The 56741-nt window shown below is 60.2% G+C and carries 50 protein-coding genes and 12 tRNA genes (2 of these 62 cut by a window edge); 21 read left to right on the top strand and 41 right to left on the bottom strand.

Translation table 11 applies throughout. The features are described 5' to 3' along the window. The 4 genes from astA to I6L46_RS11515 all read left to right on the top strand — a co-directional run. Positions 1-786, top strand: the 3' portion of a protein-coding gene (gene astA / locus I6L46_RS11530) for an arginine N-succinyltransferase (RefSeq protein WP_005334994.1). It extends 234 nt beyond the left edge of the window; only the last 786 of its 1020 coding nucleotides appear in the window; its start codon lies beyond the left edge, outside the window; it ends in the stop codon at positions 784-786. Positions 787-858: 72 nt separating this feature from the next. Further along, positions 859-2328 (top strand): succinylglutamate-semialdehyde dehydrogenase, encoded by a 1470-nt coding sequence (astD, locus tag I6L46_RS11525; RefSeq protein ID WP_216975552.1) that lies wholly within the window; start codon positions 859-861, stop codon positions 2326-2328. Between the two features lie 59 nt (positions 2329-2387). Then, positions 2388-3185: a DUF1338 domain-containing protein gene (locus tag I6L46_RS11520; RefSeq protein ID WP_101529509.1), complete on the top strand. Its 798-nt coding sequence runs from the start codon at positions 2388-2390 to the stop codon at positions 3183-3185. Between the two features lie 233 nt (positions 3186-3418). Then, positions 3419-3679: a hypothetical protein gene (locus I6L46_RS11515; RefSeq protein ID WP_005353961.1), complete on the top strand. Its 261-nt coding sequence runs from the start codon at positions 3419-3421 to the stop codon at positions 3677-3679. Positions 3680-3763: 84 nt separating this feature from the next. Here I6L46_RS11515 and I6L46_RS11510 read toward each other — a convergent pair whose 3' ends face one another. Continuing rightward, positions 3764-4366 (bottom strand): HAD family phosphatase, encoded by a 603-nt coding sequence (locus tag I6L46_RS11510; protein WP_058059212.1) that lies wholly within the window; start codon positions 4364-4366, stop codon positions 3764-3766. A 172-nt stretch (positions 4367-4538) separates the two neighbouring features. Here I6L46_RS11510 and I6L46_RS11505 point away from each other — a divergent pair, with 172 nt between their 5' ends. Continuing rightward, positions 4539-5915 (top strand): MDR family MFS transporter, encoded by a 1377-nt coding sequence (locus tag I6L46_RS11505; protein WP_216975550.1) that lies wholly within the window; start codon positions 4539-4541, stop codon positions 5913-5915. A gap of 111 nt (positions 5916-6026) precedes the next feature. Here the strand turns inward: I6L46_RS11505 and nifJ are convergent, their stop codons facing one another. The 8 genes from nifJ to pnuC all read right to left on the bottom strand — a co-directional run bounded on the left by nifJ (position 6027) and on the right by pnuC (position 15705). Beyond that, positions 6027-9572 (bottom strand): pyruvate:ferredoxin (flavodoxin) oxidoreductase, encoded by a 3546-nt coding sequence (gene nifJ / locus I6L46_RS11500; RefSeq protein WP_216975547.1) that lies wholly within the window; start codon positions 9570-9572, stop codon positions 6027-6029. Positions 9573-9801: 229 nt separating this feature from the next. After that, positions 9802-11442, bottom strand: coding sequence for an alpha-glucosidase (locus tag I6L46_RS11495; RefSeq protein WP_216975545.1), 1641 nt, complete (start codon positions 11440-11442; stop codon positions 9802-9804). 200 nt (positions 11443-11642) lie between these two features. Further along, positions 11643-12044: a DUF1622 domain-containing protein gene (locus I6L46_RS11490; RefSeq protein WP_216975543.1), complete on the bottom strand. Its 402-nt coding sequence runs from the start codon at positions 12042-12044 to the stop codon at positions 11643-11645. Between the two features lie 61 nt (positions 12045-12105). Continuing rightward, the gene (locus I6L46_RS11485; protein ID WP_216975542.1) at positions 12106-13026 is read right to left on the bottom strand and encodes an alpha/beta hydrolase; all 921 of its coding nucleotides are present in this window, start codon (positions 13024-13026) and stop codon (positions 12106-12108) included. Between the two features lie 87 nt (positions 13027-13113). Further along, entirely contained in the window at positions 13114-13440 is a 327-nt protein-coding gene (yqfB, locus tag I6L46_RS11480) for a N(4)-acetylcytidine aminohydrolase (protein WP_216975541.1), read from the bottom strand. 42 nt (positions 13441-13482) lie between these two features. After that, positions 13483-14154: a Crp/Fnr family transcriptional regulator gene (locus I6L46_RS11475; RefSeq protein WP_216975540.1), complete on the bottom strand. Its 672-nt coding sequence runs from the start codon at positions 14152-14154 to the stop codon at positions 13483-13485. A 105-nt stretch (positions 14155-14259) separates the two neighbouring features. Beyond that, positions 14260-14985, bottom strand: coding sequence for a nucleoside phosphorylase (locus I6L46_RS11470; RefSeq protein ID WP_042054545.1), 726 nt, complete (start codon positions 14983-14985; stop codon positions 14260-14262). Positions 14986-14988: 3 nt separating this feature from the next. Beyond that, a complete protein-coding gene (gene pnuC, locus I6L46_RS11465; RefSeq protein WP_042054544.1) occupies positions 14989-15705 on the bottom strand; it encodes a nicotinamide riboside transporter PnuC in 717 nt (238 codons plus the stop codon). A 263-nt stretch (positions 15706-15968) separates the two neighbouring features. On the opposite strand from pnuC, the gene I6L46_RS11460 reads away from it, so the two are divergent. Continuing rightward, the gene (locus tag I6L46_RS11460; RefSeq protein ID WP_042054543.1) at positions 15969-17801 is read left to right on the top strand and encodes an SLC13 family permease; all 1833 of its coding nucleotides are present in this window, start codon (positions 15969-15971) and stop codon (positions 17799-17801) included. Positions 17802-18019: 218 nt separating this feature from the next. Here I6L46_RS11460 and I6L46_RS11455 read toward each other — a convergent pair. From I6L46_RS11455 to lolB, 15 genes are all read right to left on the bottom strand, one after another. Further along, positions 18020-18103: transfer RNA gene (locus tag I6L46_RS11455), tRNA-Leu, on the bottom strand. An 8-nt stretch (positions 18104-18111) separates the two neighbouring features. Beyond that, positions 18112-18188: transfer RNA gene (locus I6L46_RS11450), tRNA-Met, on the bottom strand. A 39-nt stretch (positions 18189-18227) separates the two neighbouring features. Beyond that, a tRNA-Gln gene (locus I6L46_RS11445) sits at positions 18228-18302 on the bottom strand. A gap of 10 nt (positions 18303-18312) precedes the next feature. Continuing rightward, a tRNA-Met gene (locus I6L46_RS11440) sits at positions 18313-18389 on the bottom strand. A 39-nt stretch (positions 18390-18428) separates the two neighbouring features. Then, a tRNA-Gln gene (locus I6L46_RS11435) sits at positions 18429-18503 on the bottom strand. A 46-nt stretch (positions 18504-18549) separates the two neighbouring features. Next, positions 18550-18624 (bottom strand) — tRNA-Gln (locus tag I6L46_RS11430). Positions 18625-18670: 46 nt separating this feature from the next. Continuing rightward, positions 18671-18745 (bottom strand) — tRNA-Gln (locus I6L46_RS11425). An 8-nt stretch (positions 18746-18753) separates the two neighbouring features. After that, a tRNA-Met gene (locus I6L46_RS11420) sits at positions 18754-18830 on the bottom strand. 234 nt (positions 18831-19064) lie between these two features. After that, the gene (gene ychF, locus I6L46_RS11415; protein WP_005334961.1) at positions 19065-20156 is read right to left on the bottom strand and encodes a redox-regulated ATPase YchF; all 1092 of its coding nucleotides are present in this window, start codon (positions 20154-20156) and stop codon (positions 19065-19067) included. Between the two features lie 116 nt (positions 20157-20272). Further along, a complete protein-coding gene (gene pth / locus I6L46_RS11410) occupies positions 20273-20869 on the bottom strand; it encodes an aminoacyl-tRNA hydrolase (protein ID WP_005334960.1) in 597 nt (198 codons plus the stop codon). 218 nt (positions 20870-21087) lie between these two features. Then, positions 21088-23076 carry a bifunctional UDP-sugar hydrolase/5'-nucleotidase gene (locus tag I6L46_RS11405; RefSeq protein WP_042054541.1) on the bottom strand — a complete coding sequence of 663 codons (1989 nt, stop codon included), beginning with the start codon at positions 23074-23076 and terminating at the stop codon, positions 21088-21090. Positions 23077-23192: 116 nt separating this feature from the next. Next, the gene (locus tag I6L46_RS11400; RefSeq protein ID WP_005343846.1) at positions 23193-24140 is read right to left on the bottom strand and encodes a ribose-phosphate pyrophosphokinase; all 948 of its coding nucleotides are present in this window, start codon (positions 24138-24140) and stop codon (positions 23193-23195) included. Positions 24141-24335: 195 nt separating this feature from the next. Further along, positions 24336-24410 (bottom strand) — tRNA-Gln (locus I6L46_RS11395). Between the two features lies 1 nt (position 24411). Next, entirely contained in the window at positions 24412-25260 is an 849-nt protein-coding gene (gene ispE / locus I6L46_RS11390; RefSeq protein ID WP_042054540.1) for a 4-(cytidine 5'-diphospho)-2-C-methyl-D-erythritol kinase, read from the bottom strand. After that, positions 25260-25838, bottom strand: a complete 579-nt coding sequence (gene lolB, locus I6L46_RS11385) for a lipoprotein insertase outer membrane protein LolB (protein ID WP_005334955.1) — start codon at positions 25836-25838, stop codon at positions 25260-25262. The genes ispE and lolB overlap by 1 nt, the downstream gene beginning before the upstream one ends. A gap of 126 nt (positions 25839-25964) precedes the next feature. Here lolB and hemA point away from each other — a divergent pair, with 126 nt between their 5' ends. The 6 genes from hemA to kdsA all read left to right on the top strand — a co-directional run bounded on the left by hemA (position 25965) and on the right by kdsA (position 31568). Next, entirely contained in the window at positions 25965-27224 is a 1260-nt protein-coding gene (hemA, locus tag I6L46_RS11380) for a glutamyl-tRNA reductase (RefSeq protein ID WP_139463482.1), read from the top strand. Between the two features lie 51 nt (positions 27225-27275). Next, positions 27276-28364, top strand: coding sequence for a peptide chain release factor 1 (gene prfA, locus I6L46_RS11375; protein ID WP_005353897.1), 1089 nt, complete (start codon positions 27276-27278; stop codon positions 28362-28364). Positions 28365-28425: 61 nt separating this feature from the next. Further along, positions 28426-29277, top strand: a complete 852-nt coding sequence (gene prmC, locus I6L46_RS11370) for a peptide chain release factor N(5)-glutamine methyltransferase (RefSeq protein ID WP_216975539.1) — start codon at positions 28426-28428, stop codon at positions 29275-29277. Positions 29278-29333: 56 nt separating this feature from the next. After that, positions 29334-29717, top strand: coding sequence for a SirB2 family protein (locus I6L46_RS11365; RefSeq protein ID WP_005334939.1), 384 nt, complete (start codon positions 29334-29336; stop codon positions 29715-29717). 12 nt (positions 29718-29729) lie between these two features. Beyond that, positions 29730-30530: a SirB1 family protein gene (locus I6L46_RS11360; protein ID WP_005334938.1), complete on the top strand. Its 801-nt coding sequence runs from the start codon at positions 29730-29732 to the stop codon at positions 30528-30530. Between the two features lie 183 nt (positions 30531-30713). Further along, positions 30714-31568 carry a 3-deoxy-8-phosphooctulonate synthase gene (gene kdsA / locus I6L46_RS11355; protein WP_005334937.1) on the top strand — a complete coding sequence of 285 codons (855 nt, stop codon included), beginning with the start codon at positions 30714-30716 and terminating at the stop codon, positions 31566-31568. A gap of 150 nt (positions 31569-31718) precedes the next feature. Here the strand turns inward: kdsA and grcA are convergent, their stop codons facing one another. Further along, positions 31719-32099 carry an autonomous glycyl radical cofactor GrcA gene (gene grcA / locus I6L46_RS11350; RefSeq protein WP_005334936.1) on the bottom strand — a complete coding sequence of 127 codons (381 nt, stop codon included), beginning with the start codon at positions 32097-32099 and terminating at the stop codon, positions 31719-31721. A gap of 368 nt (positions 32100-32467) precedes the next feature. On the opposite strand from grcA, the gene I6L46_RS11345 reads away from it, so the two are divergent. The 3 genes from I6L46_RS11345 to I6L46_RS11335 all read left to right on the top strand — a co-directional run bounded on the left by I6L46_RS11345 (position 32468) and on the right by I6L46_RS11335 (position 34577). After that, entirely contained in the window at positions 32468-33208 is a 741-nt protein-coding gene (locus I6L46_RS11345; protein ID WP_216975538.1) for an ABC transporter substrate-binding protein, read from the top strand. A 69-nt stretch (positions 33209-33277) separates the two neighbouring features. After that, the gene (ung, locus tag I6L46_RS11340; RefSeq protein WP_005353881.1) at positions 33278-33955 is read left to right on the top strand and encodes a uracil-DNA glycosylase; all 678 of its coding nucleotides are present in this window, start codon (positions 33278-33280) and stop codon (positions 33953-33955) included. A gap of 70 nt (positions 33956-34025) precedes the next feature. Further along, complete coding sequence (locus I6L46_RS11335) at positions 34026-34577, top strand: hemerythrin domain-containing protein (RefSeq protein ID WP_005353878.1); 552 nt, start codon at positions 34026-34028, stop codon at positions 34575-34577. Between the two features lie 100 nt (positions 34578-34677). Here I6L46_RS11335 and ygjK read toward each other — a convergent pair whose 3' ends face one another. The 4 genes from ygjK to I6L46_RS11315 all read right to left on the bottom strand — a co-directional run bounded on the left by ygjK (position 34678) and on the right by I6L46_RS11315 (position 40155). After that, on the bottom strand, positions 34678-37158 hold the full coding sequence (ygjK, locus tag I6L46_RS11330) for an alpha-glucosidase (protein ID WP_216975537.1): 2481 nt from the start codon (positions 37156-37158) through the stop codon (positions 34678-34680). A 195-nt stretch (positions 37159-37353) separates the two neighbouring features. Beyond that, the gene (locus I6L46_RS11325; protein ID WP_216975535.1) at positions 37354-38154 is read right to left on the bottom strand and encodes an AraC family transcriptional regulator; all 801 of its coding nucleotides are present in this window, start codon (positions 38152-38154) and stop codon (positions 37354-37356) included. Between the two features lie 11 nt (positions 38155-38165). Beyond that, positions 38166-38702 (bottom strand): YbhB/YbcL family Raf kinase inhibitor-like protein, encoded by a 537-nt coding sequence (locus tag I6L46_RS11320; RefSeq protein WP_069526371.1) that lies wholly within the window; start codon positions 38700-38702, stop codon positions 38166-38168. Positions 38703-38898: 196 nt separating this feature from the next. Then, positions 38899-40155, bottom strand: a complete 1257-nt coding sequence (locus tag I6L46_RS11315) for an adenylosuccinate synthetase (protein WP_005347796.1) — start codon at positions 40153-40155, stop codon at positions 38899-38901. Positions 40156-40325: 170 nt separating this feature from the next. On the opposite strand from I6L46_RS11315, the gene I6L46_RS11310 reads away from it, so the two are divergent. Beyond that, entirely contained in the window at positions 40326-41240 is a 915-nt protein-coding gene (locus I6L46_RS11310) for a LysR family transcriptional regulator (protein ID WP_005353868.1), read from the top strand. A gap of 122 nt (positions 41241-41362) precedes the next feature. Here I6L46_RS11310 and I6L46_RS11305 read toward each other — a convergent pair whose 3' ends face one another. After that, positions 41363-42796 (bottom strand): TAXI family TRAP transporter solute-binding subunit, encoded by a 1434-nt coding sequence (locus tag I6L46_RS11305; RefSeq protein ID WP_216975533.1) that lies wholly within the window; start codon positions 42794-42796, stop codon positions 41363-41365. An 81-nt stretch (positions 42797-42877) separates the two neighbouring features. Further along, entirely contained in the window at positions 42878-44023 is a 1146-nt protein-coding gene (locus I6L46_RS11300) for a MalY/PatB family protein (RefSeq protein WP_216975531.1), read from the bottom strand. A 182-nt stretch (positions 44024-44205) separates the two neighbouring features. Between I6L46_RS11300 and I6L46_RS11295 the strand changes: the two genes are divergently transcribed. After that, positions 44206-45378 (top strand): MFS transporter, encoded by a 1173-nt coding sequence (locus I6L46_RS11295; RefSeq protein ID WP_216975529.1) that lies wholly within the window; start codon positions 44206-44208, stop codon positions 45376-45378. 13 nt (positions 45379-45391) lie between these two features. On the opposite strand, the gene I6L46_RS11290 is transcribed toward I6L46_RS11295, so the two are convergent. Both I6L46_RS11290 and I6L46_RS11285 read right to left on the bottom strand, forming a co-directional pair. After that, positions 45392-46306, bottom strand: coding sequence for a LysR family transcriptional regulator (locus I6L46_RS11290; RefSeq protein ID WP_216975527.1), 915 nt, complete (start codon positions 46304-46306; stop codon positions 45392-45394). Between the two features lie 132 nt (positions 46307-46438). After that, on the bottom strand, positions 46439-47194 hold the full coding sequence (locus I6L46_RS11285) for a YciK family oxidoreductase (RefSeq protein WP_005334909.1): 756 nt from the start codon (positions 47192-47194) through the stop codon (positions 46439-46441). A gap of 222 nt (positions 47195-47416) precedes the next feature. Between I6L46_RS11285 and sohB the strand changes: the two genes are divergently transcribed. Continuing rightward, positions 47417-48424, top strand: coding sequence for a protease SohB (gene sohB / locus I6L46_RS11280; RefSeq protein WP_216975525.1), 1008 nt, complete (start codon positions 47417-47419; stop codon positions 48422-48424). 200 nt (positions 48425-48624) lie between these two features. Then, positions 48625-49848, top strand: a complete 1224-nt coding sequence (locus tag I6L46_RS11275; protein ID WP_216975523.1) for an MFS transporter — start codon at positions 48625-48627, stop codon at positions 49846-49848. Positions 49849-49884: 36 nt separating this feature from the next. On the opposite strand, the gene I6L46_RS11270 is transcribed toward I6L46_RS11275, so the two are convergent. After that, a complete protein-coding gene (locus I6L46_RS11270) occupies positions 49885-50238 on the bottom strand; it encodes a DsrE/DsrF/TusD sulfur relay family protein (RefSeq protein ID WP_005334901.1) in 354 nt (117 codons plus the stop codon). A 158-nt stretch (positions 50239-50396) separates the two neighbouring features. Here I6L46_RS11270 and I6L46_RS11265 point away from each other — a divergent pair, with 158 nt between their 5' ends. Then, positions 50397-50789, top strand: a complete 393-nt coding sequence (locus I6L46_RS11265; protein WP_005334898.1) for a DUF1090 domain-containing protein — start codon at positions 50397-50399, stop codon at positions 50787-50789. 75 nt (positions 50790-50864) lie between these two features. Here I6L46_RS11265 and I6L46_RS11260 read toward each other — a convergent pair whose 3' ends face one another. The 7 genes from I6L46_RS11260 to astB form a co-directional block, all read right to left on the bottom strand. Next, complete coding sequence (locus I6L46_RS11260) at positions 50865-51113, bottom strand: YfhL family 4Fe-4S dicluster ferredoxin (RefSeq protein WP_005334896.1); 249 nt, start codon at positions 51111-51113, stop codon at positions 50865-50867. Position 51114: 1 nt separating this feature from the next. After that, on the bottom strand, positions 51115-52476 hold the full coding sequence (yegQ, locus tag I6L46_RS11255; RefSeq protein ID WP_216975521.1) for a tRNA 5-hydroxyuridine modification protein YegQ: 1362 nt from the start codon (positions 52474-52476) through the stop codon (positions 51115-51117). A gap of 277 nt (positions 52477-52753) precedes the next feature. After that, the gene (locus I6L46_RS11250; protein ID WP_040069073.1) at positions 52754-53044 is read right to left on the bottom strand and encodes a hypothetical protein; all 291 of its coding nucleotides are present in this window, start codon (positions 53042-53044) and stop codon (positions 52754-52756) included. 142 nt (positions 53045-53186) lie between these two features. Continuing rightward, a tRNA-Tyr gene (locus tag I6L46_RS11245) sits at positions 53187-53271 on the bottom strand. 44 nt (positions 53272-53315) lie between these two features. Next, a tRNA-Tyr gene (locus I6L46_RS11240) sits at positions 53316-53400 on the bottom strand. A gap of 38 nt (positions 53401-53438) precedes the next feature. Further along, positions 53439-53523: transfer RNA gene (locus I6L46_RS11235), tRNA-Tyr, on the bottom strand. A gap of 240 nt (positions 53524-53763) precedes the next feature. After that, positions 53764-55101, bottom strand: a complete 1338-nt coding sequence (gene astB / locus I6L46_RS11230; RefSeq protein WP_216975519.1) for an N-succinylarginine dihydrolase — start codon at positions 55099-55101, stop codon at positions 53764-53766. Between the two features lie 355 nt (positions 55102-55456). Between astB and topA the strand changes: the two genes are divergently transcribed. Beyond that, positions 55457-56741, top strand: partial view of a type I DNA topoisomerase gene (gene topA / locus I6L46_RS11225; protein ID WP_216975517.1) — the start only. The gene runs 1337 nt beyond the window's last position; 1285 of the gene's 2622 nt are visible here — the first part of the coding sequence; it begins with the start codon at positions 55457-55459; its stop codon lies off the right edge, out of view.

The raw sequence follows: 56741 nt of genomic DNA, 5'->3' as shown, positions 1-56741 counted from the left end.
GCCGCGGTTGGCCTCTCCCAGCCGTTTTACAACTACCATATCGGCAAGGTGGTGCACTCTTCCCCCAAGCTCGGCATCTACAACGTCGTTGAAACTCTGACCCTCTCCAACGACTACACCGGCAACTCCGAGCTCTGCACCCTGTTTTTGCGTGAATGTGCCCGCGAGGGGCTCAACGGCCGCCTGCTCTCCAAGCACCGCTTTCTGTTTATGGCCGAGCACCCCGAGCTGTTTGACGAGACCGTCTTCGCCGAGATGCGCGGCGTCTCCGATGCCAACGGTCACAGTCCCTTCTACGAGTGGCTGCAAACCCACTTCTTCTCGATGGATTTTCCCACCGTCGACTATCTGACCGGCATCGGCAAGAAGCGCTTTATCGCCGAGTTGATGCCCAAGTACCCCATCTACGTCAATTTGCTGAGCAAAGAGGCGCGGGCCGTTATCGGTCAGACCCACGAGAAGACCCGTCCCGCCATCAAGATGCTGCAGGACGAGGGCTTTGTGAACCGTGGCTACGTCGATATTTTCGATGCGGGCCCCACCGTCGAGTGCGACGTGAAGAATATCCGCAGTGTGCGCCGCAGCAAGAAGCTGCGGGTGCTGGTGGGCGAGCCCATCGGTGGCAAGACCCACCTTATCTGCAACAGCCGTTTCGAACATTACCGCGCCTGCTACGGCAATATCCGGGTCGATCTCGACAAGCACGAAGCCATCATTCCGCCCAAGATGGCGGCGGCACTCAAGGTGCAGGATGGCGACATGGTGCGGGTGGTTGACCTCGACTGAGGCAAACAGGACAAGCAAACCGATTATCAGACAGGCAGCCTCGGCTGCCTGCCAGCGACAGGGAGTGAATGGATGAGCCAGTTAGTGCAATTTATCGACGGTCAGTGGCTTGCCGGTGAAGGCAAGCCGTTCGAGTCACGGGATCCGGCCAAGAACGAGGTGATCTGGCAGGGGGCTGCCGCCAGTGCTGCGCAGGTGGATGCCGCCGTCAAGGCCGCCCGTGCCGCCTTCTACCACTGGGCGGACATGAGCCTTGAGGATCGTCTGGCCATAGTGCGTCGTTATGCCGACCTGCTCGGCGAGCAGAAAGAGGCGCTGGCCCTGACTATCGCCCGCGAAACCGGCAAACCGCTGTGGGAGACCCGCACCGAAGTTGCCGCCATGCAGGGCAAGATTGCCATCTCCATCCGGGCACACGACGAGCGCACCGGCACCGTTGAAAATGCCATGCCGGGCGCCAAGGCGTTTGTCCGTCACAAGCCCCACGGTGTGGTGGCGGTGTTCGGCCCCTACAACTTCCCGGGCCATCTCCCCAACGGCCATATAGTCCCGGCGCTGATTGCGGGTAACGCCGTGGTATTCAAACCCTCCGAGCTGACCCCCATGGTCGCGGAAGCCATGGTCAAGGTGTGGCAGGAGGCCGGATTGCCCAAGGGAGTGCTCAATCTGGTGCAAGGGGAGGTCGAGACTGGCAAGGCGCTGGCGGGCAATCCCGACATTGACGGCCTCTTCTTCACTGGTTCATCCCGCACCGGTCATTTCCTCCATCAGCAGTTTGCCGGTCAGCCGGGCAAAATTCTGGCGCTGGAGATGGGCGGCAACAACCCGCTGATCGTGAAAGATGTGAGCGACATCGACGGCGCTGTGCATGCCATCGTCCAGTCGGCGTTTATTACCTCTGGTCAGCGCTGTACTTGCTCCCGCCGTCTGTTTGTCGAGCGCGGCGAGCGGGGCGATGCCCTGGTCAATCGACTGGTTGAGGTGGTGGGCAAGATCAAGGTCGGCCTCTATGACGCCGCCGAGCAGCCGTTCATGGGGGCAATGATCAGCGAGAAGGCTGCGATTGGCATGGTCGAGGCGCAAGCCAACCTGCAGCGCCTCGGTGGCGAGAGCCTGCTTACCCTCAAGCACCTGGAAGCGGGCACCGGCTTTGTCTCCCCGGGCATTATCGACGTGACTGCAGTCAAGGCGCTGCCGGATGAAGAGTACTTCGGCCCGCTGCTGCAGCTCATTCGCTATGACGATTTCGATGCTGCCATCGATCAGGGCAACGCCACCCGCTACGGTCTCTCGGCCGGTCTGCTGGGGGACAAGGAGGCGGACTGGCATCATTTCTTCAAGCGGATCCGCGCCGGTATCGTCAACTGGAACAAACCCATCACCGGTGCATCCAGTGCCGCGCCGTTTGGTGGTATCGGCGCTTCCGGCAACCACAGGGCAAGCGCCTACTACGCTGCTGACTATTGTGCTTATCCGGTTGCCTCTGTCGAAGACAGCAAAGCCGCCATGCCGGATCAACTGTCGCCCGGCCTGCGCTTCTAATAACGACACGGGGCATCCAGCGGTGCCCCCATCTGTACCCGCAATCAAAGGAAAGAGAGATGCAAAAGGATATCGACACCCTGTTCAGCCATCTGTGGGACAACTACATCAAGGTGACCCCGAGCGCCCTCAAGGTGCACACCCTGCTGGGTGGCGGCGAGCCCATCGTCAACGATCACGTGGCGTTTCGTACCTACAACCTGCCCAAGCTGGGGCTGGAGAAGCTGGCCGCCCACTTCCTGGCGCTCGGTTACGAGCAGAAGGGCGAGTACGTTTTCAAGGCCAAGAAGCTCTACGCCAAGCACTTCGAGCATCAGGATCCGGACGCTCCCAAGGTGTTTATCAGCGAGCTGAAGGTCGAAGAGCTCTCCCCGGCTGCCCAAGCCATCATCCACAAGCTGGCGGATCAGGTGCCCGATCATCTGACCGATACACCGGCATTTCTCTACACCGGCGCCCCCTGGCAGGTCTCCTATGCCGATTATCAGACCCTGCTGGCGGAGAGCGAGTACGCGGCCTGGATGGCAGCCTGGGGTTATCGTGCCAACCACTTCACGGTCAATATCAACAAGTTGAAGGATTTTGACACCATCCATCAGGTCAATGGGGCGCTGAAGGCTGCGGGTTTTGTACTCAACAGTGTGGGTGGCGAGGTGAAAGGGGATCCGCAGGTGATGCTGGAGCAATCCTCCACCATGGCGGACAAAGCCGAGGTTCCGTTCAGCGATGGGGTGCGTACCATCCCGAGCTGCTTCTACGAGTTTGCCCTGCGCTATCCGCAGGCCGATGGTGTGCTCTATCCGGGCTTTGTCGAGGCCTCGGCGGACAAGATCTTCGAATCGACGAATGCCATGTAACGGGAGCGACCCTGTTTCAGTCGCAACGCCTCCTCGTGGAGGCGTTTTGTTTGGCGCCGAGTGACGGTGGCGAGTGTTGTCTGACGCCGCGTGGGAAGGGGATTTGTACGGCGCCCAATCGGTAAATGTTTGTTGATAAAAATGTGAACTAGATCACTTGATACGTCACAGATTGACGCGGGCGGCGGAGCAAAAAGGAGTAGAATGGCGCTTTATTTTTGCGGGGCCAATCGATGCCTAACTATCACTTTTTCAAGCAGGGTCAGGCGCTTACCTATCTAGATGCCAATGCACCCAGCTATAGCGATGAGCGTCGTCAACTGGTCGAACAGGGATTTGCCGCCATCGCCGCCCCCACCTTTGCAGATACCCCTGCCGAAGCCCTTGAGCTGCTTCGCACTCATCAGGCACTACAGGATGAGGCCAACGCCAACGCCCTTTGTTTGACGGTTGCCACTATTCCGGCTGCGATCGCAACTCTGTCCGGGCACTGACGCTGCCGCCAAGCTCACATGAATAAAAAATGGTGCCACTGTGATGGCACCATTTTATCGGTTTGCCTGCTTGCCCTGAGTACTTTACCGCTGGTGCAGGTCACCTTCGATAACCAGCACGGTATCCATCCCTGCTGCCTTGCCTGCCTCAAGCCCGATGCGGGTATCTTCAAACACCAGACAGTTGGCGGGATTGGCGCCGAGCAGTTCGGCCACCTGCAAGAAGGTGTCGGGATGCGGCTTGTGGTTGGTGACATCATCGGCGCTCACCACCACCGAAATATAGGCGTCGAGTCCGGTGCTTTTGAGGATGGAGTCCGCCTGATTGCGCGGTGAGCCGGTGCCAATCCCCATCTTGACCTTGCCGTGATAGTGCCTGACCAGTTCCCACATCTTGGGAAAGACGCTGGCCTTGTCGATATGTTCCATATAGAGGGCAATCTTGCGACGGGTAAAGGCCTCGACATCCACCGTCAGCCCCTGCTGCTCGGCTAGCATGGCGATGATCTTGCGGGTGGGAATGCCGCCGTACTGATAGAGCTGTTCCCGCTCGAAGGGGATGCCGAATTCGGCGCAGGTGAGCTCCCAGGCATCCAGATGAAGGGGCATGGAATCTACCAAAGTGCCATCCATATCGAAAATCAGGGCATCGTAGTGATCAAACCCGTACTGCTCACGCTCGCTCATGGGGCTCCTCGAATCAAATAGAGCAGGCTAACAGAAATGGTCGGCGTTTTGTGGGATCGGCCTCATGGTTGGGCAGATTGTGGCCGCCGTTTTTTCTATCTCTTGCTGATTTGTGAGACAATAATCCGTTCATTGCCGGATACTTTGGCATATCAGATCAGCGAGTCCGCTTATGACCTCGAAAATATCCCCCAAAACCATTTTCTCTAGCGTGGCGCTGGTGATCGCCCTCGGTTCACTGGAAAAGAGCATAGTCACCACCCCGCTGCCCATGATTGGCGCCGAGTTGCATGCCGGTACCGCCCTCACCTGGGTGGTAACCGCCTATCTGCTGGCCGCCACCGCCGTGCTGCCCCTCTATGGCAAGCTGAGCGATCTCTTTGGCCGGGTGCGGATGCTCAATATCGGTATCGGCCTATTTCTGGCGGGCTCGGTGGCCTGTGCGCTCTCCCTGGATCTGCCGACCTTGCTGGCAGCGCGGGTGCTGCAAGGGCTGGGGGGCGGCGGCCTGATTGCCCTCGCGTTTACCGTGATTGCCGACACCATTCCGCCGCGGGAGGTGGGCAAGTATCAGGGCTACATCTCGGCGGTCTATGCGGTCTCCAGCATCGCCGGCCCCTTGCTCGGCGGCTACTTCACCGAGCAGCTCAGCTGGCGCTGGATCTTCTGGATCAATCTGCCGCTCGGGGCGCTGGCGGTCTTTCTCATCAACCGCAACCTCAAGCAGCTCAACGTGCGTCGCCACAGTCGCTTCGACTGGAAGGGGGCGGGTCTGCTGATTACCGTCACCACGCTCACCCTGTTGCTGCTCTCGCCGGAGGCGGCGCTGCCTGCCGTCTGGCTTTCGGTGGCGCTGGGCGTGGCACTGCTGCTGCTCATTCTGATTGAGCGGCGCGCCCACGATCCCATTCTGCCTGCCCATCTGGCCCGGCTGCCCGGCTATCTGGTGAGCGTGCTGCTGGTGATGCTCTCCCAGTTGCTGATGTTTGCCGTGCTGGTCTATCTGCCGTTGCAGATGCAGTGGCAGAAGGGGTTGAGCGCCAGCGAGAGCGGCGCCATCATGGTCATCTTCATGATTTGCATTACTGCCGGTGCCTTTGTCGGCGGCAAGCTGATTGGCCGTACCGGCCACTACAAAAGCTTTGTCGCGGTGGGCTTTGGCCTCGCGGCGGTGGCGCTCTGGCAGATCCACTTCGATGCCTGGGTCAGACTGGCGCTCGGGTTTGCCGGTATTGGTCTCGGTCTGGTGCTGCCCGCCCTCTCGGTAGTAGTGCAAAATGCCCTGCCACGGCAGGATCGCGGCATCGGCATGTCGCTGTTCAACTTCGGGCGGGAGCTTGGCGGTGCCGTTGGCGTGGCCATCTGCTCCATGCTGTTCCACTTGCGCCTGCCAGCTGGCAGCGGTGGCGATCTGAGCCAGCTCGCGCCCGATCTGCTGGCCCCGGGTTTCAGCGCGACCTATATCGGTATGGCACTGATCGCCACGCTGGCGCTGCTCATCACCCTGCTGGCGTTGAAGCGCCATGAGCTGGCCTCCATCAGCGCCTGATTTGGCCTGCGCCGACATTGGCTCACCATAGCTAGCATAAGGGCTCCCCGCGGGGAGCCCTGATTGTTATTTGGCGAATAGAGTGGCTGTTGCCATCAAGCCATGCGCGAGTTACTCCTGCGCCGGACTCTCCTTGCCTGCCAGCTGGCTCAGCCAGGCGAAGCGGCGATTGGCCTCCTGCTCCGCCTCTTCATAGAGCTGGCTGGCTACCTCCGGCAGCTGGCGTTCCAGCCGCTGGAAGCGGGGCTCATGGCGCAAGGTCTCGGCCAGCGAGGCATTGGGGGCCCGCGAGTCGAGCGCCAGCGGCAGTTTGCCCTCGTCAGCGCGGCGCGGATCGAAGCGGTAGAGGGGCCAGAAGCCGGTGGCGGTCAGCTGTTTCATCTGCTCATGGCTCTCGGCCATGTCGTAGCCATGCTCCTCGCAGGGGCTGTAGGCGATGATGAGCGACGGCCCCGGATAGGCTTCCGCCTCCTGAATTGCCTTCACAGTCTGGTTCATCTGGGCGCCGAGGGAGATTTGCGCCACATAGACGTGGCCATACATCATCACGCTGGCCCCGAGATCTTTGCGTGCCTTGCGTTTGCCCTGCTCGCCAAACTTGGTGATGGCACCGAGTGGCGTCGCCTTCGACTGCTGGCCGCCGGTGTTGGAGTAGCACTGGGTATCTAGCACCAGCACATTGATGTTCTCCCCCAGACTCAGCACATGGTCGAGCCCGCCAAAGCCGATGTCGTAGGCCCAGCCATCGCCGCCGATGAGCCAGACCGATTTTTCCACCAGATAGTCCGCATCGCGAGCCAGCTCTTGGGCTGCCGGGATCTGGCTCTCCTGCAGCAGCGCTCGCAACTGCTGGATATGGGCCCGCTGCTCGGAAACCGGCAGGGTGGCATCGCCGAGCGCCTCGCTCAGCGCTGCCGGAATGGTGTCGCCGAGGCTCGCCAGCAGACGGCGCACCCGCTCCCTGTGCTGATCGACGGTAAGACGGAAGCCCAGTCCGAACTCGGCGTTGTCTTCAAACAGTGAGTTGGCCCAGGCCGGTCCGCGCCCGTCGGCGTTGGTGGTGTAGGGGGTGGTAGGCAGGTTGCCGCCATAAATGGACGAGCAGCCGGTGGCGTTGGCAATCAGCAGCCGATCGCCATAGAGCTGGGTCAGCAGCTTGATGTAGGGGGTCTCGCCACAGCCGGAGCAGGCGCCCGAGTATTCAAACAGCGGCGAGATGAGCTGGGAGGTGCGGATGTCGATGCGTTCCAGCTGCTCGGCGCTGCGCTCTGGCAGGTCGAGGAAGAAGTCGTAGTTGGCCTTCTGCTCGTCGAGGTGTTCGAGGCGTGAAGCCATATTGATCGCCTTGCGATCCGGGTTGCTGCGATCCTTGGCCGGGCATACCTCGACGCAGAGATTGCAGCCGGTGCAATCCTCCGGCGCCACCTGCAGCACGTACTGTTGGCCGCGCATGTCACGGGATTTAACATCCAGCGCATCCAGGGTGGCGGGGGCCGCGGCCAGCGTATCCGGTTCTACCACCTTGGCGCGAATGGCCGAGTGGGGACAGGCGGCGACGCAGTAGTTGCACTGGGTGCAGAGCTCCGCCTCCCAGATGGGGATCTCCTTGGCGATATTGCGCTTCTCCCAGCGAGTGGTGCCGACCGGCCAGGTGCCATCCGGCGGGAAAGCGGAGACCGGCAGGCTGTCACCCAGCCCCGCCAGCATGGCGGCGGTGACGGTCTGGACAAAATCGGGGGCCTTGGCGGAAACCACCGGCGGGCGGGGGCGGCTGGCGGGATCCAGTTCACCCAGTGGCACTCGGGTCAGAGCGGCGCAGGTTGCCTCCAGTGCCATCCAGTTGCGCTCGACCAGTGTTTGCCCCTTGCTGCCATAGCTTGTGGCGATGGCCTGCTTCAGCAGGCTGGTCGCCTCCTCGGGGGGAATGATGACGCTGAGCTGGAAGAAGGCCATCTGCATCACGGTATTGATGCGGTTGCCGAGCTGGCAGTCGCGGGCAATTTTGGCGGCGTTGATGATGTAGAAGCGCGCCTCTTTCTCGCGCAGGGCGTGCTGCACCTCGCTGGGGAGGCGCTGCCAGATCTCCGCTTCGCTGTAGGGGGTGTTGAGCAGGAAGATGCCACCCGTTTTCAAGCGCTCCGCCATCCGGTACTTGTCGACAAACTGCCACTGATGGCAGCCGATAAAGTCCGCCTCTTCCACCAGATAGGCCGATTGCAGCGGCCGCTCGCCCACCCGCAGGTGAGAGACGGTGAGGCCGCCCGCCTTCTTGGAGTCGTAGACGAAATAGCCCTGCGGATAGAGGTCGGTGTGGTTGCCGAGGATCTTGATGCTGTTCTTGGCCGCCGAGACGGTGCCATCGCTGCCAAGACCGTAGAAGAGCGCTTCCAGCTTGTGTTGCTGGCTGTGGATGGGGCTTTGCGAATCCAGCGTGGGCAGCGGTAGCGAGAGGCCTGTGATGTCATCGAAGATGCCGACGGTAAAGCGCGGGCGCGGGTTCTCCTGTGCCAGCTCGGCAAACACTGCCAGTGCGCAGGCGGGGCTGAACTCTTTGGAGGAGAGGCCATAGCGGCCGCCGATGACCCGCGGCAGGCTTGCCCGCTCGCTCCGGCTGACCGCTTCGGCAAGCGCCGTCATCACGTCGAGATAGAGGGGCTCGGCCTGTGCGCCCGGCTCCTTGGTGCGATCCAGCACGGCGATGGCGCGGGCACTCTCGGGAATTGCGGCCAACAGGTGCTCGGCCGAGAAGGGGCGGAACAGCCGCACCTTCACCAGACCTACCTTCTCCCCTTGGGTCAGCAGGCGCTCGATCACCTCTTCACAGGTGCCGATGGCCGAACCCATCATCATCACAATCCGCTCCGCCTGTGGGTGGCCGACATATTCAAACGGCCGATAGTGGCGGCCGGTCTGCTCGCCAAAAGCCTGCATCGCCTCGCTCACATGGCCATAGGCGGCGTCATACCAGGGGTTGCTCGCCTCCCGACACTGGAAGTAGGTGTCCGGGTTGGCAGCGGTGCCGCGAATGACCGGTTTGTCGGGGGTAAGCGCCCGGTCACGATGGGCACGGATGGCATCTGCGGGCAGCAGGGCGCGCAGGGTGTCGTCAGCGAGCGGCGCTATCTTGGCGATCTCGTGAGAGGTACGAAAGCCGTCGAAGAAGTGGATAAAGGGGAGGCGGCTGTTGAGGCTCGCTATCTGGGAGATCAGGGCAAAATCCTGCGCCTCCTGTACATTGCTGGCACAGAGCATGGCGCAGCCGGTCTGGCGCACCGCCATCACGTCCGAGTGATCGCCAAAGATCGATAGCGCGTGGGTCGCCACGGTGCGCGCCGCCACATGCAGCACGAAGGGGATAAGCTGACCCGCCAGCTTGTAGAGGTTGGGGATCATCAGCAGCAAACCCTGCGACGAGGTAAACGAGGTCGCCAGCGCGCCGGTCTGCAGGGCACCGTGGACGGCAGCGATGGCGCCCCCTTCCGACTGCATTTCGACAACCCGGGGCACATCCCCCCACAGGTTCTTGCCCCGCTCGCTCGACCAGGCCGACGACTGCTCAGCCATGGCCGAACTGGGGGTGATGGGGTAGATGGCGATGACTTCGCTGGTGCGGTACGCCACCGATGCGACTGCGTTATTCCCGTCTGTGGTGATCATCTGTTTTCCACTTTGCTATGCCAGTTTGAAGGCCGATAGTTGCATCGGCAATGGATAGGTCGCAGGCATAGTAAGAGGGGCAATAAGAGCGTATCAAACGGGATAAATAATCAATTAATAAGTCAGTAATAGTGGTTAATTTAATCCCTTCGAGTGGGGGCGTGATTTTCTGCTGGTAGCCGGTGGAGTGGCGATTGACGGGCCATTGCTTTGGCCCGTCAGCACGGGGTTAACCCTGATCCACTTGCAGCCAGATGGCGCACTGATAAGGGGCGAAGAGTGGCAATGGTTCGCTTGGGTAATTGGCCAGCAGCAACCGCATCTTGTCTGTCACCTTGTCGAAGTGGGGCATCGGCAAGGGGTTCGCCGTGAGATTGGCGAGCAGCAGCAGGGTGTGCTGCTCTCCGCTGGCCGGATCCTGCCAGTGGCGGCGATAGCCGATGCGCTCGGGATCATCCCCATCCAGCAGCTCGAAATGGCCGTGGCGAACGACAGGGTGAGCCTTGCGCAGGGCGATGAGCTGGCGATAGCAGTGAAACGGCGAGTCGGGGCGAGTCAGCTGCTCGGCGGCATTAATCTCGATGTGATTGGCGTTGAGGGCAATCCAGGGTGTGGTGGAGGTGAAACCGGCGTGGGGACCAGCATCCCACTGCATCGGGGTACGGGCATTGTCGCGGCTGATGGCATCGAGCCGCCGACTCAGCTCGGCAGGATCCAGCCCTGACTGGCTGGCGCGGTAGTTGATGGCCTCCACATCGCGCAGCTCGTCCGGCTGCCAGTGGCGGTTGGTCATGGCGAGCTCCTCCCCCTGATAGATGAAGGGAGTGCCCTGCATCAGGTGCAACACCATGGCCCACAGCCTGGCGCTGGTTTCACGCCACTCAGGCCTGTCATCGCCAAAGCGGGAGACGGCGCGAGGCAGGTCGTGGTTGCCGAGAAACAGGCTGTTCCAGCCACGTCCGTGCAGCCCTTGCTGGTGGCGGGCCATGGCTCGCTTGAAGGCGAGGGGATCAAAGCGGGATGACCACTTGTCACTGCCGAGCCCCAGATGCTCGAAGTTGAACACCATGCTGAACTCGCTGCCATCCGTGCTGGAGTAGCGTTGCATATGGGCGAGATCGGCCCCCCAGGTCTCCCCCACCGTGATGATTCCCTTGCCGCCGAAGCTCGCGGCATTGAGCTCGCGGATATAGTCGTGCAGGCGCGGGCCGTTGCTCATGGCAAGCCGGTCCCACTCCTTGCTCACCATGTCGATCACATCGAAGCGAAATCCCTTGATCCCTTTGCCCAGCCAGAAGTTGATCACCGCCGCCATCTCGGCCCGCACCGCCGGGTTGTCCCAGTCCAGATCGGCCTGACTGGGATCGAAGTTGTGCAGGTAGTAGCGATCAAGCGCTGGCACATACTGCCAGCCGCTGCCGCCAAAGATCGAGGTGACCGGGTGGGCATCGATAAAGGCTTGATCCCGGAATACGTAATAACCCTGATAATGGGGATCGCCGGCCAGTGCCTGCATAAACCACTCGTGCTCGGTGGAGGTGTGGTTGGCGACGATATCCATCATGATGCCGATGCCGTGAGCGGCCGCTTCGGCGATCAGCTGCTCCATCTCGGTCAGGGTGCCGAAGGCGGGGTCGATGGCACGGTAGTCCGCCACATCGTAGCCGTTGTCCCGTTTGGGGGAGCGATAGATGGGGGTGAGCCAGAGCATATCGACCCCGAGGGTGGCCAGATAGTCGAGGCGCTGACGGATGCCGTTGATATCGCCCATGCCGTCGCCATCGCTGTCCTGAAAACTCATGGGGTAGATCTGATAGATGACACAGCTATCGAGGTCGATATCGGGCGTGTGAAGGGAGTGCGTATTCATCAGCGTGGTCGGTTAGGGGAGAAGATTTTCTATCTTACGCAGATGAGCTGCTACTCGACAGGGCAGGGGAAACCTTGAAAAGGGTTCCATAGTTGACTGATTGCCAAAAGTGCGGGAAGGGTCACAAAGGTGCCATCCCGGGCCGCGGCTGTGGTCGGGATGGCACGGCACTTAGCGTTGATGCTATGCAGGAATACTGGTTATTGAGCAGCCTTGGCCTGCTCGCTGCGCTGCTCCTGCTGGCGTTCGGTCTTCTCTTGTTGGCGTTCCGCTTGTGCTTCCAGCTCCTTGCCGAGGAAGTAGTTCAGGAAGGTGCGGATCACCGCGATGATGGCGAGGCGGATCAGCTCCTCCTTGCTTGGCGCGACAGTGGTGGCCAGGATGTCGGCGGCGAGCTGGAACTCCAGCGCCAAGATGAGCCAACTGCCGAAACAGAGGCGAATGCGCGGAAAGCCGGGCTGGTGATCCCGCACTCGCGCCGCCAGCCAGAGAGTTTTAAAGAGGCCAATGACCACACAGGCGATGGAGATGATTTCCAGCAGCAGCTGGAACAGCTCGACCCCGTGCATCATCCCCTCTTTCAGGCTCGCTATCTCAAACACTCGGGTCACCTCCATGGTTCAAAAGAGGACACTATTAACATATCGCTCGGCAAAGGCCAAATCAGAGTCTCCTGATAAGCAGTGAGAGCTGTTCAATGAGCTGACGCGCAGCGGGGCTGACTCCGGCCAGTTGGAAGAAGCCGTGTATCACACCCAGTTGCCGCTGACAGGTAGCCGTGACACCGGCTTGCAGCAGTTTGCGATAGAAGGCTTCCCCCTCATCGCGCAGCGGATCATATTCCGCCGTTACGATATGGGTCGGCGGTAATCCTGACAGGTCCGGATGGTGGAGAGGGCTGGCTTCGGGGTGAGTGGCGGGCTGCTCCCCCAGATAGGCGTGAAAACCGCTTAACAGCATGTCGCGGGTGATGAGGTAGTCATCCCCTAGCTGCCGATAGCTGTCACTGTCGCCCGCAGCATCGAGCATCGGATAGATGAGCAGTTGGGCTGCAGGCAAGGGTGCGCCTTGCTCCTTGAGTCGCAAGGTGGTGATCAGGGCGAGGTGGCCGCCGGCACTGTCGCCCGCAAGGGCAATCCTTGCCGGATCCCCATGCCATTTCTCCACATCGGCCATGATGGCGAGCGTGGCTGCCAGTGCATCGTCATGTGCTGCAGGATAGGTGTGTTCAGGGGCAAGGCGGGTATGTACCGCGAACACCAGTGCCTCGGCGCGATTGCACAGCATCCGCATCTGGCGGTCGTGAGTGTCGAACTCACCGCTGACAAAACAGCCGCCATGAAAGTAGATCAGGGCCGGACGGCTTGTACTTGAGGTGGGCGCTGGTTGATAGAGGCGAACGGAATAATGGCCGTTTTGCCACTCTTCGACAGCGCCAACCTTTTCCCGTTCACCACCCAATACGGCTGAAACAAGATAGCCTTCACGCCGCTCCTGCCAGCTCAGGCTGCTCGCCTTGGGGCGGCCTGCTGCAATGAACTCTGCCACCATGGCCGCAATAGCCGGTTCAAGTTGTGTATCCATAACGCACCAATGACTGTATATAAAAACAGTTATTTTGCGCTTTTAGCCAAAGAGCGCAACCGGCGTTAGCTGAGGCAGCTCACAAAATCAGACTTCAAGCAGCTGGAATTCAATCACATAGAGCGGCGGCAGATCGGGGTAGATATCGCGGATCACCTGTTTGAGCTCGGTGAGGGTCATGTTCTCCTGACGGGCGTGCTCGTCGTTCAGTTCATCGAAGGCGACCGCCTTGACCGAGAGTACCTCAATGGTGCCAAAGGGCTGGTGCTCCGGGTTGGTGAACAGTGCCAGCCGCTGGCCGGGTTGCCAGTTGGCTTCGCTCTCGTCGCGGATGGTGATGGTCTTGCGGCCGGCCTGAATGTCGGCAACGAAGCGGCTAAAGAAGGTGAATTCGGGATAGGGATGGGCAGACATGGTGACTCCTGACAGGGTGAATTGAAATGAGGTGAATGGAAATCAAAGATCGAGATAGGCGCGCAGCCTGGCCAGATCGGCGATGACGGGGCCGTCGCTGCCGTCGGCAACTATGCCCTGTTCGATCAGCTCCTTGAGGGCGCGGCGGTAAACCCGCTCTGTAGTGCCGAAGCGCGCCGCCTCGTGGGCCCGCTTGCGTGACCCCAACATGGGGGTGCGCTGGCGTTCTCGCCACAACTCGTAGGCGATGTTGTAGGCGATGGGGTGGAGCAGCCGGCTGGTGGTGATCTCCAGCGTATCGAGATAGTCGCTGGCAAGCGCCGCGGCGAAGAAGAGGGTCAACTCAGGTTCTGCCAGCAGCCGCTGGGCCAGCTTGTGGGCACAGATGACTCGGGCGTCCAGCTCGGTCTCGGCCACCACGTTCCACTGCACCGGGGTGGCACTGAAGAACTCCATCTCACCGAAGATCTGGCTGTGACACTCAATCTCGCCGAGCTGGAAGCGGCGGCCAGAGTGTACCGTGCTGTTGAGGGAGACCCGGCCACGTTCGACCAGATAGAGCTGCTCGCTCTGCTCCCCCTGCCGCATGATCAATTCACCCGGCAGGTAGCGGCGCAGAAACAGGGTGCAGGCGTCGAGCGCCGCGGCAAAGCGGGGTTCCAGTTTGGCGAGTTCGGCGTGAAAACGGCCGAGGGGGTAGGGCTGTTGCTGCATGACTTGCCTGTCGCACCGGATGACGAGGGCCATGAGGCTAGCAAGAGTGCGGGCCGGATACCAGCCCGCACGGTAGCGGATGTGCCGCAGTTAACGGTTTGCGCTTTATTGCACCAACGCGTGGAGGGCAGCGGCGATGGCGTGCTGCTCACCGGCCATCATCGCCTGTTCGGCGCTGGCGTAGTCCGCCACCCCTTGTTGCACATCCTGCTCGAACAGCACCACGTTGCAGAGCACGGCGGCGACCCGCACCTTGCGCAGGCGACCCACGGTCAGCAGGGAGGCGGTCTCCATGTCAGCGCCGAGCACGCCACGGGCATGCCAGTAGCGGCACACCTCCTGCTCGTCATCTCGATAGAAGCTGTCGTGGGAGCGTACCAGCCCGTGCCAATGAGGCTGGCTGCCGGTCGCTAAATGGTTGAGCAAGGCGGCCTGCAGCCAGATATCGGCGCAGGCGGGGTACTCGGCGGGCAGATAGGCCTGTGAGGCGCCCTCATTGCGAATCGCCCCTTCCACCACGATAAGGTCGCCCAGCCCGATGTCGTGTTGCAGGGCACCGGCGGAGCCGACCCGAATGAGCGAGTGGGCACCGGCTTGCACCAGCTCCTCCAGCGCGATGATGGCCGAGGCGCCGCCGATGCCGGTGCTGCAAACCGTGATGGGCAGCCCCTGATAGCGGCCGTTGATGAGGCGAAACTCCCGGTTTTGCCCCAGCACTTCACACTGTTCGAGCTGGCTGGCGATGCGGTCGACCCGGGCCGGGTCGCCGCACAACACCACCCGCTCGGCAATCTGGTCGGGGCGGCATTGAAGATGGGGTAATAGCGGCATAGCTTACAGACCTTGTGGCTGGCGCTTGGCGGCAATCACCCAGAGGCGAGTGCCGTTGGCGGCGATAAACAGCAGGATCAGGTACTCCAGCGACATGGCGTAGACGCCCTGCGCGGCATAGACACCGATGCTGATGATGTTGATGACGACCCAGAGGATCCAGTTCTCCACGTATTTGCGGGTCATCAGGATCTGGGCGACGACCGAGAGCACCGTCATGCTGGCATCCCAGAACGGGAAGGCATCGGGGGAGGGCTCGGGGATGGCAAGGTTGGCACCAAACAGGTTGAGCAGGGAGACCGAGGTGCGCGCCAGGGTGGCGAAGACCGGGTCGATATAGCGGGTCAGCAGGGCGATGGCCAGCACGCTCATGGCGGCGGTCATTATCAGCTTGGATTTGCTGAGCCAGCGGATCTGCAGGGTATCCCCCTGATCGTTGGCCGGGCGGGTCCAGGCGTACCAGCCGTAGACGTTGGCGCAGAAGAAGAACAGCTGCAGCATCAACAGTCCGTAGAGCTGGATCTGGAAGAAGATGATGGCAAACAGGGTGACGTTGATCAGACCAAACAGGTAGTTGATGGTTTTCTCCTGACTGGCGAACCAGATACAGGCCAGACCAAACAGGGTGCCGATGGCTTCAATCCATGACATGGCATAGCCGCCACCCAGCGGTATGGTCACTAGGGTGTTATTGATGCTGAACAGCTCGAATATGCTCATTTTCTGATCCTTGGACATGAGGGTTAGTATGCGAGGGCGCCATTCTAAGGGGTGAGGGGGAGGAGGGGCAGGACTTTTGTCCGCCCCGTACTTGGCCCATATCAAAGAAATCGCCGCTGCTGCCCGGTTATTCCAGCAGTGATGGGTTATGGTGCCCCGATGGGCCGGACTTTATTGATATGTCACAAGATGATAGCGCCATGGCTGTGGTCTGATAGAGTCCACTCTCCGGGAGGAGAATCACGTGATAAAAGGAGGTTGCATTGAATTCCGAGCTTGTCTGGGTGCTCTGTCTGCTGGCTGGCGCCATCTATCTCTTCATGACCAACAAGGTGCGCATGGATGTGGTCGCCCTGTTGATCATTATCCTCTTTGTGCTGAGCGGCACCCTCACCCTGCCGGAGGCGCTGGCGGGCTTTAGCGATCCCAACGTTATCCTGATTGCCGCCCTGTTTGTGGTGGGTGAGGGGCTGGTGCGCACCGGCATCGCCTATCAGGTGGGGGATGCATTGGTGAAGGTGGCGGGTAGCAGCGAGACCAAGCTGCTGGTGTTGCTGATGGTAGCGGTGGCGAGTCTGGGTGCTGTGATGAGCAGCACCGGAGTGGTGGCCATCTTTATCCCGGTGGTGCTGAGCGTGGCGAACCGGATGGGGATCCCGGCCGGTCGCCTGATGATGCCCCTCGGTTTTGCCGGGCTGATCAGCGGCATGATGACGCTGGTGGCCACGCCCCCCAACATGGTGGTCAACAGTGAGCTGATGCGCCACGGCATTCACGGCTTCGGGTTCTTCGATTTCACCCCGATGGGCGTGCTGATCCTGGGGCTGGGCATCCTCTACATGCTGCTGGTGCGCGGCTCCATGGTGGGCGAAGGGGAAGAGGGCAAGGGCAAGCCGACCGGGCGCCGCACCCTGCGAGATCTCATTCGAGACTACCGATTGGCCGGTCGGGCCCGTCGTCTGGCGCTGCGGCCGGACTCCCCGCTGATTGGCCATACCCTGGATGAGCTGCAACTGCGTGCCCGTTATGGTGCCCACGTCATCGGGGTGGAGCGCTGGCGCAAGTTTCGCCGGGTGATGGTGCCGGTGTCCGGGATCAGTGAGTTCCAGGCCAAGGATGTGCTGCTGATCGACATGTCAGACCCCGAGGTGGATGTGCGGACGTTTTGCAGCGAAGCGCGGCTCGAACCCATGATCCTGCGCGGGGAGTACTTCTCCGATCAGGCGCGGGAGGTGGGGATGGCCGAGGTGTCGCTGATCCCTGAGTCCAAGCTGCTGGGTAAAAGCGTGCGTGAGGTGACCTTCCGCTCCAGCTATGGTCTGAGCGTGGTGGGGCTGCGCCGCGACGGTGAAGCGCTGGCAGGCAAGCTGGTGGACGAGCCGCTGCAGATGGGGGATACCCTGCTGGTGGTAGGAAACTGGAGCCACATCAGACAGTTGCAGACCCATAGCCGCGACTTTCTGCTGATGGGGTTGCCCGCTGAAGTGGACGAGATGGCCCCCGCCCGCAGCCAGGCCATTCATGCCATCTTCTGTCTTGGAGTAATGATACTGCTGATGGTGACCGATCCGGTGCCCAACGTGATTGCCGCGCTGATCGCCTGTCTGCTGATGGGCAAGTTTCGCTGCATCGATATGGAGAGTGCCTACAAGTCGATCCACTGGCCGACCCTGATCCTCATCGTCGGCATGCTCCCCTTCGCGCTGGCGCTGCAAAAAACCGGCGGGGTGGATCTGATCGTCGGTGGCCTGATCAATGCGGTAGGGGAGATGGGGCCGCGGGTCATGCTGGCCAGCCTGTTTGCCCTCTGCGCGGTGATCGGGCTCTTTATCTCCAACACGGCGACGGCGGTATTGATGGCGCCTATTGCGCTGGGCACGGCCCAGCAGATGGGGGTATCGCCCTATCCGTTTGCCATGACCATTGCCATCGCCGCCTCGGCCGCTTTTATGACGCCGGTCTCGTCACCGGTCAATACCCTGGTGCTGGGGCCGGGCAACTACAAGTTTGCCGATTTTATCCGTATCGGGGTGCCATTCACCCTGTTGGTGATGGCGGTCAGCGTGGTAGCGATCCCCTGGTTCTTCCCGTTCTGATAACCGGGATGATGAATATGTGCACCAGCGGCCTGCGGGCCGCTTTTTTATGTCTGGGAGACAAGCGTGGCAAGGCGTGCTCGGAATCAGTGAAGAGTGACGTGAACGGGAATTAACGTGGAGCTGGGTTAATAGAGGAGCGAGAGAAAAACTGGGGAGAGGCAAATTTCAGACACAAAAAAACCAGCGTGAGCTGGTCTGTTTGGTACTGCTATTAATGGTGCGGAAGGAGAGACTCGAACTCTCACGCCTAGGGCGCCAGAACCTAAATCTGGTGCGTCTACCAATTTCGCCACTTCCGCAATATTAATGGTGGCTATGACGGGATTCGAACCTGTGACCCCCGCATTATGAGTGCGATGCTCTAACCAACTGAGCTACATAGCCGTTTGTTATCGACCACTGATGTGGAAGAGAACAGAAAAATGGCTGGGGTACTAGGATTCGAACCTAGGGATGGCGAGATCAAAACCCGCTGCCTTACCGCTTGGCGATACCCCAACAGAAATAATGGTGGCTATGACGGGATTCGAACCTGTGACCCCCGCATTATGAGTGCGATGCTCTAACCAACTGAGCTACATAGCCGTTTGTTATCAACCACTGATGTGGAAGAGAACAGAGAAATGGCTGGGGTACTAGGATTCGAACCTAGGGATGGCGAGATCAAAACCCGCTGCCTTACCGCTTGGCGATACCCCAACAGCGTTCCTCAACAGTCGCGAGACTGGCAAAGAACTTTTAAAAATGGCTGGGGTACTAGGATTCGAACCTAGGGATGGCGAGATCAAAACCCGCTGCCTTACCGCTTGGCGATACCCCAACAGCGTTCCTCAACAGTCGCGAGACTGGCAAAGAACTTTTAAAAATGGCTGGGGTACTAGGATTCGAACCTAGGGATGGCGAGATCAAAACCCGCTGCCTTACCGCTTGGCGATACCCCAACTAGAGATGGTGGCTATGACGGGATTCGAACCTGTGACCCCCGCATTATGAGTGCGATGCTCTAACCAACTGAGCTACATAGCCAACCTTGCTTCCGGTGAGTCGTTACCTCGTCACCGTGCGGGCCGAATTATGCGTATCTGGCTCTGGGGCGTCAACCCTTTTTTTGCCAGAAAAACGCAATTTGAGTGCGTTTGACCAGTTATTGGTCTCTGTTGCGCAAAAGCCCAACAATCTGGTTTTTTTTAAGACATTGCCATTATTGCCCGGGCAATGGCAGATAAAAAACAGGCCAGCAAATGCTGGCCTGTCATGGGATTAGACGTTGAACAGGAAATTCATGATATCGCCATCTTTGACGATGTAATCTTTCCCTTCAGCGCGCATCTTGCCCGCTTCCTTGGCGCCTTGCTCACCCTTATAGTTGATAAAGTCTTCAAAGGCGATGGTTTGGGCGCGAATAAAGCCTTTTTCAAAGTCAGTGTGGATCTTGCCAGCCGCTTGCGGGGCAGTGGCGCCGACCGGAATGGTCCATGCACGCACCTCTTTCACGCCAGCGGTGAAGTAGGTCTGCAGGTTGAGCAGCTGGTAGCCGGAGCGGATCACGCGGTTCAGGCCCGGCTCTTCGATACCAAGGTCAGCCATGAACTCGGCGCGATCTTCGTCGTCCAGTTCGGCAATGTCGGCTTCGATGGCACAGCAGACCACGACCACGACCGCGTTCTCGGCGGCGGCGATTTCACGCACCTTGTCCAGATAGGGGTTGTTCTCGAAGCCATCTTCCGCCACGTTGGCGATATACATGGTTGGTTTCAGGGTCAGGAAGTTGAGGTGGCTGACAGCGGCCAGCTCTTCTTTATCCAGCTTCATGCCGCGGATCATCTGGCCGTTTTCCAGTGCGACCTTGATCTTCTCCAGGGTTTCGACTTCCAGCTTGGCATCCTTGTCGCCGCCTTTGGCACGCTTGGACTGACGGTGAATGGCACGCTCGCAGGCGTCCAGATCCGACAGGGCGAGCTCGGTGTTGATCACTTCGATATCGTCAGCGGGAGAGACCTTGCCGGCAACGTGAATGATGTTTTCGTCGTCGAAGCAGCGCACTACGTGGCCGATCGCTTCGGTTTCACGGATGTTGGCCAGGAACTGGTTACCCAGACCTTCACCCTTGGAGGCACCGGCAACCAGACCGGCGATGTCGACGAATTCCATGGTGGTCGGCACAACGCGCTGCGGATTGATGATGGCAGCCAGCTGATCGAGGCGGGGATCCGGCATCGGCACCACACCAGTGTTCGGCTCGATGGTGCAGAACGGGAAGTTGGCGGCTTCGATACCGGCCTTGGTCAGCGCGTTGAACAGGGTGGATTTGCCTACATTGGGCAGGCCCACGATACCGCATTTAAAACCCATGGATTGTTACCTTACTTGATGGATGCTGTTGGGGGTCGCCCGCAGGCGGCCCATGTCATGCTTGTTCTGGTCGTTGCTCATGTACCGGCACAATGCCCGTACAGGGTCAAACCGACCTAACCCTTTTCAGCCTTGAAGCTGTGCAAGCGATTCATGGCCTTGGTCATATCTTGTTTGAACAGGATGTCGGTGGCGCGCAGGGACTCGTCCAGCGCGGCGTCGATCAGGTTCTGTTCACTGCTGGGGGCCTTGGTCAGGACGAAGCCTGCCACCTGCTCTTTGCTGCCGGGATGGCCGATCCCGAGACGCAGCCGGAAGAAGTTATTGTTGTTGCCCATCTTGGCGATGATGTCCTTGAGGCCGTTATGGCCACCATGACCACCACCCTGCTTGAACTTGGCGATGCCTGGCGGTAGATCCAGTTCGTCATGGGCCACCAGCATCGCTTCCGGCTCAATCTGATAAAAACGCGCCAGTGCGGCCACCGCCTTGCCAGAGAGGTTCATATAGGTGTTCGGGATGAGCAACCGCACATCCTGCCCCTCGACCAGGATGCGGGCAGTATGGCCGAAGAACTTGGGTTCTTCACGCAGGCTGACATTGTGCCAGCGGGCCAGTTGCTCCACATACCAGGCGCCCGCATTGTGGCGGGTCTTGGCATATTCCGGGCCGGGGTTGCCCAGTCCGACGATCAGTTTGATTTCGCTTGTCACGCTTGATGTCTTCACTCGCAGCTGCCGTGGGCACACTACCCAGGGCAATAGGACGCAATATTCTAGCCGCCGAGTGGCGATCACTCAACCAATGCGCATGTTATGGCGGGATTTGCAGCATTATTGCGGGCAATGGGTGGCTAACGGTGGGCAAACGGGCCTCTTGCAAGAGGCCCGTTTCAGTTTACCGATGGATTGTGCCCGGTTGACTACCGTCGTTATTTGGCACGCCGCAGGGTGACGGTCTCTTCATCCAGTGCGGTCAGGGTGGGACGGGCATCGCGCACATACTCCACGAAAGACGCTGCATCGGTGCCGCAATCCACGCCGCTGGCTTTGCAATCGAGGGGCTGGCCCGGGGCATAGACGGCGCTCAGCAGCTCGCCGTTTTGTACCACCTTCAGCACCGGGAAGGCGGTCAGCTTGCCATTGACGCTGGCGATATCGACCCGCTCGCTCTTCTGGCGCTGGGCATTGGCCAGTGCTTGCCAGCCATCGTTGCCGTTGGCGCTGTAGGCGTTCATCACCACCCGATAGTGCTGGCTATCCACCAGATCTTGCCACTCGCCGCTTGCGGTCTTGCGCTGCAATTGGGTCAGGGTGCCCGCCTTGCCTGCGTCGGTCTCCTGGAAGGTGTAACGCAGGTGGCCGCCATAGGGGAACTTGCCTGCATGGGCGCTGGCGGGCAGGGTGGCGGTGATGGTCTCGGTCAGCAGGGCGCGTACCTCGGCGCCAGTCAGGGTCAGCACCGAGAGCTGGTTCTTGAACGGCAGCAGGGTGAGGGCACTATCCCCCTCGCGCCATTCGCCAGCGGGCAGGTCGGCGCGCACGCCGCCCACTGCCACCAGAGCGAAGTCGACCGGGCCGCCGGTCAGGGCTTGCACTGCAGGGGTATTGGCCCAGTAGAACTCCCCTTCGGCAACCAGCGGCGCTACATCTGAGCCGTGGCTGTCGCTGCCGTTGTCACCGGGACGACGGGCATTTTGCAGCTGCTCGGGGATGGTGCCGATCACCGGGCCGTAGGCTTTCTCCAGCGCCGGTTTGTAGTGGCTGTCGATGATGCCGCGCAGGCGCGGATCTTCATCCACGGTCACCAAATTGGGCTGGTTGTCGACAAACTGGCTCGCCTCTTTGCTGCGGGCGTCGTCGAGGGGCTGCTTGCGCGCCGCATCGGCGAAGAAGTCGCGGCTGGCCAGCAGGCTGTTGTGGCCCTGGCAGTCGGTCACCTGACCCTGGCTGTCAAAGGTCACCTGTGCCAGACCGATGGCCTGGGCGTAGGAGCCTGCCTGCACCACGCAGGTTTTGCCGATGCCATCCGGATTGGTCACCAGCTTGGCGTAATCGCCGGTCTTGCCCCAGCCAATGTTGCGAAAATCGCCGAGCAGGCTGTGGGAGTGGCCACCGACTATGGCATCGAGGCCGTTTACCTTGGCGGCCAGCGCCAGATCCCGCTCGTTGCCGATGTGGGTGAGCGCCACGATCTGATGGATCCCCTTGGCTTGCAGCATGTCGACCGTGGCCTGAGCCGAGGCGACCTCCTTGCCAAAGCGCAGTTTGCCGACGTTGGGGGCGATATTGCCCATGTCTTCCAGCACCAGACCGATGACGGCGACCAGCTGTTTGCCTTGCGGCAGGTTGTCGAGATCGGTGACCGGGCTCTTCTGGTTGCCGTCAAAGGCGTAGACCACGAAGGGCTTGAGGTTGTCAGCCTTGCTGAGGGCTGGATCGGCCTTGGTGTCGAGGTTGGCGGCCAGAACCGGGAAGTTGACCCCCTCGATGAAGCGGGCCAGCTTCTGGTTATCCAGATCGAACTCGTGGTTGCCAAGGGCCATGGCATCGAGGCCGAACTGGCTCAGCAACTCGGCGTTGGCCATCCCCTCGTTGAGTTTGAAGTAGCCGCTGCCCTGCCAGGCATCGCCGCCGTGCAGCAGCAGCAAGGCGTGGTTCTGGGCCAGCGCATCGGCCTGATAGGCTTTCGCCATGGTCAGCAGGCGCGGATAACCGCCAAAGCGGGTATAGAGGGTGTCCGTCTCCCCCTGCTGGGCAAAGATCTGCCCTTTGATCTCGGCATTGACCGGATCAAACTGGGAGTGGGTGTCGTTCATGTGAGCCAGGGTCAGCACGAAGGGCGGGTTTTCTTTGACGGGCTGACAGGCGAACAGGGCGGAGGTGAGGGTCGCGAGCAGGAGGGGACGCAAGCAATTCATGGGTAAATCCTTAAGCCTGCCGGGGGCAGGGTCGTACCAGATAGCAGAAAGTTGGAAAGAGAAGGTCCAGAAAGACGAAAACCGCCTGATGGCGGTTTTCGTTATTGCTGAATCTATCAATGCTCAAACATGGCAGAGATGGACTCTTCGTTGCTGATGCGACGAATGGCTTCGGCCAGTACAGTTGACAGAGTCAGCTGCTTGACCTTGCCTACCGCTTTCATCTCCGCAGTGAGCGGGATGGAGTCGGTGATGATCAGTTCATCGATCACGGAGTTCTTGATGTTCTCGACGGCGGAACCGGAGAAGACCGGGTGGGTAGCGTAGGCGAATACACGCTTGGCACCGCGCTCTTTCAGGGCCTCTGCGGCTTTGCACAGGGTGCCGCCGGTGTCGATCATGTCATCAACGATGATGCAGTCGCGGCCTGCAACGTCACCGATCAGGTGCATGACCTGGGAGACGTTCGGGCGGGGACGGCGCTTGTCGATGATGGCGATGTCGGTGTCATCCAGCAGCTTGGCGATGGCGCGGGCACGCACGACGCCACCGATGTCCGGGGAGACAACGACAGGAGACTCGAGGTTCTTGGACTTCATGTCTTCCAGCAGCACCGGGCTACCGAACACGTTGTCTACCGGAACGTCGAAGAAACCTTGAATTTGCTCGGCATGCAGGTCAACGGTCAGCACGCGATCCACACCGACGCTGGAGAGGAAGTCAGCGACAACCTTGGCGGTGATGGGTACACGGGCGGAGCGGACACGGCGGTCCTGACGGGCATAACCAAAGTAGGGGATAACGGCAGTGATACGGCCAGCTGAAGCACGACGCAGAGCATCCACCATGACGATCAATTCCATCAAATTGTCGTTGGTCGGGGCACAGGTGGATTGAATGATGAAGATATCGCCACCACGTACATTCTCATTGATCTGTACGCTGATCTCGCCGTCGCTAAAGCGACCTACGGCAGCATTGCCGAGTTTGATAAACAGGCGATCTGCGATCTTCTGGGCTAGTTCCGGCGTTGCGTTACCAGCAAACAGCTTCATGTCAGGCACGGTTTGAAACCTCGGGGTTGCATCCAGTATGTGGGGGAGTCTGAAATCAGACCCTATCGTTTTGGGGCAAACGATTTATCAAGATAACGTACAAGGTGTCTGCTGCCCAATGAATGTGATGATACCGGTAACCCGAATCCGTGGCCGAGTGCAAAACCGGCCACGTTAATCATCATCAATACCGTTCGGTAAAATTGGCTGGGGTACTAGGATTCGAACCTAGGAATGGCGAGATCAAAACCCGCTGCCTTACCGCTTGGCGATACCCCAATCATTTGAACTGTTGCAATGTGGAGAAGAGAGGTGATATGTTCTCGCCCTTGGCGACAAACCCATCAAGTCCCTTCGGCACGCAGGCCAACACTTCCCGAGCAGTCACTTCGTCTTCAAATTGAGCAAAGACGCAGGCTCCTGTGCCCGTCATTCTTGACGGCGCGTATTCTAGCAACCAGCCGAGCGCATTGGCAACCTCGGGGTGGCGCTTTTTCACCAGTGATTCGCAATCGTTTTTCCACTCGCCTTCCAGCAGGTTGTCCAGCGCCATTTTTGGCGTGGCTCTCGGCAGGTCCGGATCCTGGAATACGGCCGCGGTCGCTACATGGCAATCGGGCTTGAGTACCAGATACCAGGCATCGGGCAGTTCGACCGGTTGCAGCCGCTCGCCCACCCCTTCGGCAAAGGCCGCCTTGCCACGGACAAACACCGGCACATCGGCCCCCAACTGGACGCCAAGTGCTGCCAGTTCATCTTCACTCAAACCCGCCTGCCAGAGGTGGTTAAGCGCCACCAGCGTGGTCGCTGCATCGGACGAACCGCCGCCAATGCCGCCGCCCATGGGTAGCACTTTCTCCAGCCGGATATGGGCACCTTGCGGGCTCGGCAGAGTTGCCTGGAGCAGCCGCGCCGCCCGAATAATTAGATTCTGCTCATCCGGCACACCGGGAATGGCCGGGCTCAGGGTGAGAGTGTCGCTATTCGGTATCACCTCGAACTCGAGCCAGTCGCTGTGGTTGAGGAAGATAAACAGGGTTTGCAGCTCGTGATAGCCATCGGGACGACGGCCATTGACGTGTAAAAACAGGTTGAGTTTGGCCGGTGCCGGCCAGCGTGTGGAAGCCATTAACGTGCAAGAGTCCATTGGTTGATCTGAAGCTTGAGGCGGCTGTTCTGGCCGGTCATGGTCAGCTGGTGCGGCAGGCGGTAGCCATCCTGATCCCGATAATCGCCATAGACGATCTGCCACTGGCCGTCGCGCACGCTGGCCAGACTGCTGTCGGGGTTGAGTTCAAACTCCGCCTGACCTGGCAGCCCCTTGATCCACTCTGGCAATCCCGCAACCGGAATATTCCAGCCGGTCAGTTGATAGATGAGCGCTTCGGCATCCTGGCTCTGGTGGCGATTGCCGTCGCTGTCGAGCAGGGTGATCTCCCCCTTGCTGCGGGAGAGTTCCAGAATGCTGGTGCCAATCAGGCTGGTGAGGTTGAGGCGATAATCCTCCCCATCCTGCTGCCAGTTGAGACGGGCGCTGCCCTTTTGCTGTGGCGTGATGATGGCCATCTTGCCAGAGAGCTGCCAGTGGGTCAGCTGCTCGAGGCGGGCCCGCTCCTGGTTCCAGTTCACCTGGTCACGCTGGGGCTGGGTGGTGGCACAACCTGCCAGCAACAGCAGGCAGGTGAGGGTAAAAATACGTAGCAGCACGAGACGGCTCCAGAGAGAGGAATTTGCCACAGTATACGGGGCGGCCGTATTGCTTTTAAAGACTTACCCTTTCTCGTACAATTGGCAGCCTTTGCACCCAGCGTATGAAATGATCGTCGCCCACTCATGAGTTTGCTTGCCCTCGGAATCAACCACAACACCGCCAGTGTCGCCTTGCGGGAACGGGTCGCCTTTGGCCCGGACTGCATCGATCGCGCCTTGCGTGAGCTGGTGAGCCAACCCGGTGTCAGCGAGGCGGTGATCGTCTCCACCTGCAACCGGACCGAACTCTATTGCAATCTGGACGGGGAGCGGCAGGAGCAAGTGCTGCGCTGGTTGCAGCAGTTCCACGGGCTGGACGCGGCCGAACTGGTCACGGCCATCTATCAGCATCACGATGAAGAGGCTGTGCGCCACCTGATGCGGGTGGCGTGCGGGCTCGACTCGCTGGTGTTGGGGGAGCCGCAAATCCTGGGGCAGATCAAGCAATCCTATGCCCACGCCCAGCAGGCGGAGTCGGTGAAGGGGGCGCTGGAGCGGCTGTTCCAGAAATCCTTCTCGGTGGCCAAACGGGTGCGTACCGATACCGAGATTGGCGCCAGTGCCGTGTCGGTGGCGTTTGCCGCCGTCAGCTTGGGTCGGCGGATCTTTTCCGATCTCTCCCAGACCAAGGTGCTACTGGTCGGTGCTGGCGAAACCATCGAACTGGTGGCCCGTCATCTGCGCGAGCAGAACGTGACCAAGATGATGGTGGCGAACCGCACCCTGCAGCGTGCCCAGACCCTGGCGGCCGAATTCGGCGCCCAGGTGATGACGCTCGAAGAGATCCCCGACTATCTGCACGAGGCGGATATTGTCATCAGCTCGACCGCCAGTCCACTGCCCATCATCGGCAAGGGGATGGTGGAGCGCGCGCTGAAGGCCCGCCGCTTCAAACCCATGTTTCTGGTGGATATTGCCGTGCCGCGCGACATCGAAGCCGAAGTCGATGAGCTCTCCGATGCCTATCTCTACACGGTGGATGATTTGCAGGGGATCATTGAGCAGAACCTCGAAACCCGTAAACGGGCTGCCGCGCAGGCGGAAGTGATCGTGCAGGAAGAGCGCGACGAGTTTATGGGCTGGTATCGTGGCCAGAGCTCGGTCGACCTCATTCGCGATTACCGCCATCAGTCACAGCAAGTGGCTGATGAAGAGTTGCAACGGGCCCTGCTGGCATTGGCGCAGGGCGAGAGTGCCGAACAGGCGCTCAAGGCGATGGCCCATCGCCTCACCAACAAATTGATCCACGCGCCGACCCAGGCGTTGCGCCAGGCTGCCTCCCAGGGGGATCAGAGCGAGCTCTCCCGCTTGCGGCAGGCGCTGGGGTTGTCACAAGAGCCATAATTTTCGGGCAACCTGCCGGTTGTCCCGTCCTCCATTGAGAATGCAAGAGTTATGAATCCGTCACTGATCAGAAAGCTGGAAGGCCTCATCGAGCGCCACGAAGAAGTACAGGCCATGCTCGGCGAGCCAGACGTGGTCTCGGATCAGGATCGCTACCGCGCCCTGACCCGCGAATATGCCCAGCTGGAAGATATCGTTCACGCCTTCCAGCGTTACCGTCAGGCTCAGGATGATCTGGAGACCACCCAGATGATGCTGGAGGAGGACGATGCCGACCTGCGCGAGATGGCGCAGGAGGAGCTGCCGCTGGCCAAGGCCAATCTGGAGGCGCTGGAGCAGGAGCTGCAACTGATGTTGCTGCCCAAGGATCCCAAGGATGACAACAACTGCTATCTGGAGATCCGCGCCGGTGCCGGTGGCGACGAAGCGGCCATCTTTGCCGGTGACCTGTTCCGCATGTACTCCCGCTTTGCCGAGCGTCAGGGCTGGCGCGTCTCCATCGTCAGCTGCAATGACGGTGAGTATGGTGGCTACAAGGAGGTGATCGCCAAGATCGACGGCGAGCGCGTCTATGGCCGCCTCAAGTTTGAATCCGGTGGTCACCGGGTACAGCGGGTGCCGGAGACCGAATCTCAGGGCCGGGTGCACACCTCCGCCTGTACCGTCGCCGTGCTGCCGGAAGTGCCGGAAGCCGAGCAGATCGAGATCAATCCTTCCGATCTGAAGATCGACACCTTCCGCGCCTCCGGTGCCGGTGGTCAGCACGTCAACAAGACCGACTCGGCCATCCGCATCACCCACCTGCCGACCGGTCTGGTGGTGGAGTGTCAGGACGAGCGCTCCCAGCACAAGAACCGCGCCAAGGCGATGTCGGTGCTCTCCGCCCGCCTGCAAGCGGCCGAGGATGAGCGCCACCGCGCCGCCGAGCAGAGCACCCGCCGCAATCTGGTGGGCTCCGGTGATCGCTCCGAGCGCATTCGCACCTACAACTACCCGCAGGGCCGCCTCTCCGAGCATCGCATCAACCTGACCCTCTACCGTCTCTCCGAAATTTTGGAAGGGGATCTGGACTGCGTCATCACGCCGCTGGTGCAGGAGTATCAGGCCGATCAGCTCGCCTCGCTGGCCGAGAACAACTAATGCAGATGGTGATCCGGCAAGCTCGCATTAAGTGTTCTGCCCATAAGGTGGAGTGGCACTGATGCAGATCCAGCAGGCCCGCGCCCATATCATGACTGTGTTGGCTGAGGGGGAGTCCCCCCGCGCCGATGCCGATGTACTGCTCTGTCATCTGCTCGGGTGTCGTCGCAGCTATCTGATGACCTGGCCCGAACATGAGCTGGATGCCGCCCAGCAGGCCACCCTGCAGACGTGGCTGGCTCGTCGTCTCAACGGCGAACCCATCGCCCATCTGGTGGGCGAGCGGGAGTTCTGGTCGCTGCCCCTCAAGGTGAGCCCGGCGACCCTGATCCCGCGCCCCGATACCGAGGTGCTGGTCGAGCAGGCGCTGACCAGAATCCCGCAAGGGCCGTGCGCCGTGCTGGATCTGGGCACTGGCACCGGCGCCATCGCGCTGGCGCTCAAGTCCGAGCGGCCCGAGCTCGATGTGTGGGCGGTGGATCGGATGGCCGATGCCGCGGCGCTGGCCCGCGAGAACAGCGCCGCACTGGGGTTACCCATCGAGGTGCGCGACGGTAGCTGGTTCGAGCCCCTTGGCGAGCCGGATCGCGACGAAACGCCACGTTTTGCGGTGATTGTCTCCAATCCCCCCTATATTGATGGCGCCGATCCCCATCTCGAGCAGGGTGACGTGCGCTTTGAACCCCGCTCGGCGCTGGTTGCCGATGACGCCGGGCTGGCTGATATCCGCCACATCGTGGCCCACGCCCCCGCTTATCTGCTGACCGATGGCTGGTTGCTGCTGGAGCATGGCTGGGATCAGGGGGAGGCGGTGCGTCAGTTGCTGCGTGATGGCGGCTACCGCGAGGTAGCCACGGTGCGCGATTACGGGGATAACGACAGGGTGACGCTGGGCCTCTGCCCGCTGCGCTGACGGTTCCTCACTGTTACACGGCGGGTTGCCTGTGCGCCCCCATGCAAGGATTGAATATGGTTTTTGTGCTCAAACACCTGCACCTCACCCTGATTGCCGGGGCCGTGCTGATGTTTATGCTCCGCTTCTACTGGGTACAGACTGCCACTGGCCGAGCCTATAGCGCGCCGGTGATGAAGGTCAGCGGCTGGCTCAACGGTCTGGTGGTGCTCTCCGGCGTATTGCTCTGCATGGTGCTGGATCTCAACCCGCTCAATAACGGAACGCCCTGGCTCAGCGAGAAGCTGATGGCCATTCTGGTGCTGGTATTTCTGGCGGCGATGGCGCTGCGGCTGGCCAAAAGCAATCTGGTGCGCTGGTGCTCCTTTCTGGGGGCGCTCGGCTGGATCTACTTTATTGCCAAGTTGGCAGTGCTCAAACAGACGAGTGTGTTCGGCTAAGGCATGAAGAGAATGTTACACATAGACGAATGGACCGATTTCGAAGCCCACGACATCACCGAGCTGGCGTTGTCAGTTAGCGACGAGATTTATGGCTCGGTCGAGGAGGGGATGCGCGAGTTGAACCTGCTGGACGAGTGGCTGGACGAGCAGATCGAAGAGGGCACCTGCGACGAGGTGCGCCAGCAGTTGCTGCAAGGCTTCTACCACAGCCTCGGTTTTCATGGCGACTGGCAGGACTATTTCTCTGCCAACAACTGCGATCTCAATCAGGTGCTGGTGCAGCGCAAGGGGATCCCGGTCAGTCTCGGCATTCTCATCATCCAGCTTGGGCGCAAGCTCGGGCTTGATGTGGAGGGGATCTGCTTCCCCGGCCACTTCCTGGTGAGCTTTGCCGGTGGCGAGGGGGAGGTCTATGTCGACCCCTTTACCGGCGACGAGCTGAGTCTGGCCCGCATCGAGCTGCTGCTGCGCGGTGCGCTGGGGGACTTGGCGACCTTGACCCCCGACTACCTGCAGCCCTCCGGCCAGTGGGAGATCATCGAACGGCTGCTCAACGTCAGCAAGGGGGCCCTGCTGCGGGAAGATCGCATGCCCGAGGCACTACGCTGCAGCGAGTTGTTGCTGCGGATGAAGCCTGGCGATCCGCTCGAGACGCGGGATCGCGGCTTTATCTACGAGCAGCTCGACTGCCCGCGCCAGGCCGCCGACGATTTTGAATATTTTATTGAACAATGCCCGGACGATCCGGTCGCCGATGTGCTGAAAGTGCAGCTGGCCGCGCTGGATCTGAGCCCCAAGCCCCTCCATTAAGGGCGGCTTGAAACTGAAACAGAAGAATATCAAGGCCGCTGCGTCCGGTCGCAACGGAGTAACTTGGCTTCAGGCCCTTTTATTTAGGATGTCTTGGAGTTGAAACAGAAGAATATCAAGGCCGCTGCGCTCGGCTGCAACGGAGTAACTTGGCTTCAGGCCCTTTTATTAAGGATGTCTTAGATGGAACAGAAGAATATCAAGATCAACCAGATCGACGTTGCCAATGACAAACCCTTCGTGCTGTTTGGTGGCATGAACGTGCTGGAATCCCGCGACATGGCGATGGCAGTGTGCGAGAAGTACGTGGAAGTGACCAGCAAGCTGGGCATCCCGTTTGTCTTCAAGGCGAGCTGGGACAAGGCCAACCGCTCCTCCATCCACTCTTACCGCGGTCCGGGTCTGGAAGAGGGGATGAAGATTTTCCAGGAGCTGAAAGCGACCTTCGGCATGCCGGTCATCTCCGATCTGCACGAACCCCATCAGGCCAAGCCGGTCGCCGAGGTGGTTGACGTTATCCAGCTGCCCGCTTTCCTGGCGCGCCAGACCGATCTGGTGGAAGCCATGGCCCGCACCGGCAACGTTATCAACATCAAGAAGCCGCAGTTCCTCAGCCCAAGCCAGATGAAGAACATCACCGACAAGTTCGAGGAGTGCGGCAACGATCAGCTGATCCTGTGTGAGCGCGGTGCCAATTTCGGCTACGACAACCTGGTGGTGGACATGCTGGGTCTGGGCGTGATGAAGAAGAGCACCGGTGGCTATCCGGTGATCTTTGACGTGACCCACTCCCTGCAGTGCCGTGATCCGCTGGGTGCCGCCTCCGGTGGCCGTCGCGAGCAGGTGACCGAGCTGGCGCGCGCCGGCATGGCGGTCGGTCTGGCCGGTCTCTTTATCGAGTCCCACCCGGATCCGAAAATTGCCCGCTGCGATGGCCCGAGCGCCCTGCCGCTGGAGAAGCTGGAAGGCTTCCTCAAACAGATGAAGGCCATCGATGACCTGATCAAGGGCTTCGAACCCCTCGATACCTCGGCCTGATCCCGACGCTGTCATGCCTGATGAAAATGCCCCGCAATGCGGGGCATTTTTTGATAAGGATGCGGTGACAAGCACGCATAAAAAAACGGCCGATTGGCCGTTTTTTTGTGCCGATACAGCGAGTATCAGCTCTTCACTGCAGGGCGCTGATTACAGGCTCTGGGTGAAAGTACGGGTAACCACGTCACGCTGCTGTTCCGGGGTCAGGGCGTTGAAACGCACTGCGTAGCCAGACACACGGATGGTCAGCTGCGGGTACTTCTCCGGGTTTTCGATAGCATCTTCCAGAGTTTCGCGACGCAGCACGTTGACGTTCAGGTGCTGGCCACCTTCAACAGCAGGTTCAGCCTGAACCGGCAGTTCGCGGTATTCGAACTGACCCAGGTCAGCCAGTTGCACTTCTTGATCAGCAGCGAAAGCATCGCCTTTGACGCAGATGCAGCGAGCTTGTTGCTTCTCTTCGTCCAGCAGCCAGAAAGAGTTCAGCAGAGCGGTGTTGGCGGCCTGGGTGATTTGAATGCCTTTGATCATGGTATGACTCCTCAATGGGAACGCGAATCCAACTGTAAGGAAATTACCCTGATGTATTTAAGCTACCGTCGATGGCGATGACTTAAAGGGCCCTTGCCTTACACCTTTTCTTTGATGGGGTCATATATACCACGGTGGTAATATTACCAAAATTGATCCAGATCAAGAAAATCCAACAAAGCGCCATTTCAATGGGATTAAATTCTTGAGTTGAATCAAAAATAGGTCATTTTTCTGATTTTGTAAGATATCCAAATTATGCATCTTTTATCTCGTCAATCTAGTAATTTAACTACATCTTTTCGGCTTTTTCTGAGGTTAATTGAGGGGTTGGCTACACTCAGCAAAAAAAACGAGGAGAGTGCCGGGTGAATAATGGGTGGCGAAAGTGGGTATGGCTCGCCCTGTGCTGTTGCTGGGCAAGCAGTGTTGCGGTGCGGGCCGAGACGGTGCGTATTGCTGTGGGCGAGTGGCCGCCCTATATCAGTGAGTCGTTGCCCAATCAGGGCTTTCTCTGTGAGGTGGTGCGCCAGGCCTTTGCCGAAGAGGGGCTCGATGTCAGCTTTCACTTCTATTCCTGGGCCGAGGCTTACCGACTGACTCTGGAGGGGCGCTATGTGGTCACCATGCCCTGGTTTCGCTCCCGCGAGCGGGAGCAGCTTTTCTATCTCTCCGCCTCGCTCGGCCATTTCACCACTCGCCTGATGACGCTGACCGGTACGCCCGCGGTCAATCTGGGTGAGCTGAAACACGAGCCGGTCGGGGTGACTCGTGGCTACTTCTATGGCGATGGTTTTGCCGCTCGCCAAGCCGGGCTCACCCTCGAGTGGTCAGATTCCGATGAGGAGAGCATGGGCAAGCTGCTTGACGGGCGGATCCACTATCTGGTGATGGATGAGCAGGTGGCACAGACTCTGTTCCAGCAGGCGCTCGTTCGTCATCCCCAATCGCTGTCACTGACCGGTGCCGCCGACCCCATCTGGTCGCAACCGGGATACCTGCTGATGCGCAAGGCAGATCCCGAGGCGCGCCGTCTGATGCTGCTGTTCAATACCGGCCTGCTCAAGCTGGAGCGCTCGGGGCGCCTAGCCAGGCTCTGGAAAGCGTGAGCCACGGTTGCGTCTTGCGGGCTGGCCCCCTATCCTGATCCCTTCGCCGTATCAAGTGAGGAGGCCGGGGTGCTGACCTGGAGTGATGTGATTGGCTCTGAGAAAGAGCAGGACTATTTCAAGAGTACGCTGGCAACTGTCAGAGCCGAGCGGGAAGCGGGCAAGGTGATCTACCCGCCAGCCACCGATGTGTTCAATGCCTTCAAGCTGACCGAGCTGGATCAGGTCAAGGTGGTGATCCTGGGGCAGGATCCCTACCACGGCCCCAATCAGGCGCACGGGCTCTGCTTCTCCGTTCTGCCCGGCGTGCGTACGCCTCCCTCACTGGTCAACATCTATAAAGAGATGCAGCGTGACCTGCCAGGTTTCGTCACACCCAATCACGGCTTTCTCGAATCCTGGGCCAAACAAGGTGTCTTGCTGCTCAACACTGTGCTGACGGTGCAGGCCGGTCAGGCCCATTCCCACGCCCATCTGGGATGGGAGACCTTTACCGATCGGGTCATCGAACAGATCAATGCCAGCTGTCAGGGCGTGGTGTTCCTGCTGTGGGGGGCACATGCCCAGAAGAAGGGACGTTTCATCGACCGCCAGCGACACTATGTGCTGACCGCGCCGCACCCGAGCCCACTATCTGCCCACCGCGGTTTCATCGGTTGCGGCCACTTTAGCGAGACCAATCGCTTGCTGGAACAACAGGGCAAGAGTCCGATAGAGTGGAAATCTGTCTGCATCCCACTTGATTGAGTGCAAAGTTCGGGCGACAAATGACCGTATACTCAGGGACATGAGATTAATTCAGAGCCAAGGAGTGCCCATGTTATCCAGTCTGCACAAGGACCATCTCAACATCGCCCGACTTTTGGAGCTGCTCAAGCACAAGCTGGCAGCCATCCGTGCCGAAGAGCCCATCAGCTATTTTCTGGTGCGCGATGTCATCGACTACCTACGGGAGGTCTCTGACAAGTACCATCATCCCAAGGAAGATCTCATCTATGACTACTACCTGAAATATCGGGTGGTGGAGGGTGAGGTCGCCAACCGCCTGCAGGAGGAGCACGTCAAGCTGCTGGAGGCCGGGGCCGATCTCAAGGAGATGGTGGAGATGATCCTGATGGATGCGGTGATTCCGCTCGATCAGTTCACTACCAAGCTGGAGCGCTTCGTGGAGCTGCAAGAGGCGCACATGAACTACGAAGAGGGGGTGATCTTCCCCCATCTGCGTGACTCCCTGACCGAGGATGACTGGCGTCATCTGGAGCAAAACTGGCAGAACCGCGCCATTGGCGACCCCCTGTTCGGGGCTGAGGTGAGTCAGCACTTCCAGGCTCTGGCCAAACGCCTCTCTCTGCCGCTCACGACCGGCTAAGACGAGCCCGAACCCGCAGCGTGGCGGGTATTGTGTGAGTGCAACTTGAGTGAAAACAGAAAGGCCTCCATCCGGAGGCCTTTTGCATGGTGGAGCAAGCTTACGCCTGTGGTTTCAGGAAGTTGCGATAGAGCATATAGAGGTGGGCCGAGCTCCAGCTGAAGTTGCTTGCCCCCTGCATGGCGCCGGTCTCCGGATTGTAGTTTTCGCGGATGGGGCCGCTGCCCGCCAAGCCCTCTGCGTTGTTGAACAGCTTGTTGACCAGAGCCTCGGCATCGCTGCGGTAGCCGTAGTTCTCCAGCCCCTTCACCCCGAAGTAGAACTGATCGAGCCATACCCGGCCGCGCCAGTAGATATTGGGGTCGTAGGCCGGGTTGGTCAGCGCGGCTGTGCCCAGCGGAATCTTTGTGTTGAACTCCTGGGCGTTGAGCATGACCTCGCGCACCCGCGCCGCTTTCTCCTTGTCGGCGACCTCTGCCCAGAGCGGGCTCCACCCTTCCGGGCCACGGCCGCGGGCGGTCAGCAATTTGCCGACGCAGCCGTTGCCGTCAGCCACATCCCCCTGAGCAATCTGACGATCGTAATAGAAGCCTGACGCCTCATCGAACATGCAGCTGTTGATGTAACCAGCCAGCTGGGCCGCGCCATCGCGGTAGCGGCTCGCGTCGTTCGGCTTGCCAAGCAGGTCGGCCATGTCTGCCAGAATGCGTTTCTCTTTGGCGAGGAAGGCGTTGAGCTCCACTGACTCCTGATCGATGGAGAAACCGATCAAATCTCCATTGTCCTGATGGTTTTCAAAGAAGGCGACGTTCCAGTCCTGACGTGCCTTGGCCAAATCTCCGCCATAAATCTTGTCGGCATAGCGTTGCAGCTGGCCCGGTTCGATAAAGCCGAAGCGGGCGGCGTTGTCCATGCCTGACTCCCAACCGGCGCCGTGCTGGGCACCGATATCCATGTCGCTGTAACCGCCCACGTTCAACACCTGTTGATAGAGCGGCATACCGGCGCAGGCATACCAGCCATCCCCCTCACTGGTACAGCTGGAGAGATCCAGCCCGGCGGGAATACCGTTGGAGTACTGCACCTTGAAGGTGATATTGCCGTACTCGTCATTGTGCTCCACATGCTTGGTGGCGCCATATTCGATGATGCCGTTGCGGTTGTTGTCCCGCGCGCGGTACCACCAGTCGTGGTAGGCCTGCAGCTTGGGATACATCTCGGCGATAAAGGCCTTGTCCTTGGTGGCGCTGTAGATTTCCCAGATGGCCCAGGCGGAAAGGGGCGGCTTGGTATCGCGCTCGTTCCAGTTGCCGCCATCGCCACCGCGATCCGCCAGCTTGTTGTAGAAGACGGCGTCGATCACCATGCCCGCATCCTGCGGTCGCACCGGATCATCCGGCTGTACCTGATAGTCATACATGGCGCGCACGTTGTTCTTGGCTACCTCCGGGTTGAAGTGTGCCATGGCATAGGCGTGCTTCCAGCTGTCCCAGGCCCAGACGCCGTCGAACCAGCGGGCGGTATTGGAGGGGGTTACCCCGTCGTGGAGGATGGCGCCAGCCGGGGAGCGCCAGTTGCCGTTGAGGGTCTCCATCGCCTTGACGGCGATGCGACGCTCCGACTCGGGGATCCCCTGATTGGAGAGACCCTTGGCAAGGTAGCTCTCCCAGCGGCGGATGGAGTCGGCAAAATAGCTGGCCGGGTTGGCCAGCAGGGCTTGACGGCTCTGCTGATGGCGGCTGGCGTCATCTGCGGAGTGGAGATAGCTCTGCAGGGTGTAGATATCTTCGCTTCCCTTGGCGGCCAGGGTAATGCTGGCGTCGCTTTGGTAGCCCAGTGTCTTCTGGTCGAGGGTGGTGCGACTTGGCAGGGTGCGGTCGATGCGATAGCGGGCGCTGCCGCTCTGCATGATGTTCCAGGTGCTGCGCAGTTTGCCGAACTGGAATTCGATTCCTTTGTCGCTCTCGCTGATGGTGCGGGTCCAGTCTGGATATTTGCTGGCAATCGTATCCTTGGCATCCCATTGATTGAGCAATTCGCCCTGCCAGTTGAGGTTGAGGGTGAGCGGGGTATCGGTCTGGTTGATGAGTCGGGTGCGGATAAGGGCGGTGCGGGTATCGCCATAACGCAGCTCCAGCTCCAGCGTGAAGGGCTCGAACTCGAAGCGTTGCACCAGCGCACCGGGAATGGCGTACACCTCCTGCTTGCGGGCGCTGGTGAGCGGGAACGGGCAGCCGCTCGCATCGCTCAGGGTGAGCTTGTCCAGCTCGCTGGCAAAGAAGAGGCTGTACTCCTCGGAGATGACCATGGGGCCGGTAAAGCCCCCCCACTCCTTGTCGCTGGCAGGCAGCAGGAAACCGTGCCATGCCCCCAGATCGAGCAGCGGGTTGTATTTGAGGTTGGAGTAGCTGTCAAAGTCGCGGAATTGGGTTGGTGTTCCCCGACGGTCGATCACGTCCTTGTACTGGATGGCCTGCTCCGGTTTGGCGACTGTGCAGCTCTCTGTCTGGTTATCGTTGCAGGCGGTCAGTCCGAACAGGGCGGTGCCTAGGGCTACCGAGAGTAAAGTTTTACGAAACATTTCTCGCTCCAATTCCGTTTATGTAGGTTAAAAGGAAGATTTTTTACGCTTATTTTTAGTGAAAAGGTGTTCGGTAGCCATTGTATGGCAAGGGGAAAGGGAGCGTTGGCGCGAGATCACACTCTGAAGAGGCGGCAATGTGAGCGGGATCACCGGGTTACATCAGGTTACATAGAATGGCCTTTAAGTAATATTTTACTTTTCGTTGCTCGCCAATCTGGCAGGACAGGTGTGCAGGTATTGGTGGGGCGTCAGGCCAAACTCCTGTTTGAAGCGGGCGGCAAAGCGGCTGGGGGAGTCATAACCGCAGGCGAGGGCGACCTCCAGCGGGGTCAGGCCCTGTTGCAACAGATTGAGGGCGTGACTCATGCGCACCTGAGCCAGCAACTGGCGAAAGCTGCGACCTTCGGCGGCCAGCTTGCGCACCATGGAGGCGCGGCTCATGGAGAAGTGGGGGGCCACTGCCTCCAGGGTGTGGTCCATGCCGGGTTCCACCGCCAGGTAGCGTGCCAGCCGCTCTGCGAGGGTCATGGTGCTGGCGGGAAAGAGCAACCCGAGGGCGTTGGCGGCCCGTAGCTCGGCATAGAAACCGCGCAGCAGTTCGGCCTGGGTTGCTTCGCTCAGTCCCCGTTCGGCCATGGTGCTGATGAGCTCAAAGCAGAAGGCGAGCCCGGGGGTGATCTTGACGGCGGGTTCCTCCAGGTCGGCGTGGGAAGGGGCTGACTCGGCCAGCCACTCCGGCGGTGGTGGGGTCAGCAGCGTGATGGCGTGGGAGCGAAACTTGCCCTGCTCCGGCTGATTGACGAAGGTGAGCTGGTGGCCTGCCGGGATCAGCAGCCACCGCTCCCTGTCAAACGACAGACGTCGCTCGCGCCACCACAGTTGCTTGCTCCCCTGGGTGACCCAGATAAGGGTCGGGGCGTAGATGAGCACCCGGTGCAGGGGCTGCTGGCGGATCCCGAGATAGTGGCTCTGTTGCAGCAGGGAAGTGCTCATCCGGTTGGCTCCTAGGGGGTGACGAAGGTGGCGGTCAGAGTGGCTTTGCCGAGCGCCATGCTGTTGAGCATGTAGCCTACCATAGCGGGCGGGGTATCAGCCTTCACCTCGAGATCATGGGGCAGGGCCCAGGCGGTGAACTGATAGCGGTGCATGCCGTGACCAGCGGGCGGGCAGGGGCCGCCGTAACCCTGGCTGCCAAAGTCGGTGCGGATCTCCAATCCCTGCTTGAGCTTGCCGGAGGCATTGCTGGCCAGCTCGCTCTGGGTGGCAGGCAGGTTCACCACCAACCAGTGCCACCAACCGCTGCCGGTAGGGGCATCGGGGTCATAGGCGGTGATGGCAACACTCTTGGTGCCTGCCGGCAGATCCTGCCAGCTAAGTTGGGGCGAGTGGTTGTCGCCGCTGCAGCCAAAGCCGTTGAAGCTGAACTGTTTGGCCATCAACTGGCCTTCGTGAATGTCCGTGCTCTTCAGGGTCATGGCAAAGGCTGGCATGGCCGTCAGGCAGAGCAGTGGCAACAGGGCACTCTGTTTGAGCAATTTCATCGGGTGACTCCTCGTGTGGTAACTGGTTCACTTTAACGAGGGCAGGGTAGAATGTTATTGCAGAACGGCTCAATGTGAGGTCGATTGGTGAGTTAATTGAGCCTTTGAGTGGTTTTATGGCAAGAAGGTAAACGGCAGCCATAAAAAAACCGGCATCAGGGATGCCGGTTTTTTGTTTGACGATGAGAAATGCGGCTTAGCGCAGGATCATCTCGTCACGGCCCGGGCCGACGGAAACCATCGGAACCGGTACGCCGAGCAGCTCTTCGATACGCAGCACGTACTGCTGGGCAGCGCGCGGCAGCTCTTCAAAGGTGCGGCAGCCGGTGATGTCTTCGCTCCAGCTTTCCATCTGCTCGTAAACCGGCTTCAGGGCAGCGGTTTGCGGCCAAATCGGGTTCTCGGTGTGGGCACCTTCGTAGGCCACGCAGATCTTCAGGTCCGGCAGGCCGGTCAGGCAGTCCAGCTTGGTCAGTGCCACTTCGGTGGCGGCTTGCAGCTCGACACCGTTCTTGGTGGCGACGGCGTCGAAGTAACCGACATCACGGGGACGGCCGGTGGTAGCGCCGAACTCATTGGTGATCTTGCGGAACTCGTCCTGGTTCTCCATGGCGGTCAGCAGGGTGCCGGTACCGACAGAGGAGCTGAATGCCTTGGCCACAGCGATGACGCGCTCCGGACGCAGACCCGGCAGACCGCCACCGATACCGGCGTAGGCGCCAGATACGTGGGAGGAGGTCACCCAGGGGTATTCGCCGTAGATCAGGTCACGGCCAGCGCCCAGCTGGGCTTCGAACAGCAGGGTCTTGCCTTCAGCCTGCAGCGCTTTGAGCGGCATGCTGACGTTGCACACTGCGTCGATCCAGGGTGCAGAGACTTCCAGCAGCCAGTCGGCCATTTCCTGGGCAGTCTGGGTGAATTCGAAGGAGGGGTAGATAGCCTTCATCTGCGGCAGTTTCCAGTCCAGCATGAACTGGATGCGCTCGACCAGCACGTCCGGCTGTTTCAGCCAGCCGACCAGGATCGCTTTCTTCATCACGCGATCGCCGTAGGCAGGAGCGATGCCCTGACGGGTGGAGCCATAGGCGCCGTCACCCAGACGTTGCTCTTCCAGGGTATCTTCCAGTGCGTGCAGCGGCAGGCAGAGGGTTGCGCGGTCAGAGATGGCCAGCTTCGGAGTCACGCCGGAGGCTTTGACTTCCTCGAGCTCGACGGTCAGTTTCTCGGGGCTGATCACCATGCCCGGGCCGAGGACAACCAGGCAATCCGGGTTGAATACGCCACTCGGAACCTGGTGCAGCTTGAAGGTGCCAAGGTCGTTGACCACGGTGTGGCCAGCGTTGTTGCCGCCCTGGAAGCGAATGCTGGCGCCAGCTTGACCTGCCAGATAATCCACGATGCGGCCTTTGCCTTCATCACCCCAGTTAGCACCTACGACTACGATAGACGACATGACTCTTTCTCCTAAGACGTTAGGCGTCCATCCTAGGAGCCTGATGCGGATTAGAAAAATTAATTATCTTTATAATTCCGATAAGAGAACCATATAATTATGGCCAATTAAGCGGCAAACCGTCCGATTTTGCCTGGCAAGCCCCGCACCTCGCGGGTTGAGGGACTCTTATGCTGGATATTCACTGGCTGCAAACCTTTGTCACCCTGGCCCGATTGCAACATTTTGGCCAGACCGCCACCGAGCTGCACATGACCCAGCCCAATGTCAGCCTGCATATCAAACGGCTGGAGCAGGCGACCCGGGTGCGGCTGATCGAGCGCAGCCCGTTTCGCCTGACGCAGGCGGGGGAGCGGCTGCTGCAAAGCGCCGAGCGCACCATTGCCGAGTTGCAGCTCTGCCAGTCCGATCTCAATGCCCTCAACCAGCTGAGTCAGGGGACGCTGGCCATCGCCGCCAGCGACATCATCTCCCGCCTGCTGCTTATCCAGCCGTTCCAGCGCTTCAAGCGGGAGTTCCCCGGCATCGACCTCACTCTGTTCAACACCACTTCGGATCAGGCCGCCGAGCTGGTCAAGGCGGGCAAGGCGGATCTGGGTTTTGTCATGGCGCAAAAGCGCAGCGAACCGCTCTTCTATACCGAGCTGCAACAGGTAACCTGGTGCGCGCTGGGCCACGGCCTTGCCCGCTGGCAGGCGCGGGCGGTGGCGGGGGAGAGCGACCCCCTCGACGAGCCGACCCTGATCCTGCTCGGTCACGACACCCGCACCCGGGCGCTGATCGACCCGTCCCTGCCGCTGCTGGCCTTGCCCCCCTGCCGCATCATGGAGGTAGGCAGCGTGGACGCCCAGTTGGATTGGGCCGAGGCGGGCTTTGGTGTCGCCATCGTGCCGGACTTCTCCCTGCATCCGCGCCTCAACCTCACCGCGCCGGTCACCAGCCTCGGCGACTTTCCCGGTACCAGTCTGGGCTACGTGGTGCGCCAGAATCAGGTGTTGTCGCGGGCCATCAAGCAGTTGCTGCACTGGGTGGAGGAGGAGATCCAGAAGCCCAACCCCTATCTGACCCGGGTGATGGAGCCGTAGCGGGGCGGCAAGGTGAGCAGGCCTCGGGGTGACTGTGCTGCCATCAATTGCGCCACTATCGAGCGCATATCAATAATCAGGGCAGCCGAGGCTGCCCTGATGCGTTTGTGGGAGCTGACCACTCAGTGCTGCGGCGGTGTGGCTGCACTGGTGGCAGGGGCGGGAGGCGTGTCGGTTTTATCCTGCGGTGGGGTTTCGTCAGCAACTGCGCTGCTGGCAGGATGGTTTGCCTGTTCTTGCTGCGCGGTGGCCGCAGAGACGCTTTGTGGCCACTGAGTCGAAGCGGCAGCCGATGGTGGTGGAACCGTTGACGCTGCGGCAGAAGGAGCCACTCTTTCCCCCTCGGTGGTCGGCGTAGCAGTGAGCTCGGGGGTGACCTCGAGCGCCTCTTCGGGCAAGGGATTAACCTCTGTGGCTTCTGTGGCTTCTGTGGCCACTGCGGCACTGCTGGTGGTGGTCGCGTCAGAGGGCGCTTCAAGGGGCGCAGTTGTCCCGTTGGCGGCACTCACCTGCTCTGCCGTTGGTGCCGCCTCCGAGGCCGATGGCGCTGGTGTTAACGGCTCTAGTGTCAGCTGTTCCGCGGTTAACTGCTCGGGGGTCAGTGGCAAGGGGGCTGGCGGTTGATCCGACATCCCAGCATGGAGGGGCAGCTCGGTTTGCGCCTGCAACTGCTCGGGGGTCACCTTGCTCAGGGCGGGATGCAGCCGACTGAACTGTTTGACCCGGGCCAGCAGGGTATCGCGCACGGTTCGGACGATGGGGTCCGGCAGGCTGGCCAGCGCCACCAGTTCGGCACTCATCCCGATATTGTTGATGGCGGTGGTCTGCCCCGGATAGAGGTTGGCAGCGATGCGGCTGCGCTGGTAATAGGGGTGTTGCTTGAGCAGCGTGTCGATCTGCTCCCCTTCGATGGGGATGAGGCGCACCTTGCAGCGGCTGATCAGATCGCCGACCGCCAGACTGGGGTGACCGGCAACCACAAACGCGGCATCCAGCGAGCCATCGCACAGCCCTTCCAGCGGTTCGCTGTCCGATTTGAGCTCATAGGCAGCAAACTGCCCGGGTTGCCATCCCATGGCTGCCATCAGGGCCTGACTGGTGATCTGCTCACCGGCTCCGTTGTTGCCCGGATAGACCCGTTTCCCTTCGATATCTGCCAGGGTGGTGATGCCGCTATTGGGGGCGGCCAGCAGGGTTAACGATTCCTGATAGAGGCGAAACAGGCTGCGCAGCTCATTGTTGGCACCCTGCCCGCTGAAGGGGCCGGTGCCGTGCAGGGCGTGGTGCAACACATCGGACTGCACCAGCGCCAGCTGTACGTCCCCCTTGTCGAGTGCCTTGAGGTTGGCCATCGAGCCACGGGTGCTCTGCACGGTGCAGCTGTCCCCATGCAGGGCATGGCCGGCATTGAGCACCCGACAGATGGCGCCACCGGTCGGGTAGTAGACCCCATTGAGCGGGCCTGTTCCGATAGTCAGCGCCTGGCTGCCAAAGGGGAGCAGCGCAGAGAGTGCACAGAGGGGGAGCAGAAGGTGATGCAAGATCCGTAGAGACATAATTGACCGTTGACTGAGTTGACCGCTGGCTGATGACACAGGGTAAAAGGGATGGGGCTTGCCCATCCCGTTGCTGGCTGATCAGGGCTTGCTGTGGTTGAGGATTGCCCGCTCCATCCGCGCCAGCGCGTCGGTCAGCCGTGCCCTGGTGCAGCCGAAGTTGAGTCGCACGAACTGGCCGTCGCCAAACTGGGCACCGGGGGAGAGACCAACGCCGGCCTGCTCGAAGAAGGCGATGGGATCGGCAAGGCCAAGGGCGCTCACATCGATCCAGGCCAGATACGTCGCCTGATGACTGGCCAGCTTGATGCCGGGCCAGCGAGCCACCGCTTGCTGGATCAGGGCCAGATTGGCCGCCAGATAGTCGAGTTGCTCGGTCAGCCACTGTTCGCCACCCTCATAGGCCGCTTCGGCGGCGACAAAGCCCAGCAGGTTGACGTCGGCGCTGATGCCGCGCATCGCCTGTTGCAGCCTGAAGCGCAGACGGGCGTTGGGGATAATGGCGAAGGAGCAGCAGAGACCGGCGATATTGAAGGTCTTGCTCGGGGCCATCATCACCGCGCAGCGTTCGGCCGCTTGCGCACTGATGGCGCCGTAGGGAATGTGGCGGGCGTTTTTATCCAGCAGCAGATCGCAGTGGATTTCATCGGAGCAGATCACCAGATTGTGGCGCGCGGCGATGGCATCGATGGCCAGCAGCTCGTCACGGGTGAAGATGGTGCCGCCCGGGTTGTGGGGGTTGCAGAGCAGCAGAAGATCTGCGGCGGGGGCCTGACGCTCAAGCTCTGCCAGATCCAGCACCCAGCGACCGGCGTCTTCAATCATCGGCACGGTAAGCAGGGGACGATCATTGAAGCCCGGCGCCTGCAGGAAGGGGTAATAGACCGGCTTGGGGGTGATGATACCGCGGCCATGCTGGCTCCACGCCTTGCAGGCAAGGTTGAGCCCCGGCACCACGCCGGGCAGGAACACCAGCCATTCGGGCTCGATGGCCCAGCCATAGCGGGTCGCCATCCGTTCGATAATGAGTTCGATCAGGCGCGGCGAGGGGCGTGAATAGCCGAAAATGCCGTGGACAACTCGTTTGGTCAACGCCTCGATCACGGACGGGGGGGAGACAAAGTCGGTATCGGCAACCCACATGGGCAGCACATCCTGACCCTTGTACTTGTCCCATTTCAGGCTCATGGTGCCACTGCGGTCTACTTCCTGATCAAAATCAAACATGCGAACTCCTTGTGCTGGCAGGATGGGCTTTCACTCTACGGGGTCGCGGCCTCCCTCGCAAGGCGCACGCCCGCTTATGCCATCCTTGAGCCCGCTCTTGATAGTGACATAAGATAGGCGCCGAATTTTCATACGGCTGCCGCCCGTTAGCCCGTATCGTCCTTCCAATCAGTGGTAACCCTATGAGCTTGTCGATAGCGGCGGTCAAACGCCTGGACCCCGTCTCTCTTTCATTTCTTGCCGTGACCTTTATGACCGGCGTCGCGGTGGCACTGCAGGTGCCTACCTTAAGTCTGTTTCTGGCCGAGGAGGTGCAGGTGCGCCCCTTTCTGGTCGGGCTCTTCTATACCATCAATGCGGTGGTGGGCATTTTGGTCAGCCAGTGGCTGGGCCACCGCTCCGACAACAAGGGGGATCGCAAGCGACTGATCTTGCGCTGCTGTTTTGCCGGGGTGGCGCTCTCCTTGCTGTTTGCCTGGAACCGTAACTATTGGCTGCTGGCGAGTCTGGGGGTGATGCTGGCGGCGCTGGCGGCCACGGCCAGTCCCCAGCTGTTTGCGCTGGCGCGGGAGTATTCTGACAGCCGCAACCGGCGGGCGGACATGTTCAGCTCGGTGATGCGGGCCCAGTTTTCGCTGGCCTGGGTCATAGGTCCGCCCATCGCCTTCGCGCTGGCCATCGGCTACGGTTTCGAGCTGATGTACCTGGCCTCGGCACTGGCCTACCTGCTCTGTGCGCTGGTGGTGTGGCGCTGGCTGCCCTCTCTGCCACTGCCCAAGCAGGCTGAAGAGAGCGAGCGGGTCAGCAGCTGGCGGGATCCGGCGGTGCGGGCGCTCTTTATCGCCTCCACCCTGATGTGGACCTGCAACAGCATGTACCTCATTAATATGCCGCTCTACATCACCCGGGAACTGGGGATGGATGAGAAGCTTGCCGGGATCCTGATGGGCACGGCGGCGGCGCTGGAGATCCCCTTCATGCTGCTGGCGGGTTACTACACGGCTCGCTTTGGCAAGCGCCCCATGATGTTGCTGGCGGTGCTGGCTGGCGCGGCCTTTTACACAGGTCTGGTGACCCTCACCGACCAATACGCCCTGATCGCCTTGCAGCTGTTCAACGCCATCTTCATCGGTATCGTGGCGGGGATCGGCATGTCTTACTTTCAGGATCTGATGCCGGGGCGAGCCGGGGTGGCGACTACCCTGTTTGCCAACAGCATCCGCACCGGCTCCATCATGGCGGGGGCCATCGCCGGTGTGGTGGCGGAGGTGTGGAGTTTCCACGGGGTCTTTATGGTGGCGTTGGGATTGGCACTGGTGGCACTGGCCGCCAGCTGGCGGGTGCCCAACGTCTGACGGGGGCTGGCTGTTATTTGTCGTGCCGGGGCTGGGCGTGCGGGAGCGGCGATGACTCGCCCTGATACTCGTTGCGCAGGCAGCGCAGCAGCAGCTCGGTCGCAGGGCCGAGAGATTCGGGGGAGAGGGTCAGCAGGTAGGTGTAGAGGTGGCGCTCGTTGCCGCTCTCCAGATCCAGCTGTATGAGTGAACCTTCCGCGAGCTCCCGCTCTACCAGATGGCGCGGCAGCCAGGCATAGCCGAGGCCGAGGCGCAGCATGGCGAGCACTTCGTGGTAGTGGGTCGCCTTCCAGCCGGTGTCATCCGCATCGTTCCAGTCCACCGAGCGGTGAATGGGGGGATGGAGGCTGATCTGGTTGTGGCCGGTCAGCACATCGCTGCGGATCGCTCCCTCCTCCTGTGCCAGCGGATGGCTGGCGGCGCAGAGAGGCAGCAGGCATACCTCGTCCAGCAACAGGCCGGTGCGATCGCCGGGCAGGTGCTCGGAGAGCATCAGGTCCCCCGGTTGCAGGGCGTTGAAGTGGCAGTGAATGCGTTCGTGCAGGTTGACCCGGCAACCCCGGCTGCGGGGATAGAAGCTGGCCAAGGCCCGATAGAGGCGATCCCTTGGTTGCAGCGCCGAGACATAGAGGTTGATCTGCGGCTCCCACTGCCGCTCCAGGTTGTTGGCCAGATTCTCCAGCTCCTCCACCTGCTGGCTCAGCTGACGGGCACGCTTGAGGAAGATCTCGCCCGCCGGGGTCAGCACCGCCTTGCGGCCGCGCACCTCCAGCAAGGGCACCCCCAGACTTTGCTGCAACTTCGCAACCGCATGATTGAGGGAGGACTGGCTCTTGTTCAGCGCCTCGGCCGCCTGGGCGTAGCCGCCGCAGTCGACCACCGCCTGAAAGATCCGCCATTGCTCAAACGTGCTCTTGGGACGAAACATAGTTCAACCTGATTGGAGATAGGATGGTCAGTGGTTCGAACAGGGAGCCTGTGCCCCCTATTCAATTTAACCCCTGCCGCACAACACTCTGGGTATTTTATTGATTTATTTGGGCTGGGCCACGCAACTTGTTTATTTTGGCTGAGCCACAAAGGTCTGGCCGGTTTTGCCACGGCTGTCCGACCCCATCAGGTAGAGGTAGAGCGGCATCAGATCAGCTGGAGTCTTGAGGTTCATGGGATCTTCCGCCGGGAAGGCGCTGGCGCGCATCTTGGTACGGGTACCGCCCGGGTTTAGGGTATTGACCCGCACACCGGTGTTTTCCAGCTCATCGGCCAGCACTTCCATCATCCCCTCGATGGCAAATTTGGAGATGGCATAGGTGCCCCAGTAGGCGCGCCCCTTGCGCCCCACGCTGGAGGAGGTGTAGACGATGGAGGCATCGCCCTGCGCCTTGGCAGTCTGGCGCAGCAGCGGCAGCAGCGCCTGGGTCAGCAGGAATTCCGATTTGACGTTGACCTGCATCACTTCGTCCCACTCCTTCTCCTGAATATGTTCAAACGGAGAGAGGGTGCCGAGCAGACCGGCGTTGAACAGCACGCCATCGAGGCGGCCAAACTGCTGGGCGAAGGTTTCGGCCATGCCGCGGTAGTGGGCGGCGGTGGCCCCTTTCAGATCCACCGGCACGATGGCGGGCAGCGGATAACCGGCCGCTTCAATCTGGTCATACACGGCTTCGAGTTTGGCGCTGGTGCGGCCGAGCAGGATCACGGTGGCACCGTGAGCGGCGTAGGTGAGGGCGGCTTCGCGGCCGATCCCGTCGCCGGCACCTGTGACCAGAATGACTTTATCCTTGAGCAGATCGCGGGGTGCCTGATAATCGAGCATGACAACTCCTGTTAACAAATTCCGGCCATAAGTGCATGGCAATCGGCACCAAGTGTACTGATCCGCGCGCCTGTTTGACCAGCCAGCGGCAAGAAAAATGTGAAGAAAATAGAGAGGTTGTGATGCTCGGGTTGGTTTTTCCGGGCACTGGCTGCGATTTTTTGCGCGCATTCACCAAACTCCCTAGAATGTGACAAAAACCGATCCATTCTGGAGTCCATCGTGACATTTCTGACCGAATATGGCCTGTTTCTGGCCAAGACAGTGACCTTCCTGCTGTCCATCGGCGCCATCATCCTGATGATTGTGAGCACTCGCCAGCCGAAAGCGCGCAAGGGGGAGCTGGTGGTGACCGATCTCTCGAGCGAGCTGGAGCAGGGGCAATTTGCGCTCAAGAGCGCGCTCGTTAGCAAGGCCGAGCGCAAGGTGCTGGAAAAGCAGCAAAAAGAGGAGCAGAAAAAACGCGCCAAGGCGGGGGATGAGCGCAGTCGTCTGTTCGTGCTCGATTTCAACGGCAGCATGGATGCCAAAGAGGTAGCCTCCCTGCGCGAGGAGGTGAGCGCGGTGATCGGCGTCGCCCAGCCCGGCGACGAGGTGCTGCTGCGACTCGAATCCGGTGGCGGCGTGGTGCATGGCTATGGCTTGGCCGCTTCCCAGTTGCAGCGACTGCGCGATCGTGACATCAAGCTCACCGTGGCTATCGACAAGGTGGCGGCGAGCGGCGGCTACATGATGGCCTGCGTGGCGGACAAGATCCTGGCTGCCCCCTTTGCCATCGTCGGCTCCATCGGGGTGATCGCCCAGATGCCGAACTTCAACAAGTTGTTGAAAAAGCATGACATCGAATTCGAGATGCACACCGCCGGTCAGTACAAGCGCACCATCACCATGTTCGGCGAGAACGACGATCTGGGGCGCGAGAAGTTTCGCGAGGAGCTGGCGGCGATCCACGAGCGATTCAAGGCCTTTGTGGCCGAACACCGCCCGCAACTCGATATCGATCAGGTCACGACCGGTGAGCACTGGCTGGCGAGTCAGGCCAAGGGGCTGGGGCTGGTGGATACCCTCTGCACCAGTGATGACTATCTGCTGGCGCAGGCCAGCCACCACAAGGTGATCGGCATCAGCTATCGCAAGCCAAAAAGTCTGACCCAGAAGCTGGGGCAGCAGGGCGCGCAGGCGCTTGAAGCCGGACTTGGGCGGCTGTGGCAGCAGAGCCCCTGGCGCTAAGCCTGGCCCTCTGGCGTTCGCCCGAGGGAAATCCCGCGATAAAAAGGCCAGCCGATGCCCATCGGCTGGCCTTTTTGCATCCGGTTGCACCTTGTTGGTGAGCGAGGGTTGTTTCTATTGAGGCCCTCTGTTACAACTGAATGCTTTCCCCGTTTATGACAGGATCTTGTGGTAAGAGCTGCGGGGCATGGAGCATAGCGATGTCATGGAGCACCTTCAGGCAATTTACCCCGCTGGTCTGGATCGTCATTCTGGGCACCTTTATGGTGCGTACCAGCTACTACATGGTGTGGCCCTTCCTCTCCATTCTGCTCTATCGGGAGTATGACCTTTCGGCCACCTTCATCGGCCTGTTGCTGGGTGGCTCGATGGCCCTCTCTACCCTGGTCAGTTTTTACGGCGGCTGGCTCTCTGATCGCTTCGGGCGGCGCAGCATACTGATGGCCGGTTGTCTGGTGGCGATGCTCTGTTTCGGCCTGCTCGGCTTCTCCCATGCGGTGTTCTGGCTTGGGGTCGGGGTGATGGGTAGCGGCCTCTCGTCGGGGCTCATCGATGCCCCCGGCAAGGCGCTGATGGCCGACAGTCTGGCCTCGGCCAAGGCGAGGGAGCTGGCACTGCACCTGCGCTATTTTCTGCTCAACCTGGGGGCCGCGTTGGGGCCGCTAATGGGGGTGACCCTCGGGATCAACGCCCAGCAGGAGACCTTCCTGTTTCTGGTGGTGAGCTATCTGCTGCTGGCGCTGGCCTTTGGCTGGGGATTTCGCCGGGCTGGCAGCACAGGCAAGCCGGGTGCAGCTGGCCCCGGACTGCGGGATGCCATCAAGGTGTTGCTGGCGGATCGCGCCTTCCTGCTGCTGGTGATGGCCAATCTCCTGATGGTGCTGGTCTACTCCCAGTTTCACTCGCCGCTGGTGCAGTACCTGACCCGGGCTGGTATGCCGCAGGTGGCCGAGCTGGTTGCCCTGCTGGTGGCGACCAATGCCCTTACCGTGGTGCTGCTACAGTTTCCGCTGCTGAGGTTGTTGTCACGCTGGCCGGTACGGGTGCGTCTTCATATCGGTATGGCGCTCTTTCTGGCGGCCCAGCTGCTCTTCGCGCTGGGGGACCCGATGGTGCGCAGCCACTGGTTTGGCGCCGTGCTGTTGCTCAGCATCGGCGAGACCATCCTCTTCCCCCTGCTCAACGTGCTGATCGACCAGATGGCTCCTACCCACCTCAAGGGGAGCTACTTTGGTGCCAGCGCACTGGCCGGGTTGGGAGGGGCCGCCGGCGCCCTGCTGGGAGGCTGGATCCTCGAGCAGTGGCGCGGCCAATTACTCTATGTGCTGATGGCGCTGCTTTGTGTGGCGATTTTTGCGCTTTATGAAGCTGGCGCCCGACATCATGGTCGGCGAAGTGCCCGGCAGGAGTCGGTGATAGGCTAACGGGGCTGACTTCGCCGCTGGCCAGCCCCTTATGGTTCAGAAGGTCAGCACCTTGTCGGCAGCCAGGGTCCATTGGGCCAGCATCGGCAGGGTGCCGACCTCAATGCCCTCGATCAGCGGCAGGGCTGTGATGCCACGGGCATCGGTGCAGGTCTTGCACAGGCGAATGGTGACGCCTTGTGCCAGCAGAATCTCCAGCATCTGGCGCAGGTTGTACCCTTCGGCCGGAGCCTGACCGGCCAGCGCTGCACTCACCGCATCGGACATCAGGAACAGCTTCAGGCTGGCACCCCCCTGTTCGTTGAGGGCGATAGCGAGACGCAGGGCGTTGAACAGGGATTCGCTGCCATAGGGGGCACCGTTGGCAATGACCACAATTTGTTGATTCATAACAGACTCCCGATTGGAAAGAGCGCCATTGTAGAACCAACAGGGTGGCAATTGCGTGATGTTGCACAACTTCTGTCGCACCTTTTTCCCGCTTGCTTGACCCTGCTGCCGATCGAGGTTTTTATGGTCAGCTCGCAAACAAGACCGGATGAATCGAGATGTGGAAAGTATTGGGAGCCGGCTTGCTGCTGTTGGCGGGTCAGGCCTTTGGCAGTGAGGCGGTCGGTTGCAAGGCTCGTCTGCAGGCCGTCAACGACCAGCTGGTGTTTGCCAAAGCACACAACAATGCCGGGCAGATTGCCGGGCTGGAACAGGCTGCGCGCAATATCAAGGCCAACTGTACCGATGAAGGTCTGCTCAAGGAGCAGAAAGAGCGGGTTAACAAACTGCGTGGCGAGGTGGATGAGCGTCTGCTCGAGCTGCAGGAGGCGAGAGTCAGTGGCAAACCGGAGAAGATTGCCAAGCGGCAGGCCAGGCTGGAGGAGTCCCAGACCCGGATGCTGGAGGCCCAGCGGGAGCTGGACAAACTGATCCGGCTGGTCGGTAAGTGATAGCCAGCCGCTGCACGCAGGATCAAAAAAGGCCGATTGCTCGGCCTTTTTTTCGTTTTACGGTCTGTGCATCAGCTACTGCCTGTGCATCCGCACAAACTTCTCCATCAGCTGATCTTCGGTCTCCACGTGGGCGGGATCCCAGATGATGCAGTCGATAGGGCAGACACTGATGCAGGTCGGCTTCTCATAGTGACCGACGCACTCGGTGCAGCGACTGGGGTCGATCTCGTAGATCTCCTCACCCAGGCTGATAGCCTGGTTGGGGCACTCGGGATCGCACATGTCACAGTTGATGCACTTGTCGGTGATGAGCAGCGCCATCTCAGGCCGCCGTGTGCGGGTTGCGGGTATCCTGGCTGTCGCCCAGATTGCGCAGCAAAATGCCGTAGTTCACATCCAGATCTTTCGGGACCGGCACATAGACCACGTGACCGTTGCCCGGCGCGGTGTCGATAAGCTCCCCTTTGCGGTTCTCCATCTGCTCCAGATTGAAACGGACGTTGCCCTGAGGGGTCATCAGCTCCAGATTGTTGCCCACCAGAAACTTGTTCTTCACCTCGACCTCGACCATGTCACCTTTGCGACCGGTGATCTCGCCGACAAACTGCTGGGTGTCGGAGACGGAGTAGCCGTAGTCGTAGTTCTGGTATTCGCTGTGGTTGTGACGGCGCAGGAAGCCCTCGGTGTAGCCGCGGTGGGCCAGATTTTCGAGGGTGCCCATCAGGCTGCGGTCGAACGGACGACCCGCCACCGCATCGTCGATGGCTTTGCGGTAAACCTGAGCGGTACGGGCGCAATAATAGAAAGACTTGGTGCGCCCTTCGATTTTCAGGGAATGAACGCCCATCTTGGTCAGTCGCTCGACGTGCTCGACCGCGCGCAGATCTTTGGAGTTCATGATGTAGGTGCCGTGTTCGTCTTCGAACGCGCTCATGTACTCGCCCGGGCGGTTGGACTCTTCCAGCAGCACCAGCGCATCGGTCGGCTTGCCAAGGCCCAGGGTGTTGTCCGGACGCACTGCGATGGGCTCCTGACGGTGGACGATCTGGCCCACGTCATCTTCTTTACCCTCGTGCACCTTGTACTCCCAGCGGCAGGAGTTGGTGCAGGTGCCCTGGTTGGGGTCACGCTTGTTGATGTAGCCGGAGAGCAGACAGCGGCCGGAGTAGGCCATGCACAGCGCGCCGTGAACGAACACTTCCAGCTCCATCTCCGGTACCTGCATGCGGATCTCTTCGATCTCGTCCAGCGACAGCTCGCGGGAGAGGATGGCGCGGCTCAGGCCCATTTGATGCCAGAACTTCACCGTGGCCCAGTTGACCGCGTTGGCCTGCACCGAGAGGTGAATGGGCATATCCGGGAAGGCTTCACGCATCATCATGATAAGACCGGGGTCGGACATGATCAGCGCATCCGGCTTCATCTCCACCACAGGGCGCATGTCGCGGATAAAGGTCTTGAGCTTGGAGTTGTGGGGCTGGATGTTGGCCACCACATAGAACTGCTTGCCTAGTGCATGGGCTTCGTTGATGCCCAACTGCAGGTTTTCGTGATCGAATTCGTTGTTGCGCACCCGCAGGCTGTAGCGGGGCTGACCGGCATAGACGGCATCAGCGCCATAGGCATAGGCATAACGCATGTTCTTGAGGGAACCTGCGGGGGAGAGCAATTCTGGTTTAAACATGGCGGACTCTTTATATCTGATTGCAAATCAGGACGATGCCACCTGATGGCATCGTAGTGGTTGAGCTGCGGTGCAAGATGCCCTCCGAGAGGAGGCTCAATGCAGCGCGACCCGATGACGGCATATCCGGGGTTATCGAAAGAAGATGCGCCGGATATTCGGGGTGCGAGATTGTACTCGCCCCCACGTCATCATGCAATTTGGCAGGAATATCATGCGAATGGAAAATCAGCTTTTGGGGAATCTTTGATGGTGGGTTAGCGATAGTTGCTGATGTTCAATTATCCAGTGCGAGTTGAAAATCGGGAAACTGTTCGCTCATAAAATTGCGGGGGCTGTGGCCATTGCCTGCGGTGGCCAGCCATTCCCAATCCAGTTTTGGCGAGCCCGCTTTGAAGCGTTGATAGGCAACGCCCTGATGGATGGTCAGAAAGAGGGTCGTGGGGAGTCCCAGCTTGTTGCTGTAGCGTACCATCAGATCACCCTGATAGTCGTTGCTGATTCTGACTTTGAGCGCCTGCAATGTCAGACCGGTGGCGTGACCATGCTCGTCCCAGACTTCAAACATGATATGAACACTCTGATGTCGATGATGCCACGATGAGCAAGATGGGATGCAATTGCAACTGTCAGATCTGACAAGGTCGGAAAAATGTGATGAGAATGGCAGAAAGCGAAAACCCGGCGTGAGGCCGGGTTTTCTTGAATTATGGTGGAGGGAGAAGGATTCGAACCTTCGAAGGCAGAGCCGTCAGATTTACAGTCTGATCCCTTTGGCCGCTCGGGAACCCCTCCACAGGGGCAAAGCAAATTGTATTCAGCCATTGCAATCAGGGAAATGGTGGAGGGAGAAGGATTCGAACCTTCGAAGGCAGAGCCGTCAGATTTACAGTCTGATCCCTTTGGCCGCTCGGGAACCCCTCCACGGGGAATTTCCTGATTGTCACTACTTTGCACTTGAATGGTGGAGGGAGAAGGATTCGAACCTTCGAAGGCAGAGCCGTCAGATTTACAGTCTGATCCCTTTGGCCGCTCGGGAACCCCTCCCCAAGTGCGAGGCGCATACTATCAGATCCAGAGGCTTTGTGAACCCCTTGATGAGGCATCTGGCAGTAAAAAATGACTGTTCGTCGATTTTTTGATACATCCAGCTCAAAATTCAAGCTTATCAGCAAGTTGTGCGCTGCTTTTCTGCACAAAACAGCATCCGTGCAAGCTGGCGAGCGCGCTGAAGACAGGCAGATAGCAGAAGACCGCCAGTGTCGGCGGTCTTCCCGGGCATCACATCTAGCGCTGGAACGGGTAGACCGAACCCAGTTTCAGGATCTGGGTCAGCTCGTCCAGCGCGCTGCGGGACTCCTGCACCAGTGCCGGATCCCGCAGGTCATCGAGGGTCAGGCGGTCGCGGTAGTGACGATCGACCCAGCCATCGAGGCGGGCAAACTGGCTGTCGTTGATAAGGCAGGCCGGATTGACCGCAGCGAGTTCCTGATCGTTCATGGCAACCCGCAGTCGCAGGCAGGCCGGGCCGCCACCATTACGCATGCTCTGTTTCACATCCATATAGTGGACCGCCTTGATCGGAGTCTCCTGCGTCAGCAGCTTGCCAAGATAGGCCGACACCGCCGGATTATCGCGGCACTCGGTGGGGGCGATAATGGCCATCTCGCCGCTCGGCAGGGTGAGGATCTGGGTGTTGAACAGGTAGGATTTCACCGCATCCAGCACGGATACCTCGGCGGTTGGCACTTCGATAAAGTGCAAATTCCCCTCGCCAAACTTGCCGCGGATCTCGGTCAGTACCGCTTCGGTGTTGAGGAACGCTTGCTGGTGGAAGAAGAGCACGTTCTGGTTGCCCACCGCGATCACATCGTTATGGAATACCCCCTGATCGATCACCTCCGGGTTTTGCTGAATAAACACCACGCTCTCCTCGCTAAGGCCATGCAGGCGGGCGATGGCCTGGCTTGCCTCCAGGGTCTGGCGGGCCGGATAGCGCTTCGGCGCCGGGCGGGAGTAGTCAAAGGCGCTGCGGCCATAGACAAACAGCTCGACCCCCGCCTCGCCATAGGCGCGGCAGAGGCGGGTGTGGTTGGCTGCCCCCTCATCGCCGAAGTGGTCATTCTCCGGCAGATGGAGGTGGTGGCTGAAGTGGCGATCATTGTTGAACACGGCGCGCAGGATGCGACCTGTAACGTCCGGCTCCAGGGAGCGGTGAAACTTGTTGGTCAGGTTGGCGGGGGTGAAGTGAATGCGGCCATCCCGGGTATCGGCACTGGGGGAGACGGTGGCGGCGTTGGCGGTCCACATGCTGGAGGCCGAATAGCAGGCGGCCAGCACGGCAGGAGCCTCCTTGGCGGCCTGTTCCAGCACCCGGGCATCGTTGCCGGTGAAGCCGAGGCGGCGCAGTGTCGCGAGGTCGGGACGCTCTTGTGGCGCCAGTACCCCCTGGGTCATGCCAAGCTCGGTCAGCGCCTTCATCTTGCGCAGCCCCTGTTTGGCGGCCTCTTTCGGATTGGAAGCCTCCTGGGCATTGCTCTGGGAGGCAACGTTGCCGTAGGAGAGGCCGGCATAGTTATGAGTCGGGCCGACCAGACCGTCGAAATTGACCTCGAAGTGCTTCATTGAGTACATCCTTTCGATTTTTATGATGGGTAGCGGTTCCTTCCGCGCACAATGCGTCGGGGTGGGGCCATTATAAAGAGATTTTATGTTTTTGTAACAAGCCGGTAACCAGCAGACGTTTTTATGTCGTTTCAGATATAAAAAGAGGGGCGGTATGGCAGAAAATTGAAAAAGCGGTTGCGTCCGGCCTGTTGCCTTCGCATTAATAAATAAAGAAGCAATAAAAGAAGCCGTGTGGTTCGGGCTGGTCAGGCAAATTTGCTCACAAGATTGCTTTTTCGCGCCAAATCTCTTATACAGCCCCACAAAACCGCACACCAACCCCGTCGGGTGCAATGAGGATAATAGTTACAGCATGGGCAAATCACTGGTCATAGTGGAGTCTCCGGCCAAGGCCAAGACGATCAACAAATATCTGGGCAAGGACTACGTGGTGAAATCCAGCGTTGGTCATGTTCGCGATCTGCCCACCAGCGGCAGCGCCAGCACCGAGCCCAAGAAACCTGTCATTCGCGGCATCAAGTTGAGCGAATCCGAGAAGGCTGCCAAGGATCGCAAGGCCCTGTTTGCCCGGATGGGTATCAATCCGACCGCTGGCTGGCAGGCTAACTACCAGATTTTGCCCGGCAAGGAGAAGGTGGTCAGCGAGTTGCAAAGTCTGGCCGAGAAAGCCGACACCATCTATCTCGCAACCGACTTGGATAGAGAAGGAGAGGCGATCGCCTGGCACCTGCGCGAGATCATCGGTGGCGACGACAGCCGCTACAAGCGCGTGGTGTTCAACGAGATCACCAAGAGCGCCATCAAGGAGGCGTTTGCCCAGCCGTCCGAACTCAATATTGACCGCGTCAATGCCCAGCAGGCCCGTCGTTTCCTCGACCGCGTGGTGGGTTACATGGTCTCCCCGCTGCTGTGGAAAAAGCTGGCCCGCGGTCTCTCCGCCGGTCGAGTGCAATCCGTTGCGGTGCGTCTCATCGTCGATAAAGAGCGCGAAATCAAGGCGTTCGTTCCGGTCGAGTTCTGGGATCTCAATGCCGACCTGCTGACCGCCGACAAGAGCGATCTGCGGATGGAAGTGGTCAGCCGCAACGGGGCCGACTTCAAGCCGGTGACCCAGGCCGAGACCTTTGCCGCTGTCGCAGCCCTGGAAGGGGTCGACTACAAGGTGGTGAACCGGGAAGACAAGCCGACCGGCTCCAAGCCGTCCGCGCCGTTTATCACCTCCACCCTGCAGCAGGCGGCCTCTACCCGTCTGAGCTTCGGGGTCAAGAAGACCATGATGATGGCCCAGCGTCTCTATGAAGCGGGTTACATCACCTATATGCGTACCGACTCCACCAACCTCAGCAAAGAGGCGGTTGAAGCGGTGCGTGAATATATCGGCGAGCAGTATGGCGCGGCCTATCTGCCAGCCGAGCCGAATCTGTATGGTGCCAAGGCCAATGCTCAGGAAGCGCACGAGGCGATCCGTCCCTCCAACGTACAGGTGACTGCCGAGATGCTGGAAGGGATGGAGCCGGATGCCATGCGTCTGTACGACCTCATCTGGCGTCAGTTCGTTGCTTGCCAGATGACCCCTGCTCAGTACGACTCCTCCACCCTGACCGTTAAGGCGGGTGAGTTCGAGCTCAAGGCCCGTG

It is taken from the genome of Aeromonas sp. FDAARGOS 1416 (assembly GCF_019048085.1).
Lineage (GTDB): Bacteria > Pseudomonadota > Gammaproteobacteria > Enterobacterales > Aeromonadaceae > Aeromonas > Aeromonas veronii.
This window is presented reverse-complemented; position numbering and strand designations above follow the sequence as displayed.

Bases quoted from the DNA above. Each gene is read 5' to 3' on its own strand.
- ispE (WP_042054540.1), bottom strand. From the start codon at position 25,260: ATGGCTTCCACACGCTGGCCGGCACCGGCCAAACTCAACCTGTTTTTA.
- I6L46_RS11360 (WP_005334938.1), top strand. From the start codon at position 29,730: ATGTTACACATAGACGAATGGACCGATTTCGAAGCCCACGACATCACC.
- I6L46_RS11365 (WP_005334939.1), top strand. From the start codon at position 29,334: ATGGTTTTTGTGCTCAAACACCTGCACCTCACCCTGATTGCCGGGGCC.
- I6L46_RS11335 (WP_005353878.1), top strand. From the start codon at position 34,026: ATGTTATCCAGTCTGCACAAGGACCATCTCAACATCGCCCGACTTTTG.
- I6L46_RS11320 (WP_069526371.1), bottom strand. From the start codon at position 38,702: ATGAAATTGCTCAAACAGAGTGCCCTGTTGCCACTGCTCTGCCTGACG.
- I6L46_RS11250 (WP_040069073.1), bottom strand. From the start codon at position 53,044: ATGTTTGAAGTCTGGGACGAGCATGGTCACGCCACCGGTCTGACATTG.
- I6L46_RS11315 (WP_005347796.1), bottom strand. From the start codon at position 40,155: ATGTCGTCTATCGTAGTCGTAGGTGCTAACTGGGGTGATGAAGGCAAA.
- astB (WP_216975519.1), bottom strand. From the start codon at position 55,101: ATGAAGCACTTCGAGGTCAATTTCGACGGTCTGGTCGGCCCGACTCAT.
- I6L46_RS11310 (WP_005353868.1), top strand. From the start codon at position 40,326: ATGCTGGATATTCACTGGCTGCAAACCTTTGTCACCCTGGCCCGATTG.
- astD (WP_216975552.1), top strand. From the start codon at position 859: ATGAGCCAGTTAGTGCAATTTATCGACGGTCAGTGGCTTGCCGGTGAA.
- I6L46_RS11285 (WP_005334909.1), bottom strand. From the start codon at position 47,194: ATGCTCGATTATCAGGCACCCCGCGATCTGCTCAAGGATAAAGTCATT.
- I6L46_RS11520 (WP_101529509.1), top strand. From the start codon at position 2,388: ATGCAAAAGGATATCGACACCCTGTTCAGCCATCTGTGGGACAACTAC.
- I6L46_RS11495 (WP_216975545.1), bottom strand. From the start codon at position 11,442: ATGAATACGCACTCCCTTCACACGCCCGATATCGACCTCGATAGCTGT.
- I6L46_RS11305 (WP_216975533.1), bottom strand. From the start codon at position 42,796: ATGTCTCTACGGATCTTGCATCACCTTCTGCTCCCCCTCTGTGCACTC.
- hemA (WP_139463482.1), top strand. From the start codon at position 25,965: ATGAGTTTGCTTGCCCTCGGAATCAACCACAACACCGCCAGTGTCGCC.
- ychF (WP_005334961.1), bottom strand. From the start codon at position 20,156: ATGGGTTTTAAATGCGGTATCGTGGGCCTGCCCAATGTAGGCAAATCC.
- I6L46_RS11275 (WP_216975523.1), top strand. From the start codon at position 48,625: ATGTCATGGAGCACCTTCAGGCAATTTACCCCGCTGGTCTGGATCGTC.
- I6L46_RS11405 (WP_042054541.1), bottom strand. From the start codon at position 23,076: ATGAATTGCTTGCGTCCCCTCCTGCTCGCGACCCTCACCTCCGCCCTG.
- I6L46_RS11290 (WP_216975527.1), bottom strand. From the start codon at position 46,306: ATGTTTCGTCCCAAGAGCACGTTTGAGCAATGGCGGATCTTTCAGGCG.
- ygjK (WP_216975537.1), bottom strand. From the start codon at position 37,158: ATGTTTCGTAAAACTTTACTCTCGGTAGCCCTAGGCACCGCCCTGTTC.
- I6L46_RS11485 (WP_216975542.1), bottom strand. From the start codon at position 13,026: ATGGATACACAACTTGAACCGGCTATTGCGGCCATGGTGGCAGAGTTC.
- kdsA (WP_005334937.1), top strand. From the start codon at position 30,714: ATGGAACAGAAGAATATCAAGATCAACCAGATCGACGTTGCCAATGAC.
- I6L46_RS11510 (WP_058059212.1), bottom strand. From the start codon at position 4,366: ATGAGCGAGCGTGAGCAGTACGGGTTTGATCACTACGATGCCCTGATT.
- nifJ (WP_216975547.1), bottom strand. From the start codon at position 9,572: ATGATCACCACAGACGGGAATAACGCAGTCGCATCGGTGGCGTACCGC.
- prfA (WP_005353897.1), top strand. From the start codon at position 27,276: ATGAATCCGTCACTGATCAGAAAGCTGGAAGGCCTCATCGAGCGCCAC.
- yegQ (WP_216975521.1), bottom strand. From the start codon at position 52,476: ATGTTTAAACCAGAATTGCTCTCCCCCGCAGGTTCCCTCAAGAACATG.
- I6L46_RS11325 (WP_216975535.1), bottom strand. From the start codon at position 38,154: ATGAGCACTTCCCTGCTGCAACAGAGCCACTATCTCGGGATCCGCCAG.
- I6L46_RS11475 (WP_216975540.1), bottom strand. From the start codon at position 14,154: ATGCAGCAACAGCCCTACCCCCTCGGCCGTTTTCACGCCGAACTCGCC.
- I6L46_RS11265 (WP_005334898.1), top strand. From the start codon at position 50,397: ATGTGGAAAGTATTGGGAGCCGGCTTGCTGCTGTTGGCGGGTCAGGCC.
- I6L46_RS11300 (WP_216975531.1), bottom strand. From the start codon at position 44,023: ATGTTTGATTTTGATCAGGAAGTAGACCGCAGTGGCACCATGAGCCTG.
- grcA (WP_005334936.1), bottom strand. From the start codon at position 32,099: ATGATCAAAGGCATTCAAATCACCCAGGCCGCCAACACCGCTCTGCTG.
- yqfB (WP_216975541.1), bottom strand. From the start codon at position 13,440: ATGTCTGCCCATCCCTATCCCGAATTCACCTTCTTTAGCCGCTTCGTT.
- I6L46_RS11470 (WP_042054545.1), bottom strand. From the start codon at position 14,985: ATGCCGCTATTACCCCATCTTCAATGCCGCCCCGACCAGATTGCCGAG.
- pnuC (WP_042054544.1), bottom strand. From the start codon at position 15,705: ATGAGCATATTCGAGCTGTTCAGCATCAATAACACCCTAGTGACCATA.
- I6L46_RS11270 (WP_005334901.1), bottom strand. From the start codon at position 50,238: ATGAATCAACAAATTGTGGTCATTGCCAACGGTGCCCCCTATGGCAGC.
- I6L46_RS11505 (WP_216975550.1), top strand. From the start codon at position 4,539: ATGACCTCGAAAATATCCCCCAAAACCATTTTCTCTAGCGTGGCGCTG.
- prmC (WP_216975539.1), top strand. From the start codon at position 28,426: ATGCAGATCCAGCAGGCCCGCGCCCATATCATGACTGTGTTGGCTGAG.
- I6L46_RS11295 (WP_216975529.1), top strand. From the start codon at position 44,206: ATGAGCTTGTCGATAGCGGCGGTCAAACGCCTGGACCCCGTCTCTCTT.
- I6L46_RS11260 (WP_005334896.1), bottom strand. From the start codon at position 51,113: ATGGCGCTGCTCATCACCGACAAGTGCATCAACTGTGACATGTGCGAT.
- I6L46_RS11515 (WP_005353961.1), top strand. From the start codon at position 3,419: ATGCCTAACTATCACTTTTTCAAGCAGGGTCAGGCGCTTACCTATCTA.